This is a genomic window from Psychrobacter sp. N25K4-3-2 (assembly GCF_015351755.1).
Lineage (GTDB): Bacteria > Pseudomonadota > Gammaproteobacteria > Pseudomonadales > Moraxellaceae > Psychrobacter > Psychrobacter glaciei.
In genome coordinates this window covers 1-57,671 of record NZ_JADKLX010000007.1, presented here as the reverse complement: position 1 = coordinate 57,671, position 57,671 = coordinate 1, and the positions used below count along the sequence as shown (strand labels likewise).

48 protein-coding genes (1 of these 48 running past the window's edge) are annotated in these 57,671 nt (G+C 44.0%); 24 read left to right on the top strand and 24 right to left on the bottom strand.

The window, feature by feature from the left end; all coding sequences use genetic code 11:
* The 10 genes from IOD06_RS12665 to IOD06_RS12620 all read left to right on the top strand — a co-directional run.
* Positions 1-237, top strand: partial view of a hypothetical protein gene (locus IOD06_RS12665; protein WP_194621155.1) — the 3' end only. 1,491 nt of this gene lie to the left of the window's left edge; only the last 237 of its 1,728 coding nucleotides appear in the window; its start codon lies off the left edge, out of view; it ends in the stop codon at positions 235-237.
* Positions 234-959 carry a DUF3726 domain-containing protein gene (locus IOD06_RS12660; protein WP_194621154.1) on the top strand — a complete coding sequence of 242 codons (726 nt, stop codon included), beginning with the start codon at positions 234-236 and terminating at the stop codon, positions 957-959. Before IOD06_RS12665 ends, IOD06_RS12660 begins: the two co-directional genes overlap by 4 nt.
* Before the next feature lie 386 nt (positions 960-1,345).
* Positions 1,346-2,137, top strand: coding sequence for a putative hydro-lyase (locus tag IOD06_RS12655; protein WP_110923439.1), 792 nt, complete (start codon positions 1,346-1,348; stop codon positions 2,135-2,137).
* Between the two features lie 190 nt (positions 2,138-2,327).
* On the top strand, positions 2,328-2,834 hold the full coding sequence (gene accB, locus IOD06_RS12650; protein WP_194621153.1) for an acetyl-CoA carboxylase biotin carboxyl carrier protein: 507 nt from the start codon (positions 2,328-2,330) through the stop codon (positions 2,832-2,834).
* 79 nt (positions 2,835-2,913) lie between these two features.
* Positions 2,914-4,260 carry an acetyl-CoA carboxylase biotin carboxylase subunit gene (gene accC / locus IOD06_RS12645; RefSeq protein ID WP_194621152.1) on the top strand — a complete coding sequence of 449 codons (1,347 nt, stop codon included), beginning with the start codon at positions 2,914-2,916 and terminating at the stop codon, positions 4,258-4,260.
* A gap of 197 nt (positions 4,261-4,457) precedes the next feature.
* On the top strand, positions 4,458-5,111 hold the full coding sequence (gene pxpB, locus IOD06_RS12640; protein ID WP_194621151.1) for a 5-oxoprolinase subunit PxpB: 654 nt from the start codon (positions 4,458-4,460) through the stop codon (positions 5,109-5,111).
* 52 nt (positions 5,112-5,163) lie between these two features.
* The gene (locus IOD06_RS12635; protein ID WP_194621150.1) at positions 5,164-6,087 is read left to right on the top strand and encodes a biotin-dependent carboxyltransferase family protein; all 924 of its coding nucleotides are present in this window, start codon (positions 5,164-5,166) and stop codon (positions 6,085-6,087) included.
* The gene (gene pxpA / locus IOD06_RS12630) at positions 6,077-6,814 is read left to right on the top strand and encodes a 5-oxoprolinase subunit PxpA (RefSeq protein ID WP_194621149.1); all 738 of its coding nucleotides are present in this window, start codon (positions 6,077-6,079) and stop codon (positions 6,812-6,814) included. Before IOD06_RS12635 ends, pxpA begins: the two co-directional genes overlap by 11 nt.
* A gap of 54 nt (positions 6,815-6,868) precedes the next feature.
* On the top strand, positions 6,869-8,056 hold the full coding sequence (locus IOD06_RS12625) for an NRAMP family divalent metal transporter (RefSeq protein WP_110923445.1): 1,188 nt from the start codon (positions 6,869-6,871) through the stop codon (positions 8,054-8,056).
* 23 nt (positions 8,057-8,079) lie between these two features.
* Positions 8,080-8,508, top strand: a complete 429-nt coding sequence (locus IOD06_RS12620; protein WP_194621148.1) for an acetyl-CoA carboxylase biotin carboxyl carrier protein subunit — start codon at positions 8,080-8,082, stop codon at positions 8,506-8,508.
* Between the two features lie 298 nt (positions 8,509-8,806).
* Here IOD06_RS12620 and IOD06_RS12615 read toward each other — a convergent pair whose 3' ends face one another.
* The 6 genes from IOD06_RS12615 to IOD06_RS12590 form a co-directional block, all read right to left on the bottom strand.
* Complete coding sequence (locus IOD06_RS12615; protein WP_194621147.1) at positions 8,807-10,684, bottom strand: hypothetical protein; 1,878 nt, start codon at positions 10,682-10,684, stop codon at positions 8,807-8,809.
* Between the two features lie 793 nt (positions 10,685-11,477).
* The gene (locus IOD06_RS12610; RefSeq protein WP_194621146.1) at positions 11,478-12,062 is read right to left on the bottom strand and encodes a TetR/AcrR family transcriptional regulator; all 585 of its coding nucleotides are present in this window, start codon (positions 12,060-12,062) and stop codon (positions 11,478-11,480) included.
* A 236-nt stretch (positions 12,063-12,298) separates the two neighbouring features.
* Positions 12,299-13,156: a glutathione-dependent disulfide-bond oxidoreductase gene (gene yghU / locus IOD06_RS12605; protein WP_010200983.1), complete on the bottom strand. Its 858-nt coding sequence runs from the start codon at positions 13,154-13,156 to the stop codon at positions 12,299-12,301.
* A gap of 29 nt (positions 13,157-13,185) precedes the next feature.
* Positions 13,186-13,869, bottom strand: a complete 684-nt coding sequence (locus IOD06_RS12600) for a glutathione S-transferase family protein (protein WP_194621145.1) — start codon at positions 13,867-13,869, stop codon at positions 13,186-13,188.
* Positions 13,870-14,002: 133 nt separating this feature from the next.
* Positions 14,003-15,265: a YbfB/YjiJ family MFS transporter gene (locus tag IOD06_RS12595; protein ID WP_194621144.1), complete on the bottom strand. Its 1,263-nt coding sequence runs from the start codon at positions 15,263-15,265 to the stop codon at positions 14,003-14,005.
* A 507-nt stretch (positions 15,266-15,772) separates the two neighbouring features.
* Positions 15,773-16,690, bottom strand: coding sequence for a LysR family transcriptional regulator (locus tag IOD06_RS12590; RefSeq protein WP_194621143.1), 918 nt, complete (start codon positions 16,688-16,690; stop codon positions 15,773-15,775).
* A 161-nt stretch (positions 16,691-16,851) separates the two neighbouring features.
* Between IOD06_RS12590 and IOD06_RS12585 the strand changes: the two genes are divergently transcribed.
* Positions 16,852-17,307: a DoxX family protein gene (locus IOD06_RS12585; RefSeq protein WP_194621142.1), complete on the top strand. Its 456-nt coding sequence runs from the start codon at positions 16,852-16,854 to the stop codon at positions 17,305-17,307.
* A gap of 194 nt (positions 17,308-17,501) precedes the next feature.
* Positions 17,502-18,599: an L-dopachrome tautomerase-related protein gene (locus IOD06_RS12580; protein WP_194621141.1), complete on the top strand. Its 1,098-nt coding sequence runs from the start codon at positions 17,502-17,504 to the stop codon at positions 18,597-18,599.
* A 318-nt stretch (positions 18,600-18,917) separates the two neighbouring features.
* On the opposite strand, the gene IOD06_RS12575 is transcribed toward IOD06_RS12580, so the two are convergent.
* Positions 18,918-19,814, bottom strand: a complete 897-nt coding sequence (locus IOD06_RS12575) for a 3-hydroxyacyl-CoA dehydrogenase (protein WP_194621140.1) — start codon at positions 19,812-19,814, stop codon at positions 18,918-18,920.
* 265 nt (positions 19,815-20,079) lie between these two features.
* Between IOD06_RS12575 and IOD06_RS12570 the strand changes: the two genes are divergently transcribed.
* The 3 genes from IOD06_RS12570 to IOD06_RS12560 all read left to right on the top strand — a co-directional run bounded on the left by IOD06_RS12570 (position 20,080) and on the right by IOD06_RS12560 (position 23,358).
* Positions 20,080-21,321 carry an efflux RND transporter periplasmic adaptor subunit gene (locus tag IOD06_RS12570; RefSeq protein ID WP_194621177.1) on the top strand — a complete coding sequence of 414 codons (1,242 nt, stop codon included), beginning with the start codon at positions 20,080-20,082 and terminating at the stop codon, positions 21,319-21,321.
* On the top strand, positions 21,318-22,586 hold the full coding sequence (locus tag IOD06_RS12565) for an FtsX-like permease family protein (protein WP_227670053.1): 1,269 nt from the start codon (positions 21,318-21,320) through the stop codon (positions 22,584-22,586). The genes IOD06_RS12570 and IOD06_RS12565 overlap by 4 nt, the downstream gene beginning before the upstream one ends.
* 64 nt (positions 22,587-22,650) lie before the next feature.
* Positions 22,651-23,358 carry an ABC transporter ATP-binding protein gene (locus IOD06_RS12560; RefSeq protein WP_194621139.1) on the top strand — a complete coding sequence of 236 codons (708 nt, stop codon included), beginning with the start codon at positions 22,651-22,653 and terminating at the stop codon, positions 23,356-23,358.
* Between the two features lie 283 nt (positions 23,359-23,641).
* On the opposite strand, the gene IOD06_RS12555 is transcribed toward IOD06_RS12560, so the two are convergent.
* From IOD06_RS12555 to urtA, 12 genes are all read right to left on the bottom strand, one after another.
* Entirely contained in the window at positions 23,642-24,328 is a 687-nt protein-coding gene (locus tag IOD06_RS12555) for a HupE/UreJ family protein (protein ID WP_194621138.1), read from the bottom strand.
* Between the two features lie 117 nt (positions 24,329-24,445).
* Positions 24,446-25,099 carry an urease accessory protein UreG gene (gene ureG, locus IOD06_RS12550; protein WP_189582284.1) on the bottom strand — a complete coding sequence of 218 codons (654 nt, stop codon included), beginning with the start codon at positions 25,097-25,099 and terminating at the stop codon, positions 24,446-24,448.
* A gap of 38 nt (positions 25,100-25,137) precedes the next feature.
* A complete protein-coding gene (locus IOD06_RS12545) occupies positions 25,138-25,953 on the bottom strand; it encodes an urease accessory protein UreF (protein WP_189582282.1) in 816 nt (271 codons plus the stop codon).
* Positions 25,946-26,500, bottom strand: coding sequence for an urease accessory protein UreE (gene ureE, locus IOD06_RS12540; protein WP_189582279.1), 555 nt, complete (start codon positions 26,498-26,500; stop codon positions 25,946-25,948). The genes IOD06_RS12545 and ureE overlap by 8 nt, the downstream gene beginning before the upstream one ends.
* 74 nt (positions 26,501-26,574) lie before the next feature.
* Positions 26,575-28,707 (bottom strand): urease subunit alpha, encoded by a 2,133-nt coding sequence (gene ureC, locus IOD06_RS12535; protein WP_194621137.1) that lies wholly within the window; start codon positions 28,705-28,707, stop codon positions 26,575-26,577.
* Between the two features lie 143 nt (positions 28,708-28,850).
* Positions 28,851-29,153, bottom strand: coding sequence for an urease subunit gamma (gene ureA / locus IOD06_RS12530; protein WP_011513329.1), 303 nt, complete (start codon positions 29,151-29,153; stop codon positions 28,851-28,853).
* Positions 29,154-29,303: 150 nt separating this feature from the next.
* Positions 29,304-30,320: an urease accessory protein UreD gene (locus tag IOD06_RS12525; RefSeq protein ID WP_194621136.1), complete on the bottom strand. Its 1,017-nt coding sequence runs from the start codon at positions 30,318-30,320 to the stop codon at positions 29,304-29,306.
* 44 nt (positions 30,321-30,364) lie between these two features.
* A complete protein-coding gene (gene urtE, locus IOD06_RS12520; protein WP_194621135.1) occupies positions 30,365-31,063 on the bottom strand; it encodes an urea ABC transporter ATP-binding subunit UrtE in 699 nt (232 codons plus the stop codon).
* Between the two features lie 46 nt (positions 31,064-31,109).
* On the bottom strand, positions 31,110-32,081 hold the full coding sequence (gene urtD, locus IOD06_RS12515; protein ID WP_194621134.1) for an urea ABC transporter ATP-binding protein UrtD: 972 nt from the start codon (positions 32,079-32,081) through the stop codon (positions 31,110-31,112).
* Positions 32,081-33,151 carry an urea ABC transporter permease subunit UrtC gene (gene urtC, locus IOD06_RS12510; RefSeq protein WP_194621133.1) on the bottom strand — a complete coding sequence of 357 codons (1,071 nt, stop codon included), beginning with the start codon at positions 33,149-33,151 and terminating at the stop codon, positions 32,081-32,083. Before urtC ends, urtD begins: the two co-directional genes overlap by 1 nt.
* 10 nt (positions 33,152-33,161) lie before the next feature.
* On the bottom strand, positions 33,162-34,961 hold the full coding sequence (urtB, locus tag IOD06_RS12505; RefSeq protein WP_194621132.1) for an urea ABC transporter permease subunit UrtB: 1,800 nt from the start codon (positions 34,959-34,961) through the stop codon (positions 33,162-33,164).
* Positions 34,962-35,099: 138 nt separating this feature from the next.
* The gene (gene urtA, locus IOD06_RS12500) at positions 35,100-36,410 is read right to left on the bottom strand and encodes an urea ABC transporter substrate-binding protein (RefSeq protein ID WP_194621175.1); all 1,311 of its coding nucleotides are present in this window, start codon (positions 36,408-36,410) and stop codon (positions 35,100-35,102) included.
* 257 nt (positions 36,411-36,667) lie between these two features.
* Here urtA and IOD06_RS12495 point away from each other — a divergent pair, with 257 nt between their 5' ends.
* Complete coding sequence (locus tag IOD06_RS12495; protein WP_194621131.1) at positions 36,668-36,940, top strand: hypothetical protein; 273 nt, start codon at positions 36,668-36,670, stop codon at positions 36,938-36,940.
* A gap of 415 nt (positions 36,941-37,355) precedes the next feature.
* On the opposite strand, the gene arcC is transcribed toward IOD06_RS12495, so the two are convergent.
* The 4 genes from arcC to arcD all read right to left on the bottom strand — a co-directional run bounded on the left by arcC (position 37,356) and on the right by arcD (position 42,466).
* Positions 37,356-38,306 (bottom strand): carbamate kinase, encoded by a 951-nt coding sequence (gene arcC / locus IOD06_RS12490; RefSeq protein ID WP_194621130.1) that lies wholly within the window; start codon positions 38,304-38,306, stop codon positions 37,356-37,358.
* A 238-nt stretch (positions 38,307-38,544) separates the two neighbouring features.
* Positions 38,545-39,555, bottom strand: coding sequence for an ornithine carbamoyltransferase (locus IOD06_RS12485; RefSeq protein WP_194621129.1), 1,011 nt, complete (start codon positions 39,553-39,555; stop codon positions 38,545-38,547).
* A gap of 89 nt (positions 39,556-39,644) precedes the next feature.
* Positions 39,645-40,889: an arginine deiminase gene (gene arcA, locus IOD06_RS12480; protein ID WP_194621128.1), complete on the bottom strand. Its 1,245-nt coding sequence runs from the start codon at positions 40,887-40,889 to the stop codon at positions 39,645-39,647.
* A 140-nt stretch (positions 40,890-41,029) separates the two neighbouring features.
* A complete protein-coding gene (gene arcD, locus IOD06_RS12475) occupies positions 41,030-42,466 on the bottom strand; it encodes an arginine-ornithine antiporter (RefSeq protein ID WP_194621127.1) in 1,437 nt (478 codons plus the stop codon).
* Positions 42,467-43,150: 684 nt separating this feature from the next.
* On the opposite strand from arcD, the gene IOD06_RS12470 reads away from it, so the two are divergent.
* The 4 genes from IOD06_RS12470 to IOD06_RS12455 all read left to right on the top strand — a co-directional run bounded on the left by IOD06_RS12470 (position 43,151) and on the right by IOD06_RS12455 (position 49,845).
* Positions 43,151-44,224 carry an HlyD family secretion protein gene (locus IOD06_RS12470; protein WP_194621126.1) on the top strand — a complete coding sequence of 358 codons (1,074 nt, stop codon included), beginning with the start codon at positions 43,151-43,153 and terminating at the stop codon, positions 44,222-44,224.
* A 114-nt stretch (positions 44,225-44,338) separates the two neighbouring features.
* Positions 44,339-47,110 (top strand): ribosome-associated ATPase/putative transporter RbbA, encoded by a 2,772-nt coding sequence (gene rbbA / locus IOD06_RS12465; RefSeq protein WP_194621125.1) that lies wholly within the window; start codon positions 44,339-44,341, stop codon positions 47,108-47,110.
* The gene (locus IOD06_RS12460; protein ID WP_194621124.1) at positions 47,111-48,229 is read left to right on the top strand and encodes an ABC transporter permease; all 1,119 of its coding nucleotides are present in this window, start codon (positions 47,111-47,113) and stop codon (positions 48,227-48,229) included. It begins immediately after the preceding gene.
* Positions 48,230-48,375: 146 nt separating this feature from the next.
* A complete protein-coding gene (locus IOD06_RS12455) occupies positions 48,376-49,845 on the top strand; it encodes an efflux transporter outer membrane subunit (protein WP_194621123.1) in 1,470 nt (489 codons plus the stop codon).
* 938 nt (positions 49,846-50,783) lie between these two features.
* On the opposite strand, the gene IOD06_RS12450 is transcribed toward IOD06_RS12455, so the two are convergent.
* Positions 50,784-52,076 carry a dicarboxylate/amino acid:cation symporter gene (locus tag IOD06_RS12450; protein ID WP_194621122.1) on the bottom strand — a complete coding sequence of 431 codons (1,293 nt, stop codon included), beginning with the start codon at positions 52,074-52,076 and terminating at the stop codon, positions 50,784-50,786.
* Between the two features lie 506 nt (positions 52,077-52,582).
* Between IOD06_RS12450 and IOD06_RS12445 the strand changes: the two genes are divergently transcribed.
* The 4 genes from IOD06_RS12445 to IOD06_RS12430 all read left to right on the top strand — a co-directional run.
* On the top strand, positions 52,583-53,494 hold the full coding sequence (locus IOD06_RS12445) for a LysR substrate-binding domain-containing protein (protein WP_194621121.1): 912 nt from the start codon (positions 52,583-52,585) through the stop codon (positions 53,492-53,494).
* 281 nt (positions 53,495-53,775) lie between these two features.
* Positions 53,776-55,053: an aspartate aminotransferase family protein gene (locus IOD06_RS12440; RefSeq protein WP_194621120.1), complete on the top strand. Its 1,278-nt coding sequence runs from the start codon at positions 53,776-53,778 to the stop codon at positions 55,051-55,053.
* A gap of 69 nt (positions 55,054-55,122) precedes the next feature.
* Positions 55,123-56,565 carry a VOC family protein gene (locus IOD06_RS12435; RefSeq protein WP_227670051.1) on the top strand — a complete coding sequence of 481 codons (1,443 nt, stop codon included), beginning with the start codon at positions 55,123-55,125 and terminating at the stop codon, positions 56,563-56,565.
* 141 nt (positions 56,566-56,706) lie between these two features.
* Positions 56,707-57,671, top strand: a 965-nt coding sequence (locus IOD06_RS12430) for an FAD-binding oxidoreductase (protein ID WP_320157440.1), incomplete at its 3' end; no start/stop codon positions are given.

The following is a 57,671-nucleotide window of genomic DNA, read 5'->3' as shown; positions in this document are numbered from 1 at the left end:
CATAAGCATCTGGGTGATATTCAGATGAATGTCTTGCACAAATACGCATTACCCATGCATCTATTACGGTGTAAATTATCAATGTTTGGGGCAACCAAGTTTGATCCCAGATCCGATCGCTGGGTCAGGATTACTTTGTTTCAAGGCGCGCCATTATTTGCAGAAGTGCATAGTGATGAATGGTTGTTTCCTTTATTGCCTGATGTATCAATAGAGCAAGGAGGCTCTGACTTATGATGGTATCGCACAATGAAATCGTCACGATGGTATACAAAGCTTTTACTGGGCTGCACCGAGAGGTGGGAGAAGCTGATGTGATAGCCACTATGGTCGCCGAACTACAGATGGCAGGATTGGATGGTATCAAACATTTTAATAATGCCACTCCTTATATCTTGAACGAGATTGATACGCCAATCGATATCGTTCATCAAGAAGAAGGTGCTATCCGTTTAGATCTGCATGGTAGTAGCTTAGCCTGTCATTTACCGACTATCATTGACTATGCGCTTGAAAAAATGGGCGACTCAGCGCATTTTTATATTTATTTGCAGAACTGTCATAATCGCTGGTTGGCTTATAGCGAGTTAGTGGGACTGGCTGCCAAAGGCTATGCTTGTTTGGCCAAGTGGGATAATGGCTCCGTGCCCAAACATACATTGTTTACGTTAAATAAAGACTTTGTCTATCCTGACCTTTACTTTTTTGATAAGGCACAGTCCAACTACAATACCAATGATATGGTCATTGAAATTGCCACGCAAAACTTCGATATCGAACATGATATCCAGCATTTCGATCGTAAAATATCGACAGATGCATTGTTTGAAACGCATCAGCGCGCATGGAAAGAAGGCATCTATGTCGATGATATGCAATGGGAAACACTCAAAAAAACAGCCGCTGCCATATTGGTCGAAAACAGCGAGGAGTCAAGTCGCGGCGCAGGAGGCGTATAAAGAATAAAAACATTTATTTTAGGTTATATGAGTAGCAACTGTTAAACATATTCGACGTGAGCAGTCAGATATTATTTAATCGACATATACCACGGCTAAATTTTGCAAAATGGTACCAACACTTCTACCAACGTTTGAACCTCTTTTCGATCTGACTCATAGTTTCATTTATATAACTAACCCCTCCTTGTCTATCCTCATTTATGTATCACATGCGTTTATTTACAACGCTTACGTCTTGTCATTTTAAAAATGTTCTGCTAGGTTACATAACGATAATATAGTTATCTATATATAAAATACTGTTACAAAGCGCCAACTTCATACAGTTTTTATTAGATGATTTTTTATCTGCCAGAAATGTCAAAACGTAAGAGGTTGTAATCATGTTAGATTTAGCAAATATGACGCCACAAGAGGTCAGAGCACTAATTGGTAAGAACGAAATCAACAAGCCGACTTCTGGCATGTGCAAAGGTCACATACAAGCAAACTTAGTCATAGTACCCAAAAAATTGGCCTATGATTTTTTATTGTTTGCACAAAGAAACCCAAAATCTTGTCCTATTTTAGACGTAACAGATGTTGGTAGTTCGGAACCGCGGCTGATGGCGAAGGGCGCAGACTTGAAGTCTGATGTCCCAAAGTATCGAATATATGAGTTTGGCGAGCTAGTAGCTGAGGTGTCAGACCTAACAGACTATTGGAGAGACGACTTGGTCTGCTTTCTTTTAGGATGTAGCTTCTCCTTTGAGTCTGCCATGCTCAATGCATCCATTCCTGTCAGACACATCGAAGACAATCACAATGTGCCGATGTATATCACGAATATAGAAACTGAGCCTGCAGGACAGTTTTATGGAAAAATGGTGGTCAGCATGCGACCGATACCTTATCCATTAATCACCAGAGCCGTACAAGCCACCTCTCGGTTTCCGCAAGTACATGGCGCGCCTATCCATATTGGAGACCCTAGTGTCATCGGTATAACAGACATCCATTCTCCCGATTTTGGTGATGCATCACTCATAAAGGAAGGTGAAGTGCCTGTGTTTTGGGCTTGTGGTGTAACGCCTCAAAGCATCGCAATGACCAGTAAACCTGAACTGATGATAACGCACGCGCCGGGACATATGTTTATCTGCGACCCAAAAGATGAAGACTTGGCAGTTCTGTAATTTTGGATGACAACGCTATTTTAAAAGGCCATTTTAAAATGTAATGGCATCCAATCTTGTTTGTCCACAAAGCTTTCAATAAATAAAAACGTAGTGTTTAACATTAAGGCCCTATTCACATCAGTTACATCGCACAAATTTTTTATAAAAAATAATTATTCACTTTTACTCTAATGGAATAGCTAACAATATGAATATTAACTTTATAGATCTAGAAAAGCTGATCAAAATCGCAGAAAGCGCTGACATACAATCATTAGAAGTGACCGATGGTGATGCACGCATCTCTATCATTTGTCAGGCTAATGGCAATACCCCTCACTCAAAAACTGCTCATTCAGAATCACGTACAGTAACCTCCCACAATAACACTTCTAATAATACCAGTGCAGACAACAGTTCTATGGATGAAACGGTGACTACTGAGGTTGCCAATTCATCTGCCTCTTCATCTTCATCTCAAGTATTGGCACCTATGCTCGGTACTTTCTATCTTCGCTCTGAGCCGACCGCTGAGGCGTTCTTTAAAGTAGGCGATCAGGTAGTAGCAGGGCAGACCCTATGTATCATTGAAGCCATGAAAATGATGCATGAAGTAAAAGCAGAAGCTGACGGTACGATTCAAGAGATTCTGATCGATGAAGGTGATGTCGTAGAATATGCACAGCCTTTATTTATTATAGCGCCAGACAGTTAAAGTCAATCAATAGCCACTCAATATTGTATAGACGCTACACATACACTGTATTTGACACTATATTTTTAAGGGAATAAATATGTTCACAAAAATCTTAATTGCCAACCGTGGCGAGATTGCTCTACGTATTATCCGAGCTTGTAAGCAGCTGGGTATTAAATCTGTCATTGCCTATTCTGAATCAGACAAAGACTCATTGCCTGTACGCCTAGCCGATGAAAAAATCTGTATCGGGCCTGCCAATGCCACGCACAGCTACCTCAATCAAAGAGCGCTGGTTTCTGCTGCAAAAATCACCAACGCACAAGCCATCCATCCAGGCTATGGCTTTTTGTCTGAAAACGCAGACTTTGCTGCCTTGATTGAAGACTCAGGCCTCACGTTTATTGGCCCAACGGCTGACAATATCAGAAATATGGGCGACAAGGTTGAAGCCAAAAAACAAATGACAATGGCTGGCGTGCCCTGTGTGCCTGGTTCTGATGGCGCATTGCCTGCTGATTCAGAGCAAGTTATCAAGATTGCCAGTGACGTTGGCTATCCAGTCATCATCAAGGCAGCAAGCGGCGGCGGCGGGCGTGGTATGCGCGTGGTCGAAAAAGAAGCCGACTTACTCTCTGCTATCTCTATGACGCAAACAGAAGCCAAAGCCAATTTTGGTAGCGCTATCGTCTATCTTGAAAAATACTTACAAGCACCTCGTCATATCGAAGTGCAAGTCATGTCTGATACTCACGGCAATGCTATTTATTTAGGCGAGCGTGATTGCTCTATGCAGCGTCGTCATCAAAAAGTCATTGAAGAAGCGCCAGCACCTGGTATCACCGAAGAGCAGCGTCAGAAAATCGGTCAAGCATGTGTCACAGCTTGTGAGCAAATGCAGTATAGAGGCGCAGGCACGTTTGAGTTTTTATACGAAAACGGCGAGTTCTTCTTTATCGAGATGAATACTCGTGTGCAAGTTGAGCACACCATCACTGAGATGGTGACGGGCGTCGATATTGTACAGGAGCAAATAAGAGTAGCTGCAGGGCTTCCACTGGCATACAAGCAAAGTGATATCGCCATTACCGGACACGCTTTTGAGTGCCGTATCAATGCTGAAAACGCGCAGACATTTTTACCAAATGCGGGGCGCATAGACTACTGCCACATGCCAGCAGGGTTTGGTATCAGAGTGGATAGCCATGCTGAGTCGAACTACACCGTGCCACCATCTTATGACAGCTTGATTGCCAAGATATGTGTACAAGATCGTTCAAGAGAAAAAGCGATAGAAAAAATGCGTGCGGCTCTATCGGAGGCGCAAATTACGGGTATTGATACCAATATTGGTTTGCATCAACGTCTGTTTGAAGATGAGGTGTTTTGTCAGGGTCAAATGAGTATTCATTATCTAGAAGAGTGGATACAAGACAATATATAAATCAGGTCTTGCCCGCAAAAGCGAAAACCAAATCTGACATTAGCGTCAGAATAAAGATATATAGTCGGTTCAATATAATTTGGATACAAGGAAGGCGAGTGAAAGTACTACAAGTCGTAGACTAAGCGAGCCTGACACCGTATCCAATTTATAGAGGATTTGACTATAGCAAATAAAAAGTAATGGAGTGCGTGCTGATGGAACTACAATGGCAACTATGCAGTGAAACCAATCTAGCGTTGTTTTTCCCTAAACCGATCACCTTAGAAAAACAACAAAAATGCTGGGCTTTGTCAGACAGTATCCAGAAAATGCCAGAAGTCATCGAAGTGGTGATTGGTATGAATACGCTCAGTGTATTCATCGTACCATTAACATGGGCTGAGCTTACTACCTTTAAAGATAAGCTGTCAGATTTGCTCAATGACATCCCTTCAAAAACCATCCATGGCAAGCACGTCGAGATACCAGTACATTACGGTGGGCAATATGGCCCTGATCTAGCGGCCATGGCGAATGAGCTAAATCTCTCGGTTGAAGCTGTTGTTGAGCTACATACCAAAGCCACTTATACGGTTTACTTTATCGGTTTTCAGCCAGGATTTCCTTATCTTGGCGGCTTGTCTGAGTCGCTGTATTTCCCAAGACACGCCATCCCTAGAACTCAAGTACCCGCAGGTTCAGTGGGTATCGGCGGCGAGCAGACAGGGGTGTATCCTTTTGAGTCTCCAGGTGGCTGGCAGTTACTCGGCCAGACGGATACTGCTTTATTTGATTTAACCAAGTCTTCTCCGACGTTGCTTAACGCAGGCGATACTTTGACATTTAAAGCGATTGATATTCATCAATAAGCGATAAATAAAAGATGCATGAATCAAATAGACAAATAAACAGGTGGTATCAATGAAAATTTTAACTGCGAGTGCCCTTGCTAGTATTCAAGATTCGGGACGACTGGGTTACCGAAGCATGGGCGTGGGTAGAAATGGTGTGATGGACAGCTGGGCGCTACAAGCCGGCAACGCTTTGATGAAAAACGAAGCCAACGAACCTGCTATTGAAATAGCGCTCGGTGAGCTAACCATACAGTTTGAAGAAAGCATCAGTTTTTGCTTAACGGGTGCTTTATACGAGGCGTATCTAGATGACAAACGCGTTCCTTGCTATTGGCGTATCAATGCAACAGCTGGACAGACGCTTAAGCTTTTGCGTCCGCTACAAGGCATGTATACCTATTTATGTGTGCATGGTGGCTTTGACATCGGGCCAGTATTGCAGTCAGTCAGCACCAATCTCAAAGCAGGATTTGGCGGATTTGAAGGTAGATACCTAAAAGCCGATGATAGATTAACGGTAAAAACCGAATCAAACCTGCCTGTCATTGGGGTGGCCCGTCTTGCGCCAACCGAGGTTATTCGAGTGATAAAAAGCAGTGAATACGACTGTTTCACTGAGTCGTCTCAACAAGCGTTTGAGACCCAGCCGTGGAAACTACAAAGCAGTAGCAACCGTATGGGTTACCGCTTAGAGGGAGCTACAGCGCTTGAATTTAGTAAGCCAGTAGAAATGAGCTCACATGGCGTTGATATCGGTATGATTCAAGTACCACCACAAGGCCAACCGATTGTACTCATGGCGGATGGGCAAACAACGGGTGGCTATCCTAAAATCGCAACCGTGATTCAAGCAGACATAGGTCTGATGGCACAGATTAGATTTGGCAAAACCTGTCAGTTCGTCGTTGTGTCATTAGAGCAGGCATTGCGTGAACAACAAAAAAGACAACATTACATCGATCAAATAAAGGAGTATGCCAATGAAAATTGATTTAAATGCTGATGTGGCGGAAGGCTGCGGGCAAGACGATAAATTACTAACGATAGTCAGCTCAGCGAATGTCTGCTGCGGTCTTCATGCTGGTTCTTACAGCGAGATGCTAGCAACGTTGCAATTGGCAAAAGCAAACAACGTGAGCGTAGGCGCACATCCTGGTCTAAATGACAGAGAAAACTTTGGCCGTATTCATCAGTCGTTAAGTGAAGCCGATTACCGTGCTTTATTGGCATATCAGTTGGGTGCAACCAAAGCGCTCTGTGACTTGGTTGGTGTGTCATTAGACTACGTAAAACCGCATGGTGCATTGTACAACCAAGCCGCTATTGATAAAGACTTATCAGATATCTTGGTGAGCGAAATCAAACGATTTGATCCAAGCCTAAAGGTCATGGGTTTGTCCGGTGGCTACTTGGTTAAATCCGCTAAGAAGCATGGTTTAGAAGCCATATCAGAAGTATTTGCCGATAGAAACTATGAAAAAGACGGCTCGCTGGTCTTTCGTAGCAAAGACAATGCCCTGATAACCGACACAGACGAAGCGGTTAAGCATGTGTTGCAGATGATTACTGAAGGGACGGTTACCAGTGTTTGTGGTCAGACCGTACCAGTAGAAGCGCAAAGCATCTGCCTACATGGGGATGGTGAACACGCCATTTTATTTGCACAAGAAATAAAGAAACAACTAGAGCTAAAAGGTATCACTATATCTGCCCACTAAATATCCGTTTCCTAATCATTTGATTAAATAATCCCATATAGCACAAGGATGTTTATGAGCACCATAAAAAAACACAATACCGCCATTTTAGGCGCGGCCTTCCTGATGGCTACATCAGCAGTAGGGCCAGGGTTTTTGACCCAAACGGCCACATTCACCGAAAGCCTAATGGCGAGTTTCGGCTTTGTTATCTTAATATCTATTGTTATGGACATCGGCGTCCAGCTTAACGTTTGGCGAGTAGTCGCTGTCTCCAAAAAACGTGCACAGGAAATCGCCAACTTGGTGTTTCCTGGTGTCGGTTACTTGCTCGCGTTCTTAATCATTGCGGGTGGTCTGGCTTTCAATATTGGTAATATTGGCGGTGCCGGACTTGGCATGCAGTCCATGTTCAATATGTCACCCATTACAGGCGCCCTGATCAGTGGTGTGATTGCCGTAGCGATATTTTTAGGCCGAGAAACGGGTCCTATGATGGATAAGTTCGCTCAGTTAATGGGCTTTATCCTGATTGTATTGGTCATTTATGTGGTCTTTAAATCTGATCCGCCATTAGCAGAAGCCGTCAGCAAAACCATCATGCCTGACAAAATTGATGCAGTGGCTATCGTGACGCTAGTCGGCGGTACGGTTGGTGGTTATATTACCTTTTCAGGGGCGCATCGCTTATTAGAAGCAGGCGTCAGCGGAGAAGAGAATTTAAAATCAGTGACCAGAAGCTCTGTCTCTGGTATTTTAATTGCCTCTGTGATTCGCGTATTTTTATTCCTTGCCGTATTAGGCGTGGTATCTCAAGGCTTTGCATTAGACCCAGCAAACCCAGCCATGTCGCCGTTTCAGTACATTTTAGGAAATGCGGGTAAAGTTATTTTTGGTATGGTGATTTGGGCGGCTTCTGTGACCTCGGTGATTGGTGCTGCTTATACCTCTGTGTCTTTTATGACCAACTTCCATCCATTCATTGAAAAGCACAAACGCTACTTCATTATTGGTTTCATCGTGATCTCGACAATGGTGTTTGCCACTATCGGTAAACCAGCCCAAGTACTGGTATTGGTCGGTACGTTAAATGGTTTGGTATTGCCTATCGCTATGGTCATCATCCTGATTGCTGCCTACAGAAAAAATATCGTTGGCAATTATAAGCATCCTATTTGGATTGCGGTATTTGGTTGGTTAATCGCCATCGTGATGAGCATCCTAAGTGTCATGACCATTGCTAAATATCTGGGCATGAGTTAAAAAATTAAGATAAGGAATGTATTATGGATATAGAGCAAATAGAACGTGTGGTCAAACTGGTTGAAAGCAGTCAGCTGCACGAAGTCACGATTGCAGACAATGGGCAGTCTATTACGGTCATTAATAATCTAGGTGCGCAGAATAATGTGAGCGCGAATCCTATAGAGGCCACGCCTACGCATGAGCCTGAACAGCAGGGCAGTGATGTCTTGCAAGTAGGTGCCACTTACGTGGGGAAGGTCTACTTAAGTGAAGACGATGCAACAGACAACTTGATCAAAGAAGGCGATCATATTCAAAAAGGTCAAACCATTTGCTTCATTGATGAGTTGACCCGTTTGCAGCCAGTAATTAGTAATAAAGAAGGTGTTGTCACGGCAGTTTTGGTTGAAAGTGGCCAGAACGTTGAATACGGACAGCCTATTTTCGACCTATCGGGCGCTCCTATTTAGACAGGTAGGTATTTAATATTCGTATAGGTGGGTGTAGGTGGTATTACCTAAGGCGGTTTCGATAGCTGACATTGATTTTTTATTGACCTATGATGTCACGCTGTCTCTGTTTTACATTGACCTGACTATAGCCTTTAAACTGGAGTTTTGACTCTGTTAGTTAGCCTGCTGTTGCAAAGAGAATTTAAGCTATAACTATTTCGGTAGCAAAAACAGCTTTTGTTAAGCGAGCTTGAACCACAGAAAGAACTAAGAAAGGCCACTCGAAGGTGGCCTTTCTACTGTTGTAGTGAATCAATTACTGAGCATTGCGTTTGATAAACGCGAGCAACGGATCAATCACATTGTTGTTGGCATCGTCGTCAGCGGAAAGTATATCGTTATGTGCATAGCCTTCACTCATATATACTTCAAAGCCACCTTCTGACCCACCATAAGTTGGAAATGCGCTTAAATCTGCCGCGCCAGACAACATTCTTGGTGTCCCATTACACGTCATTGTGACACAAGGCGCGATTGCATTGGCAAAGCTACGCCAGAGCCCCGATACAGGTGTCAGACCGTTAGTACCACCAAAACCAATCACCGGCACATCAATCTTACGGGCTTGAGTTTGATTGACAATATCTGATCGGCCCCGTCCACCTTGGGCTATTGGTAATGATAGTTTACTGGTATCGAGCCCCAAATTTGCACCACCTGCCGCCGCGTTGTTAGCAAGTAGCAAACCAGTACTAGGATAATACCAATCACTGTAGTTAGTACCACCGACAAAGAACGATGGTGCGATGCGCTTCAGATTGGTTGGCTCTGCCTCAACACCCCAAATCAAAGGCTGATTCGATAGCATGGTCGGCGCAGGCCCATTGTCAACAAAGACTGAACTTGGCAAGGGCTGATCATTATCTAACCATGTAAACACGCCATCAGCATTTGAATTGCCAATGATACCCATTGATAGTTGAATGAATGCTGGTGTGAGGATATTATCATCATCCTGAAAAGTACCTACAGCAGCGCCAGCGGTCACTGGCACAGGACGATCGACAAGGCCTTCTACCTGCTGATAGACGCTATTTGTTTTGCCATTGCGATCTGCACCGAAACCTTGTTGTAGTATATTCTGGGTGCCATTAATCGTATCCTCAAATACCATTTGCATACCCAGTACTTCAGTCGATGCCACTAGCCGCGGACTTAGGCCTGGTAAAGCAATATATGAGCTTATTCGACCTGCTTGCGCTGCTGCATAAAGTCCACCATCAGCGGCAGCTTCCACAGCATCTAACTGGGTATCAGAAGGAGGCTCACCTGCTAGCGCGCCACCTGAACCTTCCAGTAGTACCAGTCCTCGCAGCTTAGCGTAACCAGGCTCTTCAGCACCCATGCCACTAAAATTAAAATCAGTCGCCGCATAACGTGCTACAAATCCCGTACCAGCAGAATGACCTGCTAAAAAGACGTTGCCATTACGCGCCGCTTCTCGTGCCAATTCGACTACCTCATTAATATCTTGTGAATGAACTTGAGGCGTCCAATTCACCATAAAAGGAACGTCACTTTGCTCATAAAATTCAGCACGACGATTCAACTCAGGACTCAGATCTAGATCCAGCTCACCACCAAAAAGAGAGTCTAAAGCGATCTTAACATCTCTATTTTTTTCAGCAATATCCAGACCAGCTGTGTCCTCAAGTAATGTAGAGCGACGATCAAAACCCCATACCTCGACTGTCATTCCAGCAGCCTTCGCCTTTATCATAAGGTTTTCAGCCAGCCGGAAATAATTGTGCGCTGAGCCTAGTGTGCCGGGTATGGCAACTAGAATAGCGTCGGGCTGTTGATTGTCTTGATCAGCGAGTGCGTAACGCGTATAACGTGCTTGGTTCAGATCAGCGTTTGCACCTAAATGAGTGATGAGTTTGGGATTACTGACCATCACGCCTTCGGTACCAGGGGTTTGTGCTGCTTTAGCAGGACTCGATACAGTCGTGGTCGATACACACATATCATTTACTTGGATAGCATTAAGTACCGAGGAACAAGGCTCAATTACCGAAGGTGTGCTAGTAATATTATTGTCGTTGTCATCATCAGAAAAACATCCTGCCAACGCAATGCTAGCTGCAAAAATAGTAGCCGCATGAACGGCAATCGAAAGCTTATTCAGTCGCATTTAAATCTCCATTTCCGGCTAGACCGGCAACATTTCCGTATGTAAGATTTTTTATATCACATAATTATTACATTGTGTTAAATTTAAGTAATAAATAAAAAATAATAGGTATAAAGTACGCTAAATCATAACTCACTGAATATTAAATAATTTTACTCTTAAGACAGTAAAGCCATTCGCGCTAATTTTACAGCTGATGCTTGCTATCAAGTTTTATAAACAAACAGTGATGTTTTAGTTATGTACCCTGACGATGATAATCAAACTATTTTTTTTTGGCGATTTATGGCCTAAATTTTTTTAAATTCTATGCCCACGGCGCGCACAGCCCTGCGGATGGCACTCGACCAAAGCAGTATTTTGCTTATTCTCACTTATATAGTCAGAGCACTTTTAAACCGCTACGGTTTTATCCGTGCTAGATGTACTCAATGTACTATTTGCGGTCAGTCGCCTTGTAGCGATTCTAAAACTCCTTGACTATAGAATAATACGCCATAAAAAAGACAGCCTAGGCTGTCTTTTTTGGAGAGTAATCTATTAGCATAAGGCGAGGCGATATTGCCATCTCAAACTGAGTGGGATTAGCGAATATTTTAACGGTATTGAGCAAAAAACCATTTGCCACTTGACCTGCCACATCCTCAGCCTATATTTTATCTGAGATAATGGCAGCTAAATATGGCTTACGCATTCAGACTTCAAAGAGGCGTATGTTTAAATCAAAGGTGTGCTGATTTCTTTTCACAGATAACATCCATGTAGATTTGAATGATACCTAACAAAAATCATCTTATAAAAACTGCTCGAATATATCGTCAATATATCTGTCTACCGCTGCTTTATCATTACTTACCTGCGCATAAGTCCTCAAACCGATGAGTTGAATTTGGAAGTAGCGCGCCAGTTCGTTTGGATCTTTATCACTGCTTATTTCACAGTTATCGATGGCTTGCTCAAAGGCTCTAACAAAAGAGGTCTCCACACGTTCTAAAATGCTTGTCGCATAAGCCAGTAACTCTGGGCTGTCGTTTTGTGTGAGCTCCGCGATGGTTTTGACCACCATGCACATGCCGCTGGGTGCAGTGCCTTTGCTACAGACAGTCACACTTCGGACAAACCGCTTGAGGCCAGCTAGGACGGTTTTTTCTTGCGCAATGCCATTGGTAAGATTGACCGCCCCTTGCTCAGCATAGCGGTTTAAGGCTTCTTTAAACAAATTGTCCTTGTTACCAAAAGCGGCATAAAGGCTGCCAGGGCGCATGTCCATGACCTCCTGTAAGTTTCTCATGGAGGTGGCGTGGTAGCCTTTTTCCCAATAAAGATTTTTGGCTTTTTCGATTACGTCATCACGATTAAACTTCGCTTGTTCACTCATCATGTTCACCTTAAAAGCTATTGTTTTATAAAACTGCCATCTTAAATTCTGGAAAACCAAGTCACACTAGTCTTATTGGTAGAGTTAATCTCAAACTACAAAAGCATAACCATTATAACGTTTTACTAGGATAACTGTTTCTTGCGTGCTGTGCCTATGTGCCTATGTGCCTATGTGCCTACGCCGATAGAGGCGATAAAAAATTATCCTAGCAGCACTGTGTTGGTGCTAACCAGTTACTCCGGTTTTAGTGCCAACACTTTATCGATATCTGTCGCACTGTGACGGTTTTCCAGTTGTTCCCATGCTTCGCCCCACGTACGGTTGACGATACGACCACGTTGTACTGCGGGACGCGCTAAGATAGCTTTTGCCCAACGCTGCACATGGGTGTAATCATCGACTTGCAAAAAGTCTTTTGCCTCATACTGATTGCCCAACACCAAGTTGCCATACCAAGGCCAAGTAGCAATATCGGCGATACTATACTCATCACCGGCAATAAATTCATTTTTCGCCAATTGCTTATCAAGCACGTCCAACTGGCGCTTGGTTTCCATGGTAAAGCGATTGATGGCATATTCAAATTTTTCGGGTGCATAAGCATAAAAATGCCCAAAACCGCCGCCCAAATACGGGGCAGAACCATGTAACCAAAATAGCCAGTTAAAGACTTGGGTGCGTTTGCTGCCTGCTTTAGGTAGTAATGTATCAAACTTTTCCGCAAGGTAAAGCAAAATAGATGCCGATTCAAATACCATCTCAGTCTCTGAGACAGAGCGATCAACGAACGCTGGGATTTTTGAGTTGGGGTTGATATCGACAAAGCCTGATGAAAACTGATCGCCGTCGCCAATATTAATCATATGGGCGTCGTATTCTGCGTCTTTGCCCAGTGCTAATAGCTCCTCTAGCATAATAGTGACTTTTTGACCGTTGGGCGTGCCCATCGAATACAGCTGCAAATCATGCTTGCCTACTGGTAATTCTTTCTCATGGGTAGCACCGGAAACGGGGCGATTCACACTGGCCCATTTACCGCCACTCTCTGCGTCATGCGTCCAGATTTTGGGAGGTACGTATTGGTTTTCCATTTTTATTATTCCTGTTTTTATATTCGAGGTTATTTAATATCTTTGGCAAAGTTTTGTGGATATAAGGCGCGTGCAGCTACGTCATCAAAATCTGATTTGAACTCAATGTCTTTGGCGATATTGCGAGCTTTATCAACCGCAGGACGAGTGTTTATACTGTCAAACCAGCGTTTGAGATTCGGGTAATTGTCTAACCCTGCTTCGCCCAATACAAAGGCGGCCTTGTCAACCCATCCCCAAGCAGAGATATCCGCAATAGAGTAGGTGTCTCCAACCAAGTAGTCACGGCCTTCCATGTGCTTATCTAGCACTTCGTAATGACGCTCTGCTTCACGAAGATAACGATTGATCGCATAAGCGTTTTTTTCAGGCGCTTTATGTCTAAAGTGCACTGATTGACCAGAAAATGGACCTAGGCCTGTCGCGACAAACATTAGCCATGACAGCATCTCGCCTCGGTCTTCTGGCTTTCCAGCAAGCTTGCCTGTTTTTTCAGCCAAGTACATCAAAATAGCTGTCGAATCAAAAACTCGGTGGCCATCGTCCTCGATAGCGGGCGCTTTACCGTTTGGGTTAATCGCGCGATACTCAGGCGTGTGTTGCTCACCTTTCAAAGTATCTACCGGCATCAGCTCGTAAGCGAGGCCTGTCTCCATAAGATACAAAGCCACTTTCATTGGATTAGGCGTTTGGTGAAAATAAAATTTAATCATAATACTATCCTTAAAGGGTGAAAAGAATTTAGATGTCCGTCGCGTAGCTACAATAAACATAAATGAACGACCGTTCAAGTGTATTTTGACTAATTATTTGTTTTATTAAGGTCAACTGTAGCGATAATTTTTATTAAACAGATTTTTGTGGTCGTAATAATAAGGCGAGTCCAATCGCGACAAAGGCGGCAATGCCAGACATCATATAACTGATACTAAAGTCGCCAGTAAGCTCTGCGAGATAACCTGCTGCCACTGGTCCGAGCGCCTGCCCACCCGAAAAAGCAAAAGTCAGTGCCGCAAGAGCACTTGCTGCCGCGGCAGGTCCGAAATAATCGCCAGCGGAGGCTGCCATAATGACAGGCACGCTCCAGACCACCAAGCCAAACAGAATGATGGACATATACAGTCCTAAAGTCCAATCGGTCAATCCGACCAGCAGATAAGCGATGCCCAGAAAGAAAAAAGCCAGAGCGAGCCCAAGACGTCTGCCAATGTGGTCAGAAATCCAGCCAAAGAGCATACCTGAAAAGACACTAAGCAGCCCAATCCATGCCCAAATGCCACCTGCAGTTGCTTCGCTCAGTTGATATGAGCCAACCATGCTAGTCACGATAAAAGTCACGTAAACCATATAAGTGGCGCCATAAATAGCAAATATAATGCCCAAATGCACAAGCAGCTTGATATTGCTACGCTCTAGTTTTTTCTTATTTTTTACAGGTAAGGTTGGGGTGCGCCCAAAGGGACTTTGATTGACATCGTTTGGGTGATTGCGAATCAAAGCGAAAGTAAGACAAGCCACTACAACATTGATAACCGCAAAAATTAGCCAGCCTGTCTGCCAAGACAGTAGTGTGGAAACAGGTAGGAGTTTTGGGACGACAAAGCCAGACAAAATAATACCAAACCCAGGACCAGCCATGACCAGTCCTAAGGCAAGACCACGGTGCGAAGGAAAAAACCAATGCGACATGACGCTCATCATCGGCAAAACCACGCCGCCGCTACCAATACCAGTGAGCACATAAAGTGTGCATAGTAGAGGGAAGCTTGTGGTAAAGGCCATACCAAGCATAGAGGCAGCAATTAAGAGAAGGCTGGCCGTCCCAGTAGCTCGAGTACCAAATCGAGGTAGGATGAGCGGACTTAAAATAACGGCTACGAGATAGCCTATGAGGTTAGTAAACCCCAATATGCCGCTTTGAGTATAATTTAATTCCAAAGAAGCCGACATAGATGGCAATAGCATTCCAAAGGCAAATCGTCCTAAGCCAAGTCCGCAAAACATTGCCACAGCACCTGTCGCAGCAACGATCCAAGCATAGTGTAGTCCACCTAATCTAATGGGAGGCGTGCGATCTTGGTCGTCTTGTTGAATGATCCCATCATGCATTGTGATTCTCCGATAAGTGGAGAAAAGCAAATTTTGCGATCATAGTGCTCATGTTAGATAGGTCGAATAAAGCGGTTATCTGGCTTAAAGTATTACCCATTTTACACACATCCTTTTGTGTTTAGGTCTCGTAGAATTTCCAAGCGACTGTGGCATGATCGTAATATAAGCAGCTTTTGCTGCTTCCTTAGCGACGGATATCAACTAGATCTCTCTGATCATCATCATGCACAATACAAACGAGTATAACTTTGCCTGAACGTTCGTTCAATAGGGTTTTACATAAGAAGCTAAATACTTCATGAATGACATAAAAAATGCCAGAACATTTGAGGGACTGGCATTTTGATTACTACTTCTACGGTATAGTCTTCATACGGATGTCTTTCTGCTATTACAGTAGTATTTTTCTTTGATATATAGATCTCTCAGTTGCTTATTCGCGTTCAAATTTTCAAGGCAACCGTAAGTATTAATAGATCAGTGGTTGAGCATTGAAGTTTGTAATCATTTCCTGCTGATACATTCATCCCAATATGGCGGTGTACCATAATAGTCTGCCATAAAATCAATAAAACACCTGATCTTGTGAGGTAGCAGTTTTCTATGGGCATAGATGGCATATAATCCGATAGGGGTCGGTTCATATTCAGGTAGCACTATGACTAGCTTGCCAGCATTTAATGCTTTGCTAGCAATAAAGGTCGGTTGCAACACCAATCCAGCGCCTTCAATGGCTGCCTCTACCAATACGTCGCCATTGTTACTCCGAAAAACACTACTTTCCTTGAGTTGTTTGGCTTTTAGGTATTTGAAAACTTGTCCCTTAGTTTCTATATTCATATAGCTATAATGCAAATAGCGATGCGCTTCTAAATCCTCAAGTCGTTTAGGCGTACCGTGAATATTAAGATAGTCGGGCGATGCGCATAAAACCACACGAATAGGTGCGATTTTCTTAGCAATAAGTGATGAGCTTTCAAGCTGTCCAATACGCAGTGCAACATCAAACCCTTCTTCAACAATATCGACTTTTCGGTCGCTTAGCTGTAGATCAACAGTGACTGAAGGGTAACGTGCTTGAAAGTCAGTGACCAATTTTGCCATATGCTTTAAGGCGAACGAGACGGGCGCACTGATTCGTAAGATACCTTTAGGGAGCTGCTGTAAACCGCCCAATTGCGCCTCCATTTCATCAATACTCAATAAAATCTGCTGCGCATGGATAAAATACTGGCTGCCAGCTTCAGTCACGCTTACTTTACGAGTCGTACGATTGAGCAGGCGAGTATGTAGCTGCTCCTCTAGTTTCGCAATATATTTGCTGACCAGTTGTGGTGAGAGCTGTGTAGTAGTTGCCGCCTTACTAAAGCTGCCCTCGTTCACCACCGCTACAAAGGTACGCATCGCATCGATTCTGTCCATATTACTTCCTATTACTAGTTAGTCGTCAAATAAATTATAAACGTTTTGTTGTTAATTATTCAATATTATCTATCTTACTCTTTTGATTTATTGATAGTAAAGTGTGTTCATTCCAATAGATCGAATAACTTTAAATAATAAACATGATGGAGTAATCATTAGTGAAAACGTCAATAATACATAAAGCTTTACTATCGAATGCTGGTGCAGCTGCTCTAATATTACGTATACCAATAGGTTTGATTTTGGCCGCCCATGGTGCGCAAAAGCTATTTGGTTGGTTCGGTGGCAATGGGCTAGCAGGCACTGCGCAATGGCTGAGTAGTATGGGTATGGAGCCTGGTTTGCTAATGGCGATATTGGCAGGCGGCGCTGAGTTCTTTGGTGGTCTTGCCTTAGTCTTGGGCTTACTCACACGACCTGCCGCACTGGTTGCTGCATTTACGATGTTAGTTGCGATCTTCTCTGTACATATCAGTAATGGTTTATTTGCCGCTGATGGTGGTTACGAATACGCCTTAGTCTTGATGGTCGCTTTGCTTGCTTTAGCCGTACAAGGTGGCGGTTCTCTTAGTCTGGATAAAGCATTATCAGAGAAAATAGGGTCGGTTAAATAACGATCGAAGATAAAACCTGCGAAAAATTGTGCTTTTTGAATCTCAATGTTGACACGTACCAGCGCTTTATTTGTCATTGAAATAAAGAGCAATGGGGTAATAGCTAATGGGTAATCAGTCACAGCCAATCAGCCCGTATTGTTTAATAGATAAAAAGGCTATCATAGGGCTCTTTAAATATTTGGGAATCAACGATGAAAAACATTTTTATTATTGGGTTGGCCACTATAGCCCTAGCAGGATGTAGTCTATTAAAGAGCGAAGCTATATCTGCTCCTCAAGTAAAAAATGAAGTGGCGACATCGGGACAGATAGAAACAGTTATTGCTTTACCTATTCGGCCAGGAAATGTCATGGCTACGGCTGATGGTCGGGTCTTTTCTACCGTGCATCCGAACGATGGTGAACAGGGAGTGCAGCTGTTTGAAGTTACTGGCACTAACAGTTATCAGCCTTGGCCTTCAAGTAAATTTCAGTCACCTAAAGGGCAGTATGGTGAAGCGACCATTGATACGCCACTAGGTATCACCAAAGATGATGCAGGTGGGTTATGGATTGTTGATATGGGTCAGCACATCGGTAAAACTCGTGTTTGGGGCTTTGATATTAAAACCGGTGCATTAATTAGCAAAATCGATATACCTACAGACATCGCACCAAAGAATAGCTTTGTGCAAGATTTAGTGGTTGATAGAAAGAACGGATGGATTTATTTGGCTGATATTCCCAATCCAGCTATTATTGCGATTGATATGAATACCAATGAAATACGTCGTTTTGGCAATCACGTCGCTTTACAACCTGAAGCTGACGCAAAAATGGTGATCAATGGCGTAGATATCATGCTAGGTGGTCAGCCGACAAATAATGGTATCAACCCAATCACGATGTCCGCCGATAACAATACGATTTATTTTGGCGCGATGAATGGTAAGTCTTGGTACAGCTTAGACGCGACCTTATTTAGAGCAAATGCCAGCGATGAGCAGATTGGTAAGAGCATTACCCGTGTTGGTGACAAGCCCGTATCTGATGGTGCTACTACAGACAGTCACGGAAACCACTACTTTACCAACTTAAACGATAATGGCGTAGATGTGCTTGATAATAAAGGACAGCTAACCTCGTTGGTACGAGACAGTCGATTCGATTGGCCTGACAATGTGTCTTTAGATGCAAATGGATGGTTATATGTTGCAGTCAATCAATTACACAAAACACCACAGTTCACTGGCACTGTCGATCAAGGCCAGCCACCTTACTATATCTACAGAGTGTGGGTAGGTCGGTAATGTAAATACAGGTTATCTTGTTTGGGGAGTGTCCTCAATCTGAACGAAAGCGACTAAATGGGCTAAGTCTTGCCAAGCTGCATCAAATAGTGCAGATAACATCTCAATATTATCTGCACTATTTTTCTTGCTTGGCTGCAATTTATCTCATTTTTATCACCATTTTCAAAATGAAGACACACCCTAGTAAACTAAATCATTTATTTTTGATGATATATCAAAAACTATGCTGCGGAGAGAGAAGAAAGCTATTACTGATAAGCCAGCTTGCAGAGCAAGACAAACTGGTGAGTAAAAGCCGACTTTATAGTCTATTTGTCATTTTAAAAAGTCAGGACTCATAAAGGCAGGGTTTGGATAAGTGTAAAATCCTTCGCCAGTCGCAGCACCCAGTTTGTTTTGATCGATCAACTGCTCTTTTAGATACTTAGCGGCCTTGAATCTGACCGGGTTTTGAGTCGTTTCAGCGGCTAGCTTAGTGATGTTGTAGGCCGTATTGATACCTATCGTATCCAATATGCCAAATGGCCCTACAGGCGCGCCAGTCACTATCATCCACGTCTTATCTATCGTATGCGGATCGGCAACTTCTTTGGCTAGTAATTGCAGGCCTGCGTCTATGAAAGGCGCTAATAAACTGTTCATTATGTAGCCGGGTTGCTCCTTATCCAGCGGTAGAGCCACCATGCCAATGGCGGTAGCAAAAGCAACAACATCATCAAACACTTTAGGATCTGTGCCAGGATGTCCCATGATTTCAGCGACATTATGCATCCAAATTTTATTGGCAAAATGTAGCGCTAAAAACTGAGCAGGTCTTCCCGTTGATTCGGCAAACTGGCTAGGAAGTAAGGTTGAGGTATTGGTGGCAAATATGGTTTTCTCTGGCGCTAGTTTGGCAAGCTTTTCATAGAATTCGATTTTAATTTTAGGAATTTCGGGAATAGCTTCAATCATTAGATCGGCATCTTTGACCGCTTCTGCTAAGTCTGAGGTATAGCTAAGATTTTCAAAGGTCTTGTCCAACTGCTCTTGCGTTGCTCCCAAATCTTTTCGAAAAGCCTTGCTCATCAATGGAAATTTTGACTTTGCTTTTTCCAAAACCTCATCATTAATGTCATAGACACTGACATTAAAGCCATGGAATGCGGCTTGAAAAGCAATTTGATAGCCTAGGATGCCGCTTCCAGCGACCGTTACATTTTTATACGTCATTGTATTCATTTCCTAAAAGTAGTGGATATAAGTCGCTAGATAAATGTCTAAAACTTATAGACCTATTATTAAGTCAATTTACTTTATTATTCAACCTTCATTTCTATAAAAATATTAGGGTCGGTCCTCAATTAGTTGACCATTACATCTTGGTGATGGTTGAGTTTATTTATGATAATTAATTCTTTCCGGTAATATTTGATAATAATCAAATTTAGCAGGTGCTACACTTAGATAGCTCTTTACTATGAACTGGAGAAACTCATTGCGCGCTATTCCTTATAAATCTATTGTTAGCGCACTATTACTCATAGCTGTCGCAGGTTTCTTAGTGTTTCGCTGGTGGCAAGGACCGCTGTTACCAAGCTATAAGTTATCTTCTATGCCTTTGGTACAGACGGTAGTAGCGACTGGACGTATCGTTGCAGTCTCACGTACTGAGATTGGTAGTGAAGTGGCTGGTGTGGTATTAGAACGACTGGTACAGGAAGGTCAGCAAGTAGCAGCTGGTGATTTATTGCTAGTTCTTAGCGCCGATGAAATTACTGCTCAAGTGCGTCAAGCAGAAGCAGAACTGGCAGAGCTGGTCAGTAGTAACCGTCCACAGGCAGCAGTGGATTTGGCCAATGCCGAAGTCGCATTGGCGCAAGCTAGCCGTAATGTCGAGCGGAGGCGTGAGTTAGCAGCCATCTCGGCCATTTCTGATGAAGAAATGGAGCAGGCAATCCAAGTGCAAAAACAAGCCCGTAATGACCTTGAAAACGCCCGCCTCAAAGCAAAGGCATTATCCACTGGTGGTGTAGAGGAGGACTTATTACGTGCCCGTATCGCAGCATTGCAGGCGCAGCTCAATAAAACGCAAGTACGTAGCAAAGTATCCGGCACTATCTTGACTCGTAATGTTGAGATAGGGGAGTTAGTACAGCCGGGTCAGAGCTTATTCACTATCGCTCTCGATGGTAATACTGAGATACGAGTACCGCTTGATGAGCGTAATTTATCAAGCCTAGAAGTTGAGCAACAAGCGGTCGCTATTGCTGATGCTTATCCTGATAAGCCATTCCCAGTACATATCAGCTTTATTGCGCCAAGCATAGATCCACAGCGTGGTACGGTAGAAGTGAGATTGGCTGTCGATCCTATACCTGAGTTTTTGCGTCAAGATATGACGGTATCAGTAAATATCGAAACGGATCGACGTGCAAAAGCGGTGGTGGTTCCTAATGATGCGTTAGCCAATGTCAAAAAAGACAATGCTGACGTTCTGCTATTACGCAATGGTCAAGTACAACGCCAGCAAGTGAGATTAGGATTGCGTGGGTTGTCAGCATCAGAGGTGCTCTCAGGTTTAAGCGCAGGCGATGAGATTTTGGTTGATGCCACTGCCTCACTAGCTGATGGCGCACGAGTTAGAACCGTTCAGCAAGCAGCCCCTTTTGCTAATACTGATACTGACAAGATAACGACGGCAAATGATAAGAGCCAATCAGTGGAGACAGTCAATTGACGGCTTTTTTTGGTAGATTTTGGATTGATGCAAACATTGCCATCAGTTTTTTGCGCGAGGGACGAATACAGTCACTGATGATTACGTTGGGAGTGGCAATAGGTGTTGCGGTTATTATATTTATCACCGCATTGATTCAAGGATTGCAGACCAACCTTATTGATAGCACCCTTGGTAGTCAGGCACATATTCGCTTAGTATCGCCAGATGAAGTCAACCTAATAGCGCCGCCTGTTGATGATACGCTACAACTGATACAAGAGGACAAGCGTCCGCAGCGCCTGCGTTCAATCAATAATTGGCAGCAAATCACTGATACTTTAGATCAGCTGCCTCTCTTAACAGCAGTGTCACCAAACGTATCTGGGCCTGGTTTCGTACGGCGTGGTGAGGCATTAGAGTCAGTGATACTAGTCGGTACTGATCTGGAGCGCTATCAAAAAATCATACCACTCAGTGAGTATTTAATCAGTGGCGAGCTACGAGTGAGCGCAGATAATGTATTGATTGGCAGTGAGTTGGCCAAAAACTTGGGTGTAGAAGTCGGTAGCAAGCTGCGCTTAGATAGCGGTCAAGATGATGATAGTAGTCGCGATAATAATTTCAATAATAATCTCAATAACAACAGCGCTGTAGTCAATATCGCTGGTATATTCGAGCTTGGCGTACGAGAGCTCGATGCACGCTACGTTTATCTAGACCTAAAACAAGCGCAGTCCTTACTAAACTTGCCGGGTGGTATCACCGTTATTGATCTGACTGTTGAAGACATTTTTGAAGCGGAGGAGATCGCTGCGCAAGTTGGACGTTTGACCTCGCTACAAGCAGAAAGCTGGATAAAGACCAATGCCCAACTGCTGAGCGGTCTGACTGCTCAAAGCCTATCTAGCAATATGATCGTAGGTTTTGTAGCGATTTCGGTGGCTTTTGGCATTGCCAGTGTGTTGTCGGTCAGTGTGGTTCAGCGTACGCGAGAGATTGGTATCCTACGAGCAATGGGCGCGACCCGACAGCAAATTTTGCGAATATTCTTGATTCAAGGGGCTGTATTTGGTTTGTTAGGCTCGATTGTCGGTAGTGGCGTCAGCTATGTATTGGTATGGTCTTTTAATACCTTTGGACCCAATATATTTACGATTCCAATATCGATAAACTTGATCTTAGTGACCATGTCGTTAGCAACGCTAACCGGTGTGATAGCCGCCGCTATTCCAGCGCGGCGAGCAGCGGCACTTGATCCCGTGGTGGCTATTCGCTATGTCTAATAATGATTCCACAGACACTCTTAACAGCCGTTCTACTAATTTTCTTAATAAGACGTCAACCCTTATGTCCAGACAATCTCACGAAGTCTTGCGTTTAGAGGCGCTCAAAAAGTCTTATAACATCGGTCAGCCTAATGAGATTGAGGTGCTTCACGGTATTGACTTAACTATTGGTACTGATGATTTTGCAGCCCTGATTGGTCCTTCAGGCTCAGGTAAAAGTACTTTGTTAAATGTGCTAGGGTTATTGGATCAGCCAACTAGCGGTGAGCTGTATCTGTTGGGTCAAGCAACCAGTGCTATGAATGATGCCGGTCGCACCGCTTTGCGCGGCAGTAGTATCGGCTTCGTGTTTCAGTTTCATCATTTAATTCAAGCTTTCAGTGCCTTAGATAATATCTTGATGCCTCTAACGCTAACACAGGGTCGTGCAGATAAGTTCGCTATTCAAAAAGCGCGCGAGCTGCTAGCAGCGGTTGGTCTAGAGCGCTTTGCTGACAGCAAACCTAACGAGCTCTCAGGTGGACAGCAACAGCGTATCGCCATTGCTAGAGCGCTTATAACTGAGCCTGCATTATTATTAGCCGATGAGCCTACGGGTAATCTGGATACCGTTACGGCCGGAGAAGTGTTTGAGCTATTCCGAAAAGTCCATCAGGAACGTGATTGCGCAGTATTGCTGGTTACTCATGATCCGCGCTTGTCAGCATCCTGTGATCGAACGATTAATTTGGTTGATGGTCGTATTGATAGTGATACGTTGAATAATTAAAAAATATAGGGTCTGTTCCACATTTGAATGTTCAACAGACCCTAATATTAGCGGCGTGCTTGATTAGATAAGTAACCGCTCATCATTACAATTATAGAGAAGAAAATTCAACTAATTTTATCCTACCATCATAGAGGAAGTTTTTGTGAAACTACAATACGCGAATCTCCCAAGTTAATGTCTACGGATTTGAAATCATAGGTCAGTACTATCGAAGACTCTTATAATAGTTCATTAGCATGGATAAGCGATGTTTAATAAAGCTGCTGATATTCTGCTAGCACTAACTCAACAGCACACCGCATAAACCGACAACAGCTATAACACGTTGAACAATCAAGCTGTCTTGCAGATGAGTGTTTAGATAGGTAGCAAACCCTTTGCCGACAGTATATAGACTTAGCATGGCAACAATCATACCGATAAAGAAGCCAGCAGTATTACTGTTGGCAGGAACTTCAATGGCATGTGCCGCACCATGGAACATAGCGAGTGCACCAAAGCCAACGATGGCTAAATTATGCCATGTGTTCACTGCTGCCTCGTTGCTTTGATTCGGTGCATGGTTAAAGTAGCGGCTCATAAGTGCTAGGGTTAATAATACGATAGACAGTAGGATACCGAATTCAATAAACGTGCTGTTAAGGCTCACACTTAAACTCAACGCAAACCCTGCTACCAAACCAATGGCTAATGAGGTAAAGCCTTTTTTGAAGCTGTGCATTTGGGTAAATAGCAAGCCCATGCCCAGTGCTAGCATCAGATGGTCGAACCCAGTCAAAGGGTGCAACATACCAGACAACATTGAGTTGCTAAATGAGCCCTCTGCTACTATCAAGCCATGGCCTGGGTGAGCAAATGCCAGTGTCGGTAGCGTTGCCAACCATGTTAGCAGTGCTAAGCCACTGACCATTGCCGTTTTGTTAGTCAGGTTTTTACGTGTCATGGATTGTGAGGTTTTTATGGTCATGATAAATCCTTAATGTGTAAGCTAATCGATATGATCACTGTCTGATAATCTGCTTATCATTCAGTAGTTTGCAGAACCTCTATTTATGCCATAGCATGTGGCATTACAGGCATGGTCTTACGCTATGTTTATCATGCCTTTATCAAGGATAAAAGCAACGATGTCATCAACGCCTTCACCCGTTTTCATGTTGCTAAAAACCACAGGCTTATCGCCGCGCATTTTTTTGGCATCACGTGCCATCACCTCAAGTGACGCGCCTACGTAAGGGGCAAGGTCGGTTTTATTGATAATGAGCAAGTCCGATTTCATGATACCAGGGCCGCCTTTACGAGGGATTTTATCGCCTGCCGAGACATCAATGACATATAGCGTCAAGTCGGACAATTCAGGGCTAAAAGTTGCTGCCAAATTATCGCCACCAGACTCGATGATAATAAGCTCAAGACCTGCAAACTGCTGCTGTAATTCGGCGATGGCAGATAGGTTAATCGAGGCATCTTCACGGATGGCAGTATGCGGGCAGCCGCCCGTTTCGACACCGCGAATGCGCTCAGCTGGCATGGCCTCATGACGCGTTAAAAATTCAGAGTCTTCTTTGGTATATATATCATTGGTCACTACTGCCATATTGACGTTATCGCGTAGGCGTTGACACAATCTCAGCGTTAATGCCGTTTTTCCTGAGCCTACAGGGCCACCAATACCTAAGCGTAGAGGAGAGAGCGTCGTGTCTGAATGTTTGTTTTCGACTTTGGGTGTCAGTGCCATAAATAAATATCCTCAATAAGTGTTTGGGTTATCAGCGATTAAGAGCGAAATAGGCGGCTATATTGCCTTTCATGCTGGCAAGACAGGAGCGCTAAATTTGGTAGGTTAGCGGATATTTGTAACTGTTTATAAAGTAGATTTAGCCTTGATATCGCTATGTCAGAGCTATCTGCCATTAACGGCAGCCTTTGAGCGTACAAAAAGCTTTGCTCGACGCGAGCAGCCAGTGGCTGTACTTGTTGGCTTAGTAGCTGTTGCAGCTGCCAAATGATTCGCTGTCCTGCCATTTGTCCAAGCGGTACAGTCTTGACCGCAGCCAGCACCATATTTTCGATTTGACCAAAAGCGTAAGTGGTCATGGCTTGTACAGGGTTAAATTGCCAGTGCGAGCTAATATGGGCAAATAGTGGCAAAAACCCATGGGCGAGTAAGCTATCAGGTACATTGAGCTCAAGGACATTATCAAGCCATGCGGATAAAGACAGAGCCAATTGACTTGACTCATAGACGAATTCTTTGGTTTCGCGGCTAGCGTGGTAATCTGCACCTAAAGCATCAGCAAGTGCGACGTCCTCAATCATAAGGGCTTCAATAATGAGCGCTAGTAGCGGTAGCTCATAACGACATAATGCCAGCTCTAGATAATCACTCATAAAATCCATGCTACTGCTTTCATCATGAATAAGCCCTGACTCAATAGCAGGTTCTATGCCTTGCGAGTAGGTATAACTGCCAATAGGTAAGTTGCTTGACGCCAGCATGAGCAAACGTCCGGTCACATCTGCATGATTCAAATAATTCATACCTTGTGGTGTACTAGCAGGATGCTGGGAGTGCGTGGCATGATTAGTCATGAGAGTTGCCGTGGGTGTGTGAATGGTCATGGTTTTGATTGTGATGACTATGATTATGACCATGGGAGTGAGAGAGTCCGCCTTGATTGCCTTTATAGGCACCCGTCTCTGGCTCAAATGGCGCTTGTACGGTTTGGGTATGTAGGCCAAGTTGATGTAACATCGCTTCTAAAACATGGTCAGGCTCAAAGTAGAGGGCAGTAGGGGTCAGCATTAAAGGCACATGGCGGTTGCCTAAATGGTAAGCGCCTTTCATAAGGTCAAAATCATTATCGGCAGTCACTTCGATTAAAGCTTGCTTGGCAGCCATAATCTGTATTAAATTACCTTGATAGTCTGCTAGCACACTGCCATTCTTAATGGTTTCCGTACGTGGCAAATCAACACCAATGGATTCTTGATGCTGGGTTTCTGCTTTAAAACGGCTACGCTGACGGGTATCGAAATCTAAATATAAAAAGTTTTCTGCCTGTTTTTGCCTATCAATAATCGCCTGTTGTTCAGAGTTGAGGGTTGATGGATCAAGGCGTTGCGTATAAATGTTCATAATTATATTTATAGTCCGTTAAAGTAGATTATTCACAGCTGATGGGGAATTATCAGCACGACAATAAAAAGCAGCTAGAATAAAAAGTAGCGCTGTGCCATCGGTAGGTAGTCGGCAGGCTCACAGGTCAGCAGCTCACCATCGGCATACACTTCATAGGTTTCAGGGTTGACCTCCATCTGAGGACAGTAGCTGTTAAACTTCATGTCTTGTTTACGTACCTGACGGATGTTGTGTACCGCTTTAATTACCTTTTCTAATCCTAATTGCCTATCAACACCCTTATCAATAGCCGCACTTGACATAAAGGTGATGCAAGTCTGCGCTACTGTCTTGGGGAAGCTGCCAAACATGCTGCGATAGTGCACAGGCTGTGGGGTAGAGATAGAAGCATTGGGGTCACCCATAGGTGCCGCTGCAATCAAGCCGCCTTTTATAATTAAATCAGGCTTTACACCAAAAAATGCAGGCGACCACAACACTAAATCTGCCCATTTTCCCAACTCAAGTGATCCTACTTCATCACTAATGCCATGGGTAATAGCGGGATTGATGGTGTATTTTGCGAGGTAGCGTTTGATACGAAAGTTGTCATTGCCGCTATCAGAATCCGTAGGACTTAGCATGATATTGTCTAAGGATTGCTCAGTTTTAGCTGATTGATCAGGAGCAAGGTGACCACGCTGGGCTTTCATCTTATCAGCCGTTTGCCACGTGCGAATAATGACTTCTCCCACGCGTCCCATCGCTTGCGAATCACTACTCATCATGGAGATAGCGCCCATATCTTGTAAAATATCTTCAGCGGCAATGGTTTCTTTACGAATACGGCTTTCTGCAAAAGCGACATCTTCAGCAATAGCTGGGCTTAAGTGGTGACAAACCATGAGCATGTCGAGATGCTCGTCAATAGTATTAATGGTGAAAGGGCGCGTTGGATTGGTTGATGAGGGTAAAACATTGGTTTCGCCAATAGCTTTTAAGATATCTGGAGCATGACCACCGCCAGCGCCTTCGGTATGGAAGGTGTGAATACAGCGGTCTTTAAACGCACCTAGAGTGCTATCTAAATAGCCGCTTTCATTTAACGTATCAGTATGAATAGCCACTTGCACATCATATTCTTCAGCCACGCTAAGGCAGTTATCAATGGCTTTGGGCGTGGAGCCCCAGTCTTCATGAAGCTTAAGCCCGATAGCTCCTGCTTCGATTTGCTCTACAATGGGCGCTGGTAAACTAACATTGCCTTTACCCAAGAATCCGATATTCATCGGAATAGCATCAGTGGCTTTTAGCATGCTGTGAATATGATAGGCACCAGGCGTACAAGTAGTGGCAAGAGTACCTTCAGCAGGTCCCGTACCACCGCCTAACATCGTGGTTACACCAGACATCAATGCCGTCTCACACTGCTGCGGTGCAATGAAGTGAATATGACTATCGATACCGCCAGCAGTCAAGATTTTACCTTCTCCTGCGATAATTTCGGTAGCCGCGCCAATAGGTAACGTCACGTTAGGCTGAATATCAGGATTGCCAGCTTTACCGATGCCACTGATACGACCCTCTTTGATAGCCACATCTGCCTTATATATGCCGCTGTAGTCCACAATCAGAGCATTGGTAATAATAGTATCGGCAACTTGCTCACCTATTAGCTGTGACTGACCCATGCCATCGCGGATAACCTTACCGCCGCCAAATTTAACCTCTTCACCAATGCTAACACTATCAATATCAGGCTGGTGATCAATATGACTGGTCAAATCATACTCAACCTCAAGCCATAAATTAGTATCTGCTAAGCGTACCTTATCTCCTGTGGTAGGGCCAAAATGTTCGGCATAAATACGTCGGTCAATGCGTTTTTTCGAGGTGTTTTGAGAGGTTTTAGGGTCTACAACGCCCATGACTTTGCCGGAAAAACCATATATGTGTTGATTACCTGCGATGGCAACCAATTCCACTTCTCGTGCTTGTCCCGGCTCAAAGCGTACCGCAGTACCAGATAGGATATTGAGTCGATAGCCAAGCGTCGACTCTCGATCAAAGCTCAGTGCTGCATTGACTTCATAGAAGTGATAATGAGAACCGATTTGAATAGGGCGGTCGCCGGTATTGATTACTTCTATGGTTTGAACGCAGCGACCAGCATTCAATGCTATATCGCCTGCTTTAATCTTATATTCGCCTACTTTCATCGTCATTTTTATTATCCTTAATCGTCTTATCGCATTAGCTACAATTTAATTTTAAAGCGTTTTTCGTTTTATACCGTTTTACTAGTAGGTTACATCGTTTCTTAGTGCGATTTATTACTAGAGCAGAGACATCACCATACACAAGCAAGCTATACGATGGGGTTATGTACCGTCACCAGCTTAGTGCCATCAGGGAAAGTGGCTTCAACTTGGACATCATGTATCATCTCTGCGATGCCTTCCATGACGTCATTGGCAGAGAGATAAGTGGCTCCTTCACTCATCAGTTGCGCCACGGTTTTGCCATCACGCGCGCCTTCCATTAGTAACATGCTAATGTAAGCGATAGACTCAGGATAATTGAGCTTTACACCGCGGTTTTTACGACGTTCCGCTACCATACCGGCTGTAAATAGTAAGAGTTTATCTTTCTCTGTAGGATTTAATTGCATAAAGCTTCCTTAATAATTATTGTGCTTTAAAGGCTATTAACCGTTTTTAATCTTTATAAAGTAAATGTACTAAGTTAAATGTACTAAGTAGAGTCATTTTGGTTTGATTAAGCATTGTTTAAGAATGCGATTAAGTGGGAGCACAAGATATTAAGTGTCCCAAATTCTCGGTCGATGAGGCTCAAGCTTGTACCATTTAGACCTGATAAGCTCGCGGACTTGGTAAAAGGCCTCAAAGCAGGCACGCACATCTGCCCCTAAATAACGGCAATTAATACCTTGAAAATTGTGAGTACAGTGAATGGGTAGTGACTGCGTATCAATGAGATTGCGTATCTCGGTAATAGTGGCATCTAAATACTGACCAAGCTTGAGCGGATTATTCTGTAACTCAGGCGCAATGACCTCTGTGCTAGGTATTGCCCAAAAAGAGCCATGCACATGTTGATTATTCAGTCCTAATGGTGAGGTAAACCAGCGCGTATTGGCTTGTTGGGAGGTGCATTCACTGACCAATAAATCACCCTCACGCCATACCTCTAAGCGGTTGGCATAATGACCATTAGCAAACGTCTCTTGATACGCTTGACGTCCGAACACCGCAATATCCCAAGTCAACAAACTTGCTGTCTTAGCTAAATAAAAGCGGTTATTCGCATTAGAGTTGGAATAATCGTAGTAGATGCTTTCTTGTGGTAGCCATTCAAGGACAGCGTGGTCATCGAGGCGGGCGTCGATATGCTGTTCTGCGCTGACGGTATTGTCGATAATATGGGAACAGGAGCTATTATTGAGAGGATGGTCAGAGTCGTTGCTAGTTGTCTCTTGAGTACCCTCGGCAGGTTTTGATGAGTCGCTGGGTCTAGAGGATCGTAATGATTTACGTTGCCCGTACCATTTACCGGCTCCAGGGGTGGTAATCACCGCATGGCTGTCAGATTGTAGGTTAAATTCCAATGTTAAACGGTCATCATCGGCGATACCAGCAGGAGGATACAATACATAAATATGGCAAATCCCTGCTTGGCTGTTATCAGTACTATCAGGCTCAGGATACAGCGCACGCTGCACCATTAGTGCGCCAGTATGGGCACGATGATACAGCCGAGTTTTTGCAGTATTAGAGGCGCAGTCGAAATGAAGCTGTAGTGAGGATTGCCAAGTCAAAATTGTATTTCCTTTTAGAAAGTGTCTTTTTATAAAGTGTCCTTTTAGATTGCCACCAACTCTTGAATGTTGTTTTTTGCCATGTCACATCCAGCCCCTTGAGCTACCACTTGTCCTCTAGAGAGCACGGTATAGTTATCGGCAAGCTCTTCTGCAAACTCATAAAACTGCTCGACCAGTACAATGGCCATTTCACCTTGATAACCCAAATCCCTAATGACCCGCCCGATGTCCTTAATGATAGAGGGCTGAATACCTTCAGTCGGCTCATCAAGTACCAGTACAGACGGCTCGGAGGCAAGCGCACGAGCAATAGCGAGTTGCTGCTGCTGACCGCCAGATAGATCGCCACCGCGCCGATGCTTCATCTCGTCCAGCACTGGAAATATATCATACAAGTGTTTGGGTACTTTACTTGCTTTTCGTTGAGAAAATTTCGCCATGCCAATCAGAATGTTTTCTTCAACGGTCAAGGTGGAAAAAATATCACGTCCTTGCGGTACATAAGCGAGTCCTGCGCGCACACGCTGCTCAGGCGTCATCTGACTAATGTCCTTACCGTCTAATAAAATTTCACCTGATTTTATTGGTAGGATGCCCATCAAGCATTTAAGCAAAGTGGTTTTACCGACGCCATTACGACCCAGTACCACGCTACATTCTCCTACAGGAGCGGCGAGGGTGACATCACGTAAAATGTGACTGCCACCGTAATATTGATTTATGGCATTAATTTCTAACATATAAGCACCTCTATTTTTTAGGTCTATTTCTAAGCACTACTATCAATTATCGACCCAAGTAAGTCTCAATAACGGCCTCATTATTCTGTACTTCATTCAACGTGCCTTCAGCCAAAATAGCGCCATTTGCTAAAACAGTCACTTTCTCACTTATGGCGTCAATGAAAGTCATATCATGCTCAACCACGATTAAAGTATGATTCTTTTTGAGGCGCAGACATAACTCAGCAGTATGTTCAGTTTCGGCATCTGTCATGCCTGCTACTGGCTCATCAAGTAAGATAAGTTTTGGTCTTTGCATCAACAACATCCCAATCTCTAGCCATTGCTTTTGACCATGAGACAACAGTCCTGCTGGCTTGTTAATCAGCTCTTTTAGGCGTATTTGATCAAGCGTTGAGTCAAGGGTATCTTGGATTTCGGCATCAATACGAGTAAACCAGCTTTTTGACACTCGCTTATCCTTTGGCGCGGCCAGCATTAAGTTATCAAGTACAGTAAATTTCTCAAATACGGTAGGTTTTTGAAACTTACGGCCAATGCCTGCTTCCGCGATTTCTTCGGTAGATAGTTTGGCTAAATTATGTACTTGACCGAAAAATGCACTGCCTTTTGTAGGCCGCGTTTTACCCGTAATAACATCCATTAAAGTCGTCTTACCTGCGCCATTAGGGCCGATGATGCAGCGTAGCTCGCCTGCCTCAATATATAAAGATAAATCATTGAGTGCACGGAACGAGTCAAACCACACGCTAACGTCTTCTAAATACAGCGCAATGCCATGTCTCATATCTGGCCCTGATTTGGGAACAGGATGCGCCAAACCACCATTATCTCCGTAATCTTCAGCCAAAGTAGTGACTGGTCGGGTAGGCGTGTTTTCTGAGACCGTTATGTGTGGTGTATTTTTAGAGTTTTTCATTGGATTATTGATACTAGGATTGTTTTTAACAAGCGCATCGTTAGTAACTTTTTTGGAAGTAGCAACATTAGAAGTAGCAGCATTAGTTATTAACATTATTCTTTTTCCTTTTTAAAACGATCAAGTACGCCAATGATGCCGTTAGGGAGAAATAAAGTAACCACCACAAATAATCCACCTAGGATAAGCAACCAAAACTCAGGGTAGGCGACAGTAAAATAAGTCTTAATCGCATTGATTGCACCTGCGCCTACGATAGCACCAATGAGTGAACCTCTTCCTCCCGCAGCCACCCATACTGCCATCTCGATAGAGTTGACGGGGTTCATCTCGCCCGGATTAATGATGCCAACTTGCGGTACATATAGAGCACCAGCGATACCAGCAATGACTGCAGACAATACCCAAGCAGAAAGCTTGTACCAAAGCGTGCGATAGCCTAAATACTGCAATCGATTTTCACTATCACGAATGGCACCGAGCACGCGCCCATAAGGCTGGCTCATCAGATAGCGTAGTCCAAGATAGGACAGTAGCAGCGCCAAAGCGGTCGTAAAACACAGCACAGCTCTCGTAGAAGAGGCGGTGATGTCATAGCCTAATAGGGTGGTAAAACCTGTGAAGCCATTATTACCACCAAAGCCTGTTTCGTTACGGAAGAATAATAAGGCGGCAGCGTAGGTCATGGCCTGAGTAATAATCGAAAAATAAACCCCTTTAATCTTTGAGCGAAAAGCAAAATAGCCAAAGATAAAAGCGACCAGACCGGGAACTAGCACCACTAGAGCCATTGCCCACCAGAAATATTGAGTGCCTGCCCAATACCACGGCAGCTCGGTCCAACTCAAAAAACGCATAAAGTCTGGCAAGCCTGTGCCAGCAGTTTCTCGCGTCAAGTACATGCCAAAGGCATAACCTCCTAGCGCAAAATAAAGACCATGACCTAAGCTTAGGATGCCGGCATAGCCCCATACCAAGTCTAAAGCCAGTGCTACCATGGCGAGCGCCATTATTTTGCCAATCAAAGTTATCCAGTAAGCAGACAGGTGAAAACTAGAGGTTTCAGGTAGTAAATGGAGCCAAGGTAATATCAGTAGCACTAAAAAACACAAACCAATCAAAATGGCATTACGTGGGGAATCAGATAATAATTGAGTCAAACGCATGAGGTTCTCCTTAATCCACAAAACGGCCTTTGAGGGCGAATAAACCTTGTGGACGTTTTTGAATAAACAAAATCACAAGAACCAGTAATACAATCTTAGCCATCACAGCACCAATGCCGATTTCAAGCACCGTACCACTGACACCAAGACCTAAAGATGCCAAGACCGCGCCCCATACTTGCCCAACACCGCCAACCACGACGACTAAGAACGCATCAATAATATAAGTTTGACCTAAGTCAGGTCCGACGTTGCCTACTTGCGCCAAAGCACAGCCAGCGAGACCTGCGAGACCCGAGCCAAGTCCAAAAGCCAACATATCGATACGGGCAGATGAAATACCAACCGCACGGGCCATTTGCCGATTTTGAGTCACAGCGCGCACAAATAGCCCGAAGCGAGTCTTGTTCAGTAAGTACACCAGTAGCATAAGAATAATGATGGTAAAGCCGATAATAGCGATACGGTTGAAGGGAAGTACAAGGCTAGAGGACACTTGATAAGCACCGCTCAACCAGTCGACATTGCTGACTTCGACGTTTTGCGCGCCAAATATCATCCGAACCAACTGCATAAGAATCAGACTGACACCGAAAGTTGCCAGTAAGGTTTCAAGCTCACGACCATAAAGCGGGCGAATAATGATTCGTTCGATAATCATGCCGATAATGGCACTGACTAAGAAAGCGACGGGTATAGCAGCAACTAGATACCATCCAGTCATACTAGGGAAATACGCTTGAAAGAGATTTTGCACCATATAAGTGGCGTAAGCGCCAATCATAATGAGCTCACCGTGAGCCATATTGATGACACCCAGTAGCCCAAAAGTAATGGCCAGCCCTAATGCCGCGAGTAGTAAGATACTTGCCGTACTAAGCCCCGTGAATAGATGACCTATCCAAGTACTGATGGTAATGCGCTGCTCAATACTATCCTCAGCGTCTAACAGCGCAGATTTGAGCACAGGATCGATATTATCTGCCGCCAATGCTTTTTTGACATCAACTAAGACTTGTGGACTATCGCTATCAGCAAGCACGGTAAGCGCGGCAATTTGGGTAGTGACGTCGCCATCTCTAAAATCAATCCTCGCTTGTAAAGTACTCAACGCCGTTTTGACGTCGTCGTCTTCCTCATTAGTGGCAGCAGTACTTATGAGTGCTGGATCTAGCTGTTCGATATTGTCCGCTAAGATGGCGACTGCCTGCACACGTTGTGTAGGATCGTTTGACTCAAGCTTAACCTTGGCTTGTCCAAAGACTAAGGCTGAGCGTAGCGTATTGGTCAAAGTCACTTGCGCCAAGTCACTCGGCCACTCGGTGGTCAGCTGCTTAGCAGGATAAGTAAATAGCTCATCTTCGCTGTTAAGTAGATAAGTTTGCCCACCATTACCTTGGTAGAGCTCATCGTTTTTTATCAGCTCAACTAAAGTATCCAAACTCTCAACTGACCCCGGCCACTGATTGAGCATGGTTTGGCGCTTGGTGAAGTCAGCAGCAACGAACTGCTCGATAGCATCTCCTTTACTTACCGCAAGATTAGCAGGCGTAGTCAGAGACTGCTTGTTTTGAGCAAGTAAGGTGTCGTCTTGAGCAAGTAAGGTCTCTTCACTTACAGCATTGGATGTCGCTGCCACAGTATTAGTAGATAGTTTCTCGCCGTGGTTGTGTACTGCTGGTGTCTCGTGAGCATGAGCAGGCGATGTGATAGCAATGAGAAGGAGTAAAGATAGTAAGGCGATGACAAAAGTCTTATTAGAATAATTGGCTTGCGCGTCACTTTTATAATAGGAAGGAGAATGTGACATGATGGTTCCTTTTTTGCAGTCAACACTCCTCTAACCTCTACTGAAAACTGTTTTATCAGTAGAGGAGCTAAAGGGTTGCTGGTATTGATACCATTAAGGGGCTAAGGAGTAGGGACTAAGGCTTGGGTGACCATAACCTTATTTAGGAATGTACTGACTCCATGGCTCAGCACGAATGACTTTTGGCGTTTTGCTGATCACATCGAACTGACCATCGGCACGGATTTGACCGATCATGACAGGCTTCCATAAGTGATGGTTTTCCTCATCCATTTTTAATGTATACCCTGATGGCGCGTCAAAAGTCTGACCTCCCATACTAATACGCACTTTATCGACATTAGTGGTACCTGCTTTTTCGACTGCTTGTTTCCACATATTGATACCCACGTAGGTGGCTTCCATAGGATCATTGGTCACGACCTTTTCAGCATTCGGTAGCTTATGATCTAGCGCATATTTCTTATACTTTTTGGTGAAGCCGCTATTGACAGGATTTTTAACCGACATAAAGTAGTTCCATGATGCCAAATGCCCTTGCAATAAGCTGGTATCGATACCACGAAGTTCTTCTTCTCCTACTGAGAACGCCATGACTGGGATATCAGAGGCTTTAATACCTTGGTTGGCAAGCTCGCGATAAAAGGGTACATTTGAGTCCCCATTGATGGTAGAGATAACTGCCGTCTTTTTACCGGTCGAGAAGCTTTTAATATTACCCACGATGGTCTGATAGTTGCTAAAACCGAAAGGGGTGTACTCTTCCATGATGTCTGTTTCAGCGACGCCTTTAGACTTCAAAAAAGCACGCAGTATCTGGTTAGTAGTCCGAGGATAGACATAATCTGTGCCAAGTAAGACAAAGCGTTCTGCACTACCACCCTCTGGACTCATTAAGTATTCAACAGCAGGAATAGCTTGCTGATTGGGAGCTGCCCCAGTGTAGAAAATGTTTTCTGACTGCTCTTGACCCTCGTACTGCACGGGGTAAAACATGAGACCATTTAATTCTTCAACGACAGGTAGCACGGACTTACGTGACACCGATGTCCAACCACCAAATATGACATCCACTTTGTCTTGAGTTAATAGCTGACGAGCTTTTTCAGCGAATAACGGCCAATCAGAAGCGGGGTCTACGACGATTGGCTCTAGCTGCTTACCCAACACACCGCCATTGGCATTAATTTCATCAATGGTCATGAGGGCAGTATCTTTTAATGAGGTTTCAGAGATGGCCATCGTTCCAGATAAAGAATGCAAGATGCCAACTTTGATGGTGTCACCATCTGCCGCAGGGGTAGTAGTCGTCTCAGCTGTTTCTGTTTTTGTGGCTGTAGAATTGGTTTCCGCGCTAGTTTCCGCAGGTTTTTGACAACCTATAAGGCTTAAGCTACCTACGACGGCTACTGCTAGTAGAGACAAACGTGATGTGAGTTTTGAGTCGATACGATAATTTGTACTTATAGGAGTAGCAGTGATAAGCGTTGGCAATAAAAACATGTATTTCTCCAAAAAGATAAAGTAGCAGCTTGGCAGGCCGAGTTAACAAACCATTCCTAACTGCTATTAATACTTCAATATTTATGCCATTCCAAAATACAAAATAAACGCACCAATATCGGTCTTTTTAAGAGATATTGCACTTTTTTCGCACCATGATGGTTTTTATGATTTTCTATGCACCATCTGTGTCTGGTTAAAAAGTGACTTATACTGTCAATGTCAAAGCCGTAGAAACAAGCTTGGGAGGTTTTAGTTACGCAGCTACAAGTTTTGTCAGCATAGCTCAAATGCCGATTAATTCCTTTTTTTATCAAGATATTAAACAGATTGTTATTAATATTATTGGCTTCATGCTTAACCATCCTGTGGTGGTTGAAGGCTGGTCTAATATCAAAATGGCATCTCTGCCGACTATTAGATGTCAAAATATTATCGAGGAGGTTATAAAAGAGGGGAAGATAGAGGAGGTATAGGCGGTAACCTATGTGTTAGTGATTTTCTATCAAGTACATGGTGAGATAAAAGTGAATAGCAGTGCTTGGTGATTCATAAGTGGTTATCTACAAGCTATATTTATAGTTGCAGCTTGGCAGGATAAGCATTCTCTCAAAGTTAATGTCTACGGGATTAACAGCATAGGTCAGAATTCAGGACTATTAGAATTGCGAGTACCCCAAGTAGTATTTCCTGGCAATGTCATGGTAAAAGCCAAGCTTGAATCGACAGACCCACTCTTCATGTAACGTGGAGGGTAAGTGCTGTTATTGTTGCCACCATCTACTGCAAGGCAGACCGATAGATATCCTGCAGAGCCGCTAAACCGATTATTTCAGGAGCGACTCAACAAATATTTTATATCGTAAAACGACAGATGCAATCGAGGAATTACTATGTGTTTTTCGGAGATACAGCGGCATATGTGAGGCCTTCGTACTCCGTTGAAACACGAGTACCGCCCCCTCCCTCAAGTGTCTGAGCAATATTGGTCAGTGAGCCGATGATGGCGGTGTTTCCAGTCGCACGCGCAAACTCGCAAGCCGCTGCAACCTTTGGTCCCATAGAGCCTGCAGGAAGATCAAGCTCACTTAAAGCATCTGGATGCGCCTGCAAGATGCCTCGTTGTTTGTCAGTCCCAAAGTCTGTATAGACATACGCCACATCCGTGGCAATCACCAATAACTTACATTCAAGGCTATGGGCAAGTAACGATGCGCACAAATCTTTATCGATTACTGCCTCGACCCCTTGCAAACAGCCGTCTTCATCAAATGCCGTTGGGATACCACCACCACCTGCACAAATCACAATCACACCTTTTTCAAGCAGCCACTGTATGGGTTTTAGCTCAAATATCTTTTTGGGCTTAGGGCTTGCAACCACTCGCCTAAAGTATTTCCCATCGGCTTTAACAACCCAGCCTTTTTGCGCACTTAGCTTTTCTGCTTCCTCTTTTGAGTATACAGGGCCAATAGGCTTGGTTGGATTGTTAAAAGCAGGGTCTTTACGGTCGACTTCTACTTGAGTGAGTAGGGTGGCAATAGATGTGTCTCTCGGCAAGACATTCCCAAGCTCTTGCTCGATAATGTAGCCAATCATACCTTCTGTTTCTGCGCCCAAAACGTCTAATGGATAAGTATCGACTTCAGTGTAAGCCGCGCCTTGCAACGCAAGCAACCCGACTTGAGGGCCATTACCGTGAGCAATAACTAACTCGTTACCCTCCGTGACCTTGCTGATTTGTTCAACAGCCGTCTTGATGTTTTGGCGTTGGTTGTGAGCAGATAGCGGCTCTCCACGTTTTAATAAAGCATTACCACCTAAGGCAATTAGTAACCTCATGATATTTCCCTACGCATTGTCTTCAGTTAACGTCATATCAGGGCGTGTCTTCATTTCAAAAATAGTGATAAAAATTAGATAAATGGCAGTCAAAAAAGAAAAATAGCGCAGATAATATCGAGATATTAGTCGGCTATTTGACGCCGTTTGGCAAGATTTAGCCACTTTTAACCTATTTAGATGACTATCGATTGAATTGAGGGCACGCCCCGGTAGCACGCGTTGCTAATGTCATACATTAGATATTACCAAGCGCAGAGACCAAAACAGCTTTAATCGTATGCATACGGTTTTCGGCTTGCTCAAATGCGATGTTGTAAGGGGATTCAAATACCTCTTCGGTCACTTCGATACCGTCTGCGAGCTGTGGGTGTTTTTCAGTGATTTTTTTACCAACCTCGGTATCTGAATTATGAAAAGCGGGCAAACAATGCATAAACTTCACTCTTGGATTGCCAGTGGCTTTTATCAGATCCATATTGACTTGATAAGCCATTAGCGCATCGATTCGCTCAGCCCAGCTCTCAATAGGCTCACCCATCGATACCCATACGTCGGTATGAACAAAATCAACGTCTTTTGCCGCCGTTTTTACATCATCAGTGATAGTAAGCCGGGCACCTGACTCTTTGGCAAAGTCTGCACAAGTGGCCAAAAAGTCTGCTTCAGGCCATAAGTCTTTAGGGGCACAAAGGCGTACGTCCATACCCATCTTAGCGCCCATTAAATATAATGAGCGGCCCATGTTATTACGCGCGTCACCAAAATAAGCATACTTAATCTGATGGGTTGATTTGTCGGTATGCTCACGCATGGTCATTACGTCTGCTAGCATTTGTGTGGGATGAAATTCATTCGTTAGGCCATTAAAGACAGGAATATCCGCATATTCTGCTAACTCATTTACAATCTCTTGACCGAACCCGCGATACTCGATGGCATCATACATACGGCTCAACACACGGGCAGTGTCTTTCATGCTCTCTTTGTAGCCGATCTGTGATGAGTTTGGGCCAATAAACGTCACATTGGCACCCTGATCATATGCCGCTACTTCAAAAGCGCAACGAGTGCGGGTTGAGGTTTTCTCAAAGATCAGAGCAATATTTTTGCCCAAAAGATGCTTTTGTTCTGTGCCCGAGTATTTTGCTCTTTTTAGGTCACGAGCCATATCCAAAAGATAGGTAAGCTCGCGTTCACTATGATGCATAAGACTCAGCAGATCACGGTTGTGAAGATTGAAACTCATGATAATTCCTTAATTTTTAGTATGTGTTTATTTTGGATGGACTATCACTGTATTTATCTACGCTATGAGCAGGTAGGGTTCAACACGCCCTAATCCGTTGGATCGCGAATGATAGGACAGGTCATGCAGTGACCACCACCGCGGCCACGGCCCAGCTCGGAGCTTGGAATCGTAATCACTTCAATACCTTGTTTGCGCAGTAACGTGTTGGTATAAGTGTTGCGGTCATAAGAGATGACAACGCCTGGCTCAAGGGCAAGGACATTATTACCATCATCCCATTGCTCACGCTCAACCTCGTAGCTATTGCCACCTGTCTCGACCACTCTCAATTTATCGACCTTTGATGCTTCTTCTACCACTTTCAAAAAGTGTCTGTCATCTTCGCGCACATCTATACCGTGTGGCTTGCTTTCGTCAGGACGAATATGAAAGGTCGTAATATGATCTGTCACTGCCGGAAACACGTTGACCAAATCAATGTCGCAAAACGTAAACACGGTGTCCAAATGCATTGCAGAACGTTGCTTAGGTAGGGCCGCTACGATGACATGGTCAACAGAACCATCGATGAATAAAGTCTTGGCCAGTCTGGTAATCGCTTGTTGTGACGTTCGCTCACCCATACCAATCAGCACGGTTTTGTTGCCAATAGGCATGACATCACCGCCTTCTAAACTACAGCCACTGAGATCTTCTTCAGTATCATCCATCCAAATTTTGAAATCAGCACCTTTAAAGTCTGGATGAAATTTATAAATAGCAGAAATAAGGAGCGTTTCTTGCTGGCGAGCGGGCCAATACATCGGGTTAAGCGTCACACCGCCATATATCCAATTTGAAGAATCGCGAGGGAACTGAGTGTTTGGCAGTGGTGGCAATACAAACTCAGTCGTACCTGACAGTGCGGATAATTTTTTGAGTGACGCCCCAATATCATTCGGTAACTCTTCAGTGGTGACGCCGCCAATTAAAAATGAAGACAGTTTCTTGTGCTCAAGTTTGGTTAACCAATCTCTCACTTCGCCAGCCAATAAAGTACCGACGTGATTATCAGTGATTTTGTGATCCATAATCCACTGCATGGCATCGTTATTATCAAGGGTTTGTGCGAGCAGTTGATGCATCTCAACCACCTCAATATCGCGATCTCGCATCTTTGTGACCATATCATAATGATCACTTTTGGCTTTGCTCACCCACATGACATCATCAAACAATAAATCATCACAGTTTTGCGGTGTCAGTCTTTGATGGGCGAGACCTGGAGAACACACCATAACTTTGTGTAATTTACCGACTTCTGAATGAACACCTAAAGACTTGTCAGACATTTTTTTATCCTTATGCGGTTTGGGTGCAAGTATCTCACCACTGTTTAGAGGACGAACAATCTAAAAAAGCAACTGATGTGAAAATTACGACGAACGGTTTTTTGTGATTACAAATGAAGGCATTTTATTTAATAGGGTCGCTACAAGCTTAACGTACCGCTGTACAGGCCATAGGCTGCATAGATGGCACTGACAGTAATGACTGCAAGCACCACTTTTTCGGCTGTATTGAACAGCTGATAGCTGTGCTCTCTGCGTGCTTTTATATAGAGAACCACGCCAGGAAGATACAATAAAGCGGATAGCAAAAAGTACTGAATACCGGCTGCATACAACAGCCAAATACTATAAAACAGCGCGGTTACCCCAATAATAATATCTTTTGTGGCGCTCTCGGATGCTTTGTAACCTTCTTTGCGATAGGCCACCAAAAATCCATAAGCGGCAGAAAAGAAATAGGGAATCAAAATCATGGAAGTGGACAGATAAAAGATATTGTTATACGTGCTTTTACTAAAGTAGGTGATGACTAAAAATAACTGTGTCGCTGCAGAAGACACCAATAGTGCATTTACCGGCACATCAACGGCATTTGTTTTATAAAAGAACCTCGGCATGGTTTTGTCTTTGGCGGCAACGAACAAAACTTCGGCGCAGAATAGCGTCCAAGCCAATAAACCACCGAGCAGCGAGACGACCAAACCGACTGAGATAAAGGTCGCGCCCCACGGGCCAACGGCATACTCTAGCAAATAAGCCATCGACGGGTTTTTCATCGCTGCAAGCTCAGGGAGTGATCTAACACCCATCGCTAAAAAGTTAACCATCATTAATAGTACTAACGTAAAAATGAACCCCAATACGGTGGCTTTGCCAATATCAGAGCGTTTTTTGGCACGTGCAGAATACACACTGGCCCCTTCAATACCAATAAATACCCATACCGTTACCATCATCATGTTTTTAACTTGATCAGGGACTGACCCTAGATCCGTCTCTCTGCCCCAAAAGTCGCTATTAAAAAGATCCATATTAAAGACCGTAAAAATAATGACAATAAAGGTGAACAGCGGTATCACTTTGGCGATGGTGATCAACGTATTGACTGAGGTAGCCGTCTGGATACCTTTAGTAATCATGAAGTTGTATGCCCACAATAATACAGAGGCACCCACCAATGCAGTCAGGGTATTGCCATCTCCAAACACATTAAAAAAATAACCCAGCGTACTAAATATCAGCACGTAGTAACTGACGTTGCCCAACCAAGCAGAGAGCCAGTAGCCCCATGCAGAGTTGAAGCCCATATAATTACCAAAACCTGCCTGTGCATAGGCATAGACCCCACTGTCAAGTTCAGGCTTGCGATGTGCTAAATTTTGGAACACGAAGGCAAGCATCAGCATGCCAACGCCAGTGATGACCCAGCCAATCAATGAGGCACCAGGGCTTGCAGTTTCAGCGATGTTTTGCGGCAATGAGAATATACCGCCGCCTATCATAGAGCCTACGACAAGGGCAATGAGTGCAGTAAAGTTTAGATTTTTCTCGGATGGATTATGCGTTGTTTCAGACATGGTGAAGACCTTTTATTCTCTGATTGAGAAATATATGAAAGCAACAAAATAGATTTGGTCTTGAAGAATATTTAAAAACAGTATTTAATATATGAAAACTCCACAATATTAGCATGGATTATCATGGTTTTGTTAGCTCAATGGCCATCATTAAAAATATTTATGTATCTATACCAATTAAATAACCGTGATAACTCATGACAAAAATGTTTGCTATGGCAGCAGTTTTTGTACAACTAGTATCCTGAGTTGGTCAAAAAACTTGCAGGGCTATATTGGATACATCATACAACACTCAAAATAAATTCAGTTTCCGATGGTTTATTGAGGTGGTATCGAGTACCATAACCACAATATAATTATGGATTTATTGGTATTTCTGACTAGGTCGTGTCCTAATCGGCCCAATATCCGATGATTCAACTGTATGTCGAACATCTTATATAAATCACTTACCATCCCGCCTTGGCGTAGAAATTGTCTTGTGCCCACACAGCGCCAATATTGTCAGTTATCGTGATCGACACGAGGTGTGCTTGATCTGATTTCCTACACTCAACACGCCCTATACTAAAAAATCATTAAAATTTTTAAATTGAGGACATGTCCTAATACGGTTAAAAGACGTATGGATTGGTTATTTTCTGTTTTATTTCCGCATATAAATAATATATAGGAACCGTTATGAAAAAAGCATGGGTTTTGATTCTATTGCTTGTCGTGGCCGCTGCTGCCGGTTGGTATTACTGGCAACAGCAGCAGCTTGCACAAGCCCTACCGCTAGGAATAGTCAGCTCAAATGGTAGATTGGAGCTTGAGCGGTTTGATATTGCTAGCCTTTATCCAGGTAGAGTCGAGCAAATGCTGGTGGCGGAAGGAGAGGATGTCGAAGTCGATCAGCTGCTTGTGAAGCTGTCTTCTTCACAAAGCGAAAGTCAGTTAGTGGCGGCACAGGCAACCGAGCAGCGCGCACATGAAATGGTGTCGCAGGCACGGGCGGGTCGTAAGCAAGGAGAGCAGGCAATGGCGCGTGCCAACGCCCAAATCGATGCGCAGATTGAACAGCAAAAAATAGCCAAAATGGAGTTGGATAATGCCCGCAAGATGCGCCGCGAAGATTTGGTGTCAGACTCAGAGGTGACCAAACGCCAAGCGGCATACAATGGCGCGGTTGCGGTCGTGCAAGCGGCTAGAGCAGCGTACGCAGAAGCGCAGGCAGCCGTTCAACAAATCGATGCTCAAGTAGCGGAAGCAAATGCTGGCGTCAATCAGGCCAAAGCTCAAGAAAAATCTGCCGCTTCGATGAATGACGATATGTTGATACGCAGTCCTAAAGCGGGCCGTGTGGAATACCGAATTGCCGAGGTTGGTAGTGTGATTGCAGCAGGCAGCAAAATGGTCAGCCTTCTAGATACAGAGGATGTGTCTATGACTCTTTTTTTACCTAACGGGCAGATGAGTGGCTTACAAGTCGGTAATGACGCGAGAGTCGTGCTGGATGGTCTGGATAGTGTGTGGCCCGCAAAAGTTTCGTTTATTGCATCACAAGCACAGTTTACGCCCAAGTCAGTGGAAACACAGAACGAGCGCGAAAAGCTCATGTTTAAAGTGCGTATCAAGTTACCTGTGGCAATAGCCAAAGAATACAAAGGCCTACTCAAAGGCGGCATGACAGGTAATGGTTATGTGCGTAGCAATACCGACGTAGTATGGCCGAGTAACCTTGCTATAAACCTTCCTAAAAAAGGCCAATCCTAGTTTCTCACGTTCGAGTATGACAGCAGAAAATGAGGTCATAAATTATTCAGAGGGTTTTACAACCGAAGAGTTATCTTTATGAATAAATTAACGATACAAACTGTGAGATAACGTATGGATAGCCAACATACCGCCGTTGAAATTAACACTGTTTCGCATACATATGGCAAGACGGTTGCTCTTGATAATATTTCCCTAAATATTTTACAAGGGAGCACCGTTGGGCTAATTGGTCCTGATGGTGTCGGAAAATCAACGTTGTTGTCTCTTATTGCAGGGGTCAAGGTCATTCAAAATGGCTCCGTGCAAGTATTCGGTAAGGATATGGCAGAAAAATCTGCACGTGAGGCGCTGTCAAAACATATCGCCTTTATGCCACAAGGCTTAGGGCATAATCTTTATCCAACCCTGTCGGTATATGAGAATGTGGAATTTCATGCGCGACTGTTTGGATTGAATACGCATGAGCGCCATGTACGAATAGCCCGTTTGCTTGAGGCAACTGGGTTAGCACCGTTTCCTGATCGTGCGGCTGGCAAGCTATCAGGCGGAATGAAGCAAAAACTAAGCTTATGCTGTGCATTGGTGCACAATCCTGACTTACTGATTCTGGATGAGCCAACCACAGGGGTAGACCCTTTATCACGCCGTCAATTCTGGTCATTAGTGGCCTCGCTACAAGCTGAACGTCAAGAGATGACGGTCATCGTGTCGACAGCCTATATTGATGAAGCCAAAAATTTTGAATACCTGCTAGCGATGGATGATGGCAAGCTCTTAGCCAACCAGCGGACGCAAACCGTCATGACAGAGCTGAATGTCACATCACTTGAAGAAGCCTACATCAAGCTATTGCCACCAGAGAAACAAACGAATGCAGGCGCGTTGGTTATCACGCCATTTTCCCCTGATCCTGATGCACCGCCCGCTATTGAGGCAAAAAACCTAACCAAACGTTTTGGAGATTTTACGGCGGTTGATAATGTCAGCTTTTGTATTGAGAAAGGTGAGATTTTTGGTTTTTTGGGCTCTAATGGTTGTGGCAAATCGACCACGATGAAAATGCTGACTGGGTTGATTGATAAAACAGAGGGTTCAGCCAAACTGCTGGGTCAATCTATCGATGCAAATGACATAGCGACAAAAATGCGCGTCGGCTATATGTCGCAGTCTTTCTCGCTTTATGAAGAGTTGAGCGTACGTCAAAACTTAGAGCTGCATGCAACCCTTTATCAAATAGAAGGGGAGCGTGGACAGCAAGCTGTAAAGGATGCATTAGATAAATTTGACCTCAGTGCCGTGGCGGATACAGCGCCAGCCTCGTTGTCACTGGGTATCCGCCAACGATTACAGCTGGCAGCGGCTTGTCTACATCATCCCGAAGTATTGATTTTGGATGAGCCAACCTCAGGCGTCGATCCTGGTGCTCGTGATATGTTTTGGCGACAGCTATTGACGCTTTCACGAGAAGATAAAATCACGATATTTATCTCTACTCATTTTATGAATGAAGCCAGTCGATGCGATCGTATCTCTTTTATGCACCGTGGTCGCGTGCTGGTCGTTGGTACACCGACAGAGCTGACACATAATAAACAAGCGGAGGATCTCGAAGAAGCTTTTGTAGAGTATCTGCTCGAAGATGAAAAAAATGACACTGAACCCACCAGCCAAAACGACACGACTGAAAATACGTCAGCAGAATCAGCGATCATAGCGTCTGAACCTGATAGTCAAACCGACAAAACCGACACGCTTAAGTATTGGTTTACCACTGTGTGGACATTTGCCACGCGCGAATTTAAAGAGCTATTACGCGATAAAATCAGGCTGTTCTTTGCTATCGTTGGGCCCATTATTTTGATGGTCATGACCGGTTGGAGTATCTCTTTTGATGTGCACGATTTACCTTATACGCTACTGGATCAAGATTACTCTGCACAAAGTCGACAGTTGACGGAGTACTTTTCGGGCTCAGAATATTTTACATCTACGTCACCCGTAGACTCTATAAAGGCCGCTGAATACGCGCTTAGAAGCTCTGAGACGCAATTGGTTATTGATATTCCAGTGGATTATGGACGTGATTTATTGGCCAATAGACAACCAGAAGCGAGCTTTTATATTGATGGGACAGTGCCATTCAATGCGGCCAATATTGAGGGCTATGTAGGAGGGATTATGAGGATATATATCAAAGACCTTCTTCAAGATACTGGCTTGCCTATCGACTTAGACCCTGCCGCTGAAGTGGTTCCACGCTTTATGTATAACCAAGATTTCAAAAGTGTGAACGCGGTCATTCCCAGTGTGCTAATGATGATACTCATGTTGATTCCGGCAATGATGACCACGCTGGGTGTGGTACGTGAGCGTGAAGTTGGCTCGATATCAAACCTCTACACATCACCAGCCAGTGTGCCTCAATACCTACTTGGAAAACAGCTACCTTATGTCGTTCTGGGACTGATCAATTATCTCATACTTGTGCTCATGGCCATATTTTGGTTCAAAGTGCCCATAAAAGGCTCTTTTTTGGCGATGTCTTTTGGCGCATTGCTGTTGGTCTATGTGTCTACAGGACTGGGGCTTTTAGTGTCTAGTTTGGTTCGCACACAGGTTGCCGCCTTGTTTGTCACAGCCATCGTCACTCTGATACCCACCATTAACTACTCTGGGTTGTTGTACCCGCTCTCTAGTATGGACGGCATCGCTTATGCCATTGGGGTCGGGTTCCCCGCATCTTGGTATCAGCGTATCAGTATTGGCGGCTTTACTAAAGGACTGAGTTGGTCCAGTTTTTTGACGGAGTACATGGTTTTGACCGCTTTTGGCTTGGCATTTATCACATTTGCCTCTATTTTCCTGAAAAAGCAGGAGGTATAAGTGCAGACTTTTAAAAATATCTGGACGTTGACCATCAAAGAATTGCGCAGTCTGTTTGGAGACAAGATACTGTTTCTCATGATTGGCTTCGTGTTCTCTGTCACTATTTATACTGTGGCAGAAGGCATCAATACGGATGTACGTAATGCGCCTGTAGGTATTATAGATTTAGACCGCACAGCCCTGACCAGACAAATTCGAGATGCTCTACAACAACCTTACTTTCTGCCTCCTGTCGATGTGAAACGCGAAGATGTCGATGAGTTGATGGACAAAAGCAAGCTTATTTTTGTGCTGGAATTTCCACCTGGGTTTGAACGAGATGTGCTGGCTGGACGAAAACCGCAAGTTCAGCTGTTAATTGATGCCACCACCATGACTCAAGCAGGTATTGGGCAAGCCTATATTCTCCAAATATTTAATCAGGAAGTGAGTGATTTTTTAAAACAAGCCGATCCACCGTTATTGGTCAAGCCAGTACTGAACATGATATTTAACCCAAACGGAGACAGCTACTGGTACACACCAGTTATGGAAGTCTGCAATATGATTGCGCTCTTGGCAATAGGGTTGTCCGGTGCTGCCGTTATCCGTGAACGCGAACGTGGCACCATCGAGCATCTGTTGGTGATGCCAGTCAATACAACAGAAATCGTGATTTCAAAAATACTTGCCAATAGCTTGGTGATTTTATGTGCCTCCATGTTATCGATGGTTTTTGTGGTCCAGTATCTGCTTGGCATTCCCATTAACGGGTCGCTGCTTTTATTCGGTAGTGGTGTGGTCGTGTATCTGTTCTCCATATCTTCTCTCGGCATTATGCTATCAACCATGGCACCGAGTATGCCGCAGTTTGCCTTATTGATGTTGCCTGTCTTAGTCGTATCATTACTCTTATCTGGCTCTATAGCACCGCGCAGCAATATGCCCGAAGCGGCACAAATGATAAGCGAGTATTGGCCCACGACTCAGTTTGTCAGCTTTACTCAAAATGTTTTATTCCGTAATGCTGGCTTGGACATTGTTTGGCCTGAGCTATTAGTCATGACAGGTATCGGCGTCGTGTTTCTTATTTTTGCTTTAGTACGATTTAAAGCGATGCTTGAAAAGCTAGGATAATGTGCAAAACAGGCTGGCCCAATTTGGCTCAATAAAAGCCAGTCATATGTATACCGATATCCTAAGAGACGTCCTAGGGCGTGTTTGATATTCGACCATGGCACTGAATTAAAAATAATGATAGAGAATATAAGGAGGAGAAGCGCATGTTTCCATTATCCAAAATTGTGAGTTTGGGAGCATTGGTCTTGATCTTAAGCGCCTGCCAAAGCACACAGGTTGTACGCCAAAGTGACATTTCTATTCCGACAACATTTGACGAAAACAAAGCGGCGAAGGGCAGTCCAGAAATTAGCCACTGGTGGCGACAATGGCAAGATCCGCTATTAAGTCGCCTGATAAAGCAAGGCTTACAAGACAGCCCCGATATCCGTATCGCTAAAAGTCGTTTTACAGAAGCAGTGGCAATCAGTCGTCTTGCCAACGCTGATCTTGGGCCACAAGCTGGCGTCAATGCTTCAGCGGGCATTATAAATGGTTCGGCTCATCTGTCTGCAAATGACAACCTCAGTCGTCTATTGGGTGCTAGTACAGCGCTGCTAGAGACGCACCAAGATATAGACAGCAGTCATGCTAATGCGGGATTTTCTGCTGCGTGGGAGCCTGATATATTTGGCAGAAAACAAAGTGATGCTGATGCCGCCCGTTATGCGGCGTTGGGTGTACAAGAAAAAGTATATGGCGCGCAAATGCTACTGGCAGATCAAATTGCTGATCACTATTTTCAAGCCCGTGCCGCCCAGCAGCGTGAAGTCATTACCGCCCGCAATGTAGAGATATTGACGCGCTTTGAGCGATATATAAAAGGGCGTTTTCAAGCGGGTCAAGTCACCATGTATGAAGTTAATAATGTCCAAAGTAAACTCAATGCCATGCGTGCGAAAAAAAGCACAATCAATGCAGAGTATGCAATGCACGTACGTAGCATAGCCGTACTTATCGGGCAAGTACCGCAAGGTTTTGAGCTGCCTTCTACGACTGTGGACATTCTCAATTATCAACCGAGTGCGCCCAGTGGCCAAACGCCTCAAGGGTTGCTAGAACGTCGTCCAGATCTGCGTGCCTATGGTGCACAAGTCAATGCCTATTCTGCCAAACTGGCAAGTGCCAAAGCCGATCTGCTGCCACGTTTCTCCATTCGTTTTTTAGGTCAAGGCGGACGCATTGACGTTGACAGTGATGTGCCAGATTTGAAAGGTTGGGGCAGTATATTGAGTGTGGGTATACAAGTTCCCATTTTTACGAACGGTCGGATTAAGGCCAATATTGACAGCGCAGACGCTCGATTGCAAACGGCGCTGCTACAGTATGATCGAAGGCTACTGCGTGCGCTTGGTGAGGTGGATAATACCTATCAGGCACATCAGGCTCTACAGCAGCAACAAAAATTGCTGAATACGGCCTATCAGCAGTCTGCCAAGCGTGCCAGCGATGCCGAAAAGCTGTTTCGTTATGGCTATCAAACGTTAGATGAAGCTCTGACAGCGCAGCTCGACTCGGAACAAATACAAGAAAACTTGATTTACTCGCAGCTTGCTCGAGCACAAATGCTACTGAACCTTTATAAATCACTAGGAGGAGGATGGGGAGAGGATGTCACTGCGGAGGCATCGTAAATTCAGATAGCTTATGAGAGGTTATACTCACTTATAAGAGGATACTGAAAAAATCTGAATCTTTGGAATGTAGTACGAGCATGAGTTAGCTGTGTAATAAATTAATAAGGCTTAAAGAAGTTGTATACCGTGCTCCATTTTATTATGCCAATACATAGGAACAGTGGCTTGAATAGCTACCCCTGTGATGGTGGCGTCATTTAATACTTCAATAAGTATGCGAACAACGCTTTATCTGATTTTAGAGGTATGGTTTCGATGTTTTCATCATCATATCGGTATTCATACGATTAGGGGCAATTGGTAGTACTCTACAGATTGGCTCGATCCCATGTGCCTGCTTGTTAACATCAATAAAATTGACCATCACCGCTGCTTCTGACTTTGAGCTTGCACTGAAGTAAGAGTGGTTCAATCTATAGGCTTTTCGATACCGTCAAAATAGGGAGATAAATACCCTTATTATTAAGGGTTATTAAGGGCTACATAATAAAAATCCCTTGAAGCGTAAGGCTTGCAAGGGTTTTTTAAGGATTACTCAGGACTGTTAATACAATAATTGGTGCGCCACCACCACGCAACGACTAACTTAGTGAAAGCCTTTTTTAATAAGGGTTTTATGGTTATATATATTATTTTTAACAACAAATTTAACAACATACGAATATCGCTATATCTGTTTGGATTGCGATATTATAGTATCTTTACGAAGTACTGTTAGTGCTTTTCAAATACATTATATATACAGCCTTGAGTTTACAGTTCTATCGCGATTGCCCCTTTGATTTAAGGTGCTTTGATATATTGCAAACTTGATACACTCTAAGCAGCGTTATAGACAAACAGCAATATCGATATGAGTATTATGTGATGTACATAATACTCATGTGAGTAATCCTAGAATATACCCAGATATTATTAATTTTTCTAGTTAAAACCTATTCAATAGGGATGACTTTTTGCATCTCATTTTGATGTCCCAAATTAGCATCGGTTAAGTCTCTAGAGTTACTTCTTTTTTCGGTCTGGTCTACTATTTTGGCACCCACTAAGTCACCAACGACGTTGCCAAAGGTGAAGATCATATCGACCAAGATATTGATACCTGCAGTGAGTGCAACGATTTCGATGGGCAATCCTGCTTGGGTAAAGACGATAGACATACCGATCAATCCAGCACCTGGGACACCAGCCGTACCAATCGCGGCCATAGTTCCAATGATGACAATGGTGGCCAGTTCAGGTACCGACAGTGACATGCCCATGATTTCTGCTGCAAAGATGACAGCGACACCAAAACGTAATGCCGTACCATTCATGTTTACAGTTGCGCCAATAGGCAATGTCAGTTTGGCAACACGCTCACCAATACCTGCTTTTTCTGCGCATTTAATGGTAATCGGTAGCGTGCTCAGGCTACTGCTGGTCACAAATGAGGTAAAAGCCGCTTCTTTGATATTTTTATAGAATTGAATGACTTTTACGCCAAAGAGCTTCAACATAATCGGGAACACAACCCCCACCAATATGATAACACCAAGGTATGACGTACCAATAAATTTACCCAGCGCAATAACGACATCCAATCCTTGCGTACCAAAGGTATTGGCAGTGATGCCCAATACGCCAATCGGTGCATATAATAGAATGCCGCTTAGTATTTTGGAGACGACTTCGTTACAAGCTTCGAGCAGTCTGAATAAAAAATCACCCATTTCTTGTTGCTTTTCGTCTGCTGAATGGCGCATGAACAAAATAGCCAATCCAGAGATAACCGCGACAAATACGACCGCGAGAATATCACCTTGAGCAAAAGCATTGAAGATATTGCTGGGTACCATATTCAGTAAGGTATCAATGAAAGACGGGCGGGCAGGGGCATCCATAGTGACGGTGGTGGGCAACGAAAATCCTGCACCAGGATTGGTCATCTTTGCCAAAACAATACCAACGACCACCGCAATACCAGTCGAGACGATATAAAAGGGGAATATTTTTAGCCCTATACGACCAAGCTCTTTAGGGTTGGAGTGATTGACGGCGACCATCAAAGAGAAAAGGACAAGAGGTATCACGACCATTTTCAATAAGTTTAAAAACAGGGTTCCAAGCGGTGACAGAAAACTACTGTGCTCGCCCAGTACCAGTGCCAAAAAAATACCTATTAAAAAGCCGCCCGTCATTTTTACCATGAATGACATGCTGGTATACCAACGCCAAATTATTCCCATTACTATCTCCTGTTATTTACAATATCTGTTACTGACTTTTAAAAGGATATGTGGAGATGGGCAAGAGAATATTTTGATTTTAGACATTCCATTGTCCAGTCCTGTATGATTCAAACGCTTTGGCTTGATACGGATGCTGTCAGTTTTCAGACATGTGATATTAGAATTTTTCCTTAAGGTAAGGATACTAAACACCAACAATCACTGAAACAAGCGAATTAATTTATGGCGAGCATTCCTTTTTTTCTTACTAGTGGAGGAGTTCACGCTTATTTTTAACGAATGCTTAGGCGGTTTACTCGATATATAGTCGATCAATTTAAAGCAGATACAGGACGGTTGGGATAGGTTTTACAGCCTTTGGAATGTTTGGCGCACAGCAAGCGAGGCAGGATTATACCAGCAGAAAACAGGATTACCATTTGTGCCACCGTCATTTTGAATTGACCGTGTTTCAAATTGGATATATATAACCACAATTACTATTTTGGATTTAAAAATAAGTTATGAAAACGGATACTAACAGTTCGCTAGATTTTAGAAAATATCCTTCAACCAAAGCTTTACAATGTTTTGAGACAGCGGCTAGACACTTAAGTTTTACCAATGCGGCGCAAGAGATGCACATGACTCAAAGCGCCATCAGTAAGCAGGTAGCGCAGCTAGAGGAAGTGCTAAATATTGCTCTGTTTTATCGAACACCGCAGAAAATCTCGTTGACACCTGCTGGCAAGACGTATTATTTGGATGTGCTCGATATACTAAAACATATCGAGATGGCAACGACCAATTTAGTGTCGCACAGTGATAATACCGAGGTATTGAGAATTGTCTCGCACCCAACGTTTTGTTCACGTTGGTTGATACCTGCGTTGAGTGGATTTAATGAAGCACATCCCCTAATTAATTTAGAGATCAAAGAACAGGTTGGACCATTTTTTTCTGAAGACCAAAATGTCGATATCGCGTTTTTGTATGGTACTGGTATTTGGGGTGGAATGGAGGCGATTAAGCTGTTTGATGAATACAGTGTGGCCGTCTGCCATCCTGATTATTTAAAAGACGAAAAACCTTTCACGAGCAATGTCGCTAGTTGTACCTTATTGCATCTCAATTCGCGCTTAAATGCATGGTACGAATACTTTGAACAACAAGAGGTCAGTGTTGATAGTACATTCATAGGCCCGCGTTTCGATACGTTTCAGGCATGTATATCAGCGGCATTAGTGGGATATGGCATCGCGCTTGTACCGCTACGCTTGGTAGAACGTGAGTTGCAGTCAGGTGCGCTGGTCACCGCATGGGATTATGCTGCAAAAGGCAGAGGATCTTATTATATGACTTATCCATTATCACTTGGTGAGTCACACAGAATAAAAGTCATTATAAATTGGATATCTGCTTACCTTGAAACCTAGGGCAGGTTGAACCGTTAAAAAACGAGTCGTGATGATTGGTTAGATAAATATTTACCGCTAATCGATAGCGGTCAGCGCAAGCGTCCAACGCAATAAAAACTATTGAAAGGCTTCATAAGACTTTGATTGAACATGTATTTATGCTTGGGTTTTTTCTATCTTGGCCTTGGTTTTTTCTCACAATAACGAAAAGGAATGAAAGCACAACTATTATTCGTTTGCTGAGTGCATCAGGTTTTGCTGAAATGAGGGTCACATTTAAGGAAGATAAGAGACTCTTAATGGATAAGCTATACAACGTCACTGATGCTTTTACGATGGTGCATCCCATCACCTTAACCAAAGGTAAAAATGCAAAAGTTTGGGACAATAACGACCAATCCTACATCGATTTTGTGGGTGGCATTGGGGTCTTGAATTTCGGACATTGCCACCCTCACATCGTGACGGCCATTATCAATCAAACCCAATCGCTCATTCATTATGCTTACAATGCAGCTGCGCACATCCCCTATCAAACCTTCATGCCGCGATTGTGCGAGCTCATTCCTATTAGTGGCGAGCTATCAGGCATGCTCACCAACTCTGGTGCAGAGGCTACTGAAAATGCCATAAAAATTGCGCGTCTCAAGACCAAGCGTACCGGGGTTATTGCTTTTGATGGCGGGTTCCATGGTCGTACGTTGGCTGCTGTTAATCTAAATGGCAAGGTTGCCCCTTACAAGCGAGGGTTGGGACCGTTAGCCGGCAGTGTCTATCACATTCCTTTCCCCAGTCCAGACAATGAGGTGAGTGACCAACAGGCAATCGATGCGCTAAATCGTTTGTTTGAAGTAGAAACTGATATCAATAATATTGGTGCGATTATCGCAGAGCCCATACAAGGGGAAGGCGGGTTTCAGTTAATGTCACCCTCTTTTGCTCAGTACCTGCGCGCCTTTTGTGATGAGCACGGTATCTTGCTAATTATGGATGAGATCCAATCAGGCTATGGACGTACTGGTTCACCTTTTGCCTTTTCACATTTGGGCATTGAGCCAGATATGATACTACTTGGTAAAAGCATCGCAGGCGGCTTGCCCTTAGGTGCAGTCGTAGGGAAGGCCAGTGTGATAAATGGCTTGCCTAAAGGCAGTTTGGGCGGTACGTACTCTGGTAATCCAGTGGCGTGTGCAGCGGCAAATGCCACGATAGACATCATGCAAGAGGATGAGATATGGACGTCTGCTAAGCACTACGCGCAAATGATTGAAACAAGTATCGCGCAATGGCAGGTGGAAGGTGTTTCTCCTTGGCTATATGGCCTCACGGGTATTGGGGCGATGCGCGGTATTGAGCTGCGTCATGCGGAGTATGGCTCTCATCCTAGTGTGATGACTCACGTACTAACCCAAGCACGAAAGCGAGGCTTACTGCTCATGCCAAGTGGTAAATACCGTCATATCATTCGATTGTTACCGCCACTGACCATTGAGCCTGAAACGCTACAAGCTGGCCTTGATATTTTAAGAGACGTCTTAAATACGATTCCTGATCAAGATCCAGCTGACTGGTCTTAAGCACAAATTATTAATAAATGAGTTACCAGCAATAGGCTTTCTCAATAGCTATAAAAAGGATAAATATCTATGAATAATAACAGTTTTATGAGTAGTGATTTTATGAGTAGCGATGATATTCGCCATCAGTTTTCTGTGGCCATGTCAGCGATGTATCAAGCAGAAGTTCCGTTATATGGCGATCTTATTGATTTGGTCACTGACGTGAACACCGAGGTTTTAGCTGCTCAATCTGATATCAAAGCACAGCTTGAGCATACTGGGGAAATGGATAGGCTAAGTATGGAGCGCCACGGCGCCATTAGAGTGGGTACTGCCGCTGAGCTTAGTATGATGCGTCGATTGTTTGCGGTGATGGGTATGCACCCTGTTGGCTACTATGATTTGGCCCCAGCTGGTGTGCCTGTACATTCCACCGCATTTCGAGCGACTGATGCAGAGTCATTAAGCAAGAGCCCCTTTCGAGTGTTTACGTCATTATTGCGTTTAGATCTCATTGGTGATGAAGCGCTCAAAGAAGAGGCCGTAGCAGCATTAGCACGCCGCAACATCTTTACTGATACTGTCATCGAGCTTATTGAGTCTTTTGAAGAGCAAGGTGGGTTGAGTGAGCAAGCAGGCCAGCAGTTCGTCGTTGAGGCACTAGAAACGTTTCGCTGGCATGATAGTACTCCTGTGTCAAAGGCGCTGTATGAAAAACTGTTGCAGCAACATGGCCTCATCGCTGATGTGGTCGGGTTCAAAGGCCCACATATCAATCATCTGACGCCTCGAACGTTGGATATTGATACTGTACAGCACAGAATGCAAGCGAGAGGGATACCGCCAAAAGCGATCATCGAAGGGCCACCAAAACGAAATTGCCCGATTTTATTAAGACAAACGAGCTTTAAGGCACTAGAAGAAGCAGTTCGCTTTAAGAATACGTTGGCTGATGCAGGACAAAATAGCTATGAGCAAGGCCAACATACGGCACGCTTTGGTGAGATTGAGCAGCGCGGCGTGGCATTGACGTCAAAGGGTCGAGCACTATATGACAAACTGCTGAGTGACGCTCGTAACCAGCTAGGTGTGACCCCAAATGAAGTCAATGCCTCACAGTATTATCAGATTTTAGAGGCGACATTTGCCGCATTTCCTGATGATTATCAAACGCTGCATAGCGAAGGCTTGGCGTATTTTTATTATCAACCCGTGGATAACAGTAATGATGACTTGCAGCTCACGAGCTTGGAGATGGCTGAGTCCAAATACGCGCTTGTCGAGCTGATCGAAAAAAACGTGATACGTATTGAGCCTATTGTTTACGAAGATTTTTTACCTGTGAGTGCGGCAGGAATTTTTCAGTCGAATCTACGTGATGATAAACAAAGTAGCTATGAGGGAAATTCAAATCAACAGGCGTTTGAAAAAGCACTGGGTACTCACGTTCAAGATGAATTGGCTTTGTATGAGACGACCCAAGCTCAGAGTCTACAAGATTGTTTTATTGCCTTGCAAAAGACAGCATAAGCGTTAAACACATATAGTCGGCTCAAAATAGCAAAATATCTGTGTCACTATTGATAAAAATAGCGGCAGCTATTAATGCGTTTTTATTTACTATCGTAGGGAACATATCTGGTGAATAATTTTTCAGACCTCTCACAAGGGGTGGTTGATATTATCATACAAAAGTTGCAACAAGATCATGGTTACGACCTCATCCAAATCAAAACCGACGCTGAGAGCTTAGAACATTGGGGCAAGGACTGGACCAAGCATTTTGCGCCTGCCGCTGCCGCCATCGTCTTTCCAAAAACCACCGAGCAAGTGCAATCCATCGTACTCCTTGCCAACGAGCACAACGTTGTTCTGACTCCAAGTGGCGGTCGTACTGGACTGTCTGCTGGCGCGGTGGCTGCCAATGGTGAAATCGTCGTTAGTATGGATAAAATGAACCGTATCGGACAATTCTACCCTGCCGATCGCATGGTCGAGATTGAAGCAGGTGTGGTCACTCAGCAGTTGCAACAGTTCGCAGAGTCTAAAGACTTATATTACCCTGTCGATTTTGCCTCAGCAGGCTCAAGTCAAATCGGTGGCAATATCGGCACTAATGCAGGTGGTATTAAAGTTATCCGTTATGGCATGACCCGTCAATGGATTATGGGGCTGACTGTGGTCACTGGTAAAGGTGATATCTTGCAACTGAATCGCGGCATGGTAAAGAATGCCACAGGTTATGACCTGCGCCAATTATTTATCGGTAGCGAAGGCACACTAGGGTTTGTCACCCATGCACAAATCAAGCTTGAGCGTCAGCCGCAAGACTTAAACGTCATGGTGCTCGGTATGGACAGCTTTAATGATGTGATGAATGTACTATCGGCCTTTCAAGCGCAGATTGACTTAACGGCATTTGAGTTCTTTGATGACGTGGCGATTGATAAGCTGATGGCACATGGTCAAGTACAAGAGCCATTTGAGTCGCGTACCAAGTTTTATACATTGCTAGAGTTTGAAGCGCCATATGAGCCGATCATGGATAAGGCGATGGCAATATTTGAGCATTGTATGGAGCAAGGTTGGGTCGTCGATGGGGTGATGAGTCAAAGCCTCGCGCAGGCAGAAGAGCT

What these genes read in the sequence shown, in the direction of transcription:
- ureG (WP_189582284.1), bottom strand. Translation starts at nt 25,099, where the DNA reads ATGGCACTGACACCCAAAGTCGAAAACAAACATTCAGACACGACGCTC.
- IOD06_RS12450 (WP_194621122.1), bottom strand. Translation starts at nt 52,076, where the DNA reads ATGGGAATAATTTGGCGTTGGTATACCAGCATGTCATTCATGGTAAAA.
- IOD06_RS12545 (WP_189582282.1), bottom strand. Translation starts at nt 25,953, where the DNA reads ATGACTAATCATGCCACGCACTCCCAGCATCCTGCTAGTACACCACAA.
- pxpA (WP_194621149.1), top strand. Translation starts at nt 6,077, where the DNA reads ATGAAAATTGATTTAAATGCTGATGTGGCGGAAGGCTGCGGGCAAGAC.
- IOD06_RS12655 (WP_110923439.1), top strand. Translation starts at nt 1,346, where the DNA reads ATGTTAGATTTAGCAAATATGACGCCACAAGAGGTCAGAGCACTAATT.
- ureE (WP_189582279.1), bottom strand. Translation starts at nt 26,500, where the DNA reads ATGAACATTTATACGCAACGCCTTGATCCATCAACCCTCAACTCTGAA.
- IOD06_RS12470 (WP_194621126.1), top strand. Translation starts at nt 43,151, where the DNA reads ATGAAAAAAGCATGGGTTTTGATTCTATTGCTTGTCGTGGCCGCTGCT.
- arcA (WP_194621128.1), bottom strand. Translation starts at nt 40,889, where the DNA reads ATGTCTGACAAGTCTTTAGGTGTTCATTCAGAAGTCGGTAAATTACAC.
- arcC (WP_194621130.1), bottom strand. Translation starts at nt 38,306, where the DNA reads ATGAGGTTACTAATTGCCTTAGGTGGTAATGCTTTATTAAAACGTGGA.
- IOD06_RS12555 (WP_194621138.1), bottom strand. Translation starts at nt 24,328, where the DNA reads ATGACCATAAAAACCTCACAATCCATGACACGTAAAAACCTGACTAAC.
- urtE (WP_194621135.1), bottom strand. Translation starts at nt 31,063, where the DNA reads ATGTTAGAAATTAATGCCATAAATCAATATTACGGTGGCAGTCACATT.
- IOD06_RS12600 (WP_194621145.1), bottom strand. Translation starts at nt 13,869, where the DNA reads ATGATTAAATTTTATTTTCACCAAACGCCTAATCCAATGAAAGTGGCT.
- arcD (WP_194621127.1), bottom strand. Translation starts at nt 42,466, where the DNA reads ATGTCTGAAACAACGCATAATCCATCCGAGAAAAATCTAAACTTTACT.
- IOD06_RS12620 (WP_194621148.1), top strand. Translation starts at nt 8,080, where the DNA reads ATGGATATAGAGCAAATAGAACGTGTGGTCAAACTGGTTGAAAGCAGT.
- pxpB (WP_194621151.1), top strand. Translation starts at nt 4,458, where the DNA reads ATGGAACTACAATGGCAACTATGCAGTGAAACCAATCTAGCGTTGTTT.
- IOD06_RS12455 (WP_194621123.1), top strand. Translation starts at nt 48,376, where the DNA reads ATGTTTCCATTATCCAAAATTGTGAGTTTGGGAGCATTGGTCTTGATC.
- IOD06_RS12660 (WP_194621154.1), top strand. Translation starts at nt 234, where the DNA reads ATGATGGTATCGCACAATGAAATCGTCACGATGGTATACAAAGCTTTT.
- urtC (WP_194621133.1), bottom strand. Translation starts at nt 33,151, where the DNA reads ATGCGTTTGACTCAATTATTATCTGATTCCCCACGTAATGCCATTTTG.
- IOD06_RS12445 (WP_194621121.1), top strand. Translation starts at nt 52,583, where the DNA reads ATGAAAACGGATACTAACAGTTCGCTAGATTTTAGAAAATATCCTTCA.
- IOD06_RS12435 (WP_227670051.1), top strand. Translation starts at nt 55,123, where the DNA reads ATGAATAATAACAGTTTTATGAGTAGTGATTTTATGAGTAGCGATGAT.
- IOD06_RS12635 (WP_194621150.1), top strand. Translation starts at nt 5,164, where the DNA reads ATGAAAATTTTAACTGCGAGTGCCCTTGCTAGTATTCAAGATTCGGGA.
- IOD06_RS12560 (WP_194621139.1), top strand. Translation starts at nt 22,651, where the DNA reads ATGTCCAGACAATCTCACGAAGTCTTGCGTTTAGAGGCGCTCAAAAAG.
- IOD06_RS12575 (WP_194621140.1), bottom strand. Translation starts at nt 19,814, where the DNA reads ATGACGTATAAAAATGTAACGGTCGCTGGAAGCGGCATCCTAGGCTAT.
- ureC (WP_194621137.1), bottom strand. Translation starts at nt 28,707, where the DNA reads ATGACGATGAAAGTAGGCGAATATAAGATTAAAGCAGGCGATATAGCA.
- rbbA (WP_194621125.1), top strand. Translation starts at nt 44,339, where the DNA reads ATGGATAGCCAACATACCGCCGTTGAAATTAACACTGTTTCGCATACA.
- IOD06_RS12615 (WP_194621147.1), bottom strand. Translation starts at nt 10,684, where the DNA reads ATGCGACTGAATAAGCTTTCGATTGCCGTTCATGCGGCTACTATTTTT.
- IOD06_RS12440 (WP_194621120.1), top strand. Translation starts at nt 53,776, where the DNA reads ATGGATAAGCTATACAACGTCACTGATGCTTTTACGATGGTGCATCCC.
- IOD06_RS12590 (WP_194621143.1), bottom strand. Translation starts at nt 16,690, where the DNA reads ATGGACAGAATCGATGCGATGCGTACCTTTGTAGCGGTGGTGAACGAG.
- IOD06_RS12610 (WP_194621146.1), bottom strand. Translation starts at nt 12,062, where the DNA reads ATGAGTGAACAAGCGAAGTTTAATCGTGATGACGTAATCGAAAAAGCC.
- urtB (WP_194621132.1), bottom strand. Translation starts at nt 34,961, where the DNA reads ATGTCACATTCTCCTTCCTATTATAAAAGTGACGCGCAAGCCAATTAT.
- urtD (WP_194621134.1), bottom strand. Translation starts at nt 32,081, where the DNA reads ATGTTAATAACTAATGCTGCTACTTCTAATGTTGCTACTTCCAAAAAA.
- IOD06_RS12580 (WP_194621141.1), top strand. Translation starts at nt 17,502, where the DNA reads ATGAAAAACATTTTTATTATTGGGTTGGCCACTATAGCCCTAGCAGGA.
- ureA (WP_011513329.1), bottom strand. Translation starts at nt 29,153, where the DNA reads ATGCAATTAAATCCTACAGAGAAAGATAAACTCTTACTATTTACAGCC.
- yghU (WP_010200983.1), bottom strand. Translation starts at nt 13,156, where the DNA reads ATGGAAAACCAATACGTACCTCCCAAAATCTGGACGCATGACGCAGAG.
- IOD06_RS12595 (WP_194621144.1), bottom strand. Translation starts at nt 15,265, where the DNA reads ATGCATGATGGGATCATTCAACAAGACGACCAAGATCGCACGCCTCCC.
- IOD06_RS12625 (WP_110923445.1), top strand. Translation starts at nt 6,869, where the DNA reads ATGAGCACCATAAAAAAACACAATACCGCCATTTTAGGCGCGGCCTTC.
- IOD06_RS12485 (WP_194621129.1), bottom strand. Translation starts at nt 39,555, where the DNA reads ATGAGTTTCAATCTTCACAACCGTGATCTGCTGAGTCTTATGCATCAT.
- accB (WP_194621153.1), top strand. Translation starts at nt 2,328, where the DNA reads ATGAATATTAACTTTATAGATCTAGAAAAGCTGATCAAAATCGCAGAA.
- accC (WP_194621152.1), top strand. Translation starts at nt 2,914, where the DNA reads ATGTTCACAAAAATCTTAATTGCCAACCGTGGCGAGATTGCTCTACGT.